This is a genomic window from Aeromonas sp. MTB (genome assembly GCF_056632455.1).
The window spans coordinates 4,023,386-4,077,500 of the sequence record NZ_CP147026.1 but is presented as its reverse complement, the minus strand read 5'-3'; the positions used below and the strand labels follow the sequence as shown (position 1 = coordinate 4,077,500).

The 54,115-nt window shown below is 59.5% G+C and carries 46 protein-coding genes, 6 tRNA genes, 2 rRNA genes and 1 riboswitch (2 of these 55 cut by a window edge); of the genes, 27 read left to right on the top strand and 27 right to left on the bottom strand.

The window, feature by feature from the left end:
• A 23S ribosomal RNA gene (locus WBR25_RS18650) occupies positions 1 to 2,530 on the top strand; it begins 359 nt to the left of the window's first position.
• Positions 2,531 to 2,612: 82 nt separating this feature from the next.
• A 5S ribosomal RNA gene (gene rrf / locus WBR25_RS18645) occupies positions 2,613 to 2,727 on the top strand.
• Positions 2,728 to 3,351: 624 nt separating this feature from the next.
• On the opposite strand, the gene WBR25_RS18640 is transcribed toward rrf, so the two are convergent.
• A tRNA-Ser gene (locus WBR25_RS18640) sits at positions 3,352 to 3,439 on the bottom strand.
• A gap of 197 nt (positions 3,440 to 3,636) precedes the next feature.
• On the opposite strand from WBR25_RS18640, the gene WBR25_RS18635 reads away from it, so the two are divergent.
• Both WBR25_RS18635 and WBR25_RS18630 read left to right on the top strand, forming a co-directional pair.
• A complete protein-coding gene (locus WBR25_RS18635) occupies positions 3,637 to 4,386 on the top strand; it encodes a DsbA family protein (RefSeq protein ID WP_042084194.1) in 750 nt (249 codons plus the stop codon).
• A gap of 296 nt (positions 4,387 to 4,682) precedes the next feature.
• Positions 4,683 to 5,585: a TSUP family transporter gene (locus WBR25_RS18630; protein WP_479748902.1), complete on the top strand. Its 903-nt coding sequence runs from the start codon at positions 4,683 to 4,685 to the stop codon at positions 5,583 to 5,585.
• Here the strand turns inward: WBR25_RS18630 and WBR25_RS18625 are convergent.
• Both WBR25_RS18625 and hemL read right to left on the bottom strand, forming a co-directional pair.
• The gene (locus WBR25_RS18625; protein WP_479748901.1) at positions 5,500 to 6,315 is read right to left on the bottom strand and encodes a hypothetical protein; all 816 of its coding nucleotides are present in this window, start codon (positions 6,313 to 6,315) and stop codon (positions 5,500 to 5,502) included. The two genes, WBR25_RS18630 and WBR25_RS18625, sit on opposite strands and share 86 nt — an antisense overlap.
• Positions 6,316 to 6,533: 218 nt before the next feature.
• Positions 6,534 to 7,820 carry a glutamate-1-semialdehyde 2,1-aminomutase gene (gene hemL / locus WBR25_RS18620; protein ID WP_064341840.1) on the bottom strand — a complete coding sequence of 429 codons (1,287 nt, stop codon included), beginning with the start codon at positions 7,818 to 7,820 and terminating at the stop codon, positions 6,534 to 6,536.
• Between the two features lie 244 nt (positions 7,821 to 8,064).
• Here hemL and clcA point away from each other — a divergent pair, with 244 nt between their 5' ends.
• The 3 genes from clcA to erpA all read left to right on the top strand — a co-directional run bounded on the left by clcA (position 8,065) and on the right by erpA (position 10,678).
• Complete coding sequence (clcA, locus tag WBR25_RS18615) at positions 8,065 to 9,453, top strand: H(+)/Cl(-) exchange transporter ClcA (RefSeq protein WP_139408606.1); 1,389 nt, start codon at positions 8,065 to 8,067, stop codon at positions 9,451 to 9,453.
• 91 nt (positions 9,454 to 9,544) lie between these two features.
• Positions 9,545 to 10,240, top strand: a complete 696-nt coding sequence (locus tag WBR25_RS18610) for a DUF6776 family protein (RefSeq protein WP_005343032.1) — start codon at positions 9,545 to 9,547, stop codon at positions 10,238 to 10,240.
• An 87-nt stretch (positions 10,241 to 10,327) separates the two neighbouring features.
• Entirely contained in the window at positions 10,328 to 10,678 is a 351-nt protein-coding gene (gene erpA, locus WBR25_RS18605; protein WP_005340225.1) for an iron-sulfur cluster insertion protein ErpA, read from the top strand.
• 138 nt (positions 10,679 to 10,816) lie between these two features.
• On the opposite strand, the gene nhaC is transcribed toward erpA, so the two are convergent.
• The gene (nhaC, locus tag WBR25_RS18600; RefSeq protein WP_005357819.1) at positions 10,817 to 12,226 is read right to left on the bottom strand and encodes a Na+/H+ antiporter NhaC; all 1,410 of its coding nucleotides are present in this window, start codon (positions 12,224 to 12,226) and stop codon (positions 10,817 to 10,819) included.
• Positions 12,227 to 12,527: 301 nt separating this feature from the next.
• Between nhaC and WBR25_RS18595 the strand changes: the two genes are divergently transcribed.
• Entirely contained in the window at positions 12,528 to 12,737 is a 210-nt protein-coding gene (locus tag WBR25_RS18595; protein ID WP_005343034.1) for a hypothetical protein, read from the top strand.
• Here the strand turns inward: WBR25_RS18595 and WBR25_RS18590 are convergent.
• The 9 genes from WBR25_RS18590 to rsmC all read right to left on the bottom strand — a co-directional run bounded on the left by WBR25_RS18590 (position 12,732) and on the right by rsmC (position 17,733).
• On the bottom strand, positions 12,732 to 13,004 hold the full coding sequence (locus tag WBR25_RS18590; protein WP_005343036.1) for a late competence development ComFB family protein: 273 nt from the start codon (positions 13,002 to 13,004) through the stop codon (positions 12,732 to 12,734). The genes WBR25_RS18595 and WBR25_RS18590 overlap by 6 nt on opposite strands.
• Before the next feature lie 109 nt (positions 13,005 to 13,113).
• Positions 13,114 to 13,199 (bottom strand) — tRNA-Leu (locus WBR25_RS18585).
• Positions 13,200 to 13,270: 71 nt separating this feature from the next.
• Positions 13,271 to 13,356: transfer RNA gene (locus tag WBR25_RS18580), tRNA-Leu, on the bottom strand.
• A 46-nt stretch (positions 13,357 to 13,402) separates the two neighbouring features.
• Positions 13,403 to 13,488, bottom strand: a tRNA-Leu gene (locus WBR25_RS18575).
• Positions 13,489 to 13,532: 44 nt separating this feature from the next.
• Positions 13,533 to 13,618, bottom strand: a tRNA-Leu gene (locus WBR25_RS18570).
• 53 nt (positions 13,619 to 13,671) lie between these two features.
• Positions 13,672 to 13,757, bottom strand: a tRNA-Leu gene (locus WBR25_RS18565).
• 128 nt (positions 13,758 to 13,885) lie between these two features.
• On the bottom strand, positions 13,886 to 15,346 hold the full coding sequence (gene glgA, locus WBR25_RS18560; RefSeq protein ID WP_216979571.1) for a glycogen synthase GlgA: 1,461 nt from the start codon (positions 15,344 to 15,346) through the stop codon (positions 13,886 to 13,888).
• Positions 15,336 to 16,553, bottom strand: a complete 1,218-nt coding sequence (gene glgC / locus WBR25_RS18555; RefSeq protein ID WP_005340236.1) for a glucose-1-phosphate adenylyltransferase — start codon at positions 16,551 to 16,553, stop codon at positions 15,336 to 15,338. Before glgC ends, glgA begins: the two co-directional genes overlap by 11 nt.
• A gap of 151 nt (positions 16,554 to 16,704) precedes the next feature.
• Positions 16,705 to 17,733, bottom strand: a complete 1,029-nt coding sequence (gene rsmC, locus WBR25_RS18550; protein WP_406595653.1) for a 16S rRNA (guanine(1207)-N(2))-methyltransferase RsmC — start codon at positions 17,731 to 17,733, stop codon at positions 16,705 to 16,707.
• Positions 17,734 to 18,013: 280 nt separating this feature from the next.
• On the opposite strand from rsmC, the gene dapA reads away from it, so the two are divergent.
• Entirely contained in the window at positions 18,014 to 18,886 is an 873-nt protein-coding gene (gene dapA / locus WBR25_RS18545; protein WP_323970013.1) for a 4-hydroxy-tetrahydrodipicolinate synthase, read from the top strand.
• A gap of 80 nt (positions 18,887 to 18,966) precedes the next feature.
• Here the strand turns inward: dapA and WBR25_RS18540 are convergent, their stop codons facing one another.
• Positions 18,967 to 19,935: a CYTH domain-containing protein gene (locus tag WBR25_RS18540; RefSeq protein WP_479748897.1), complete on the bottom strand. Its 969-nt coding sequence runs from the start codon at positions 19,933 to 19,935 to the stop codon at positions 18,967 to 18,969.
• Between the two features lie 169 nt (positions 19,936 to 20,104).
• On the opposite strand from WBR25_RS18540, the gene WBR25_RS18535 reads away from it, so the two are divergent.
• The 3 genes from WBR25_RS18535 to WBR25_RS18525 all read left to right on the top strand — a co-directional run bounded on the left by WBR25_RS18535 (position 20,105) and on the right by WBR25_RS18525 (position 23,406).
• The gene (locus WBR25_RS18535; RefSeq protein ID WP_005340244.1) at positions 20,105 to 20,785 is read left to right on the top strand and encodes a TIGR00153 family protein; all 681 of its coding nucleotides are present in this window, start codon (positions 20,105 to 20,107) and stop codon (positions 20,783 to 20,785) included.
• A gap of 25 nt (positions 20,786 to 20,810) precedes the next feature.
• Complete coding sequence (locus WBR25_RS18530; RefSeq protein WP_005343043.1) at positions 20,811 to 22,076, top strand: inorganic phosphate transporter; 1,266 nt, start codon at positions 20,811 to 20,813, stop codon at positions 22,074 to 22,076.
• Between the two features lie 110 nt (positions 22,077 to 22,186).
• A protein-coding gene (locus WBR25_RS18525; protein WP_479748895.1) for an IS3 family transposase occupies positions 22,187 to 23,406 on the top strand; the annotation gives its coding sequence in 2 pieces (ribosomal slippage) (positions 22,187 to 22,535 and positions 22,535 to 23,406; 1,221 coding nt in all).
• Positions 23,407 to 23,495: 89 nt separating this feature from the next.
• On the opposite strand, the gene WBR25_RS18520 is transcribed toward WBR25_RS18525, so the two are convergent.
• Positions 23,496 to 25,952, bottom strand: coding sequence for a bifunctional aspartate kinase/homoserine dehydrogenase II (locus WBR25_RS18520; protein ID WP_479748893.1), 2,457 nt, complete (start codon positions 25,950 to 25,952; stop codon positions 23,496 to 23,498).
• Entirely contained in the window at positions 25,952 to 27,124 is a 1,173-nt protein-coding gene (metB, locus tag WBR25_RS18515) for a cystathionine gamma-synthase (RefSeq protein ID WP_479748891.1), read from the bottom strand. The genes WBR25_RS18520 and metB overlap by 1 nt, the downstream gene beginning before the upstream one ends.
• Positions 27,125 to 27,329: 205 nt before the next feature.
• On the opposite strand from metB, the gene metJ reads away from it, so the two are divergent.
• The 3 genes from metJ to WBR25_RS18500 all read left to right on the top strand — a co-directional run bounded on the left by metJ (position 27,330) and on the right by WBR25_RS18500 (position 28,840).
• Positions 27,330 to 27,653 carry a met regulon transcriptional regulator MetJ gene (gene metJ, locus WBR25_RS18510; RefSeq protein WP_005340251.1) on the top strand — a complete coding sequence of 108 codons (324 nt, stop codon included), beginning with the start codon at positions 27,330 to 27,332 and terminating at the stop codon, positions 27,651 to 27,653.
• Positions 27,654 to 27,694: 41 nt separating this feature from the next.
• Positions 27,695 to 28,417, top strand: coding sequence for an AraC family transcriptional regulator (locus WBR25_RS18505; RefSeq protein WP_111901035.1), 723 nt, complete (start codon positions 27,695 to 27,697; stop codon positions 28,415 to 28,417).
• 84 nt (positions 28,418 to 28,501) lie between these two features.
• Positions 28,502 to 28,840 (top strand): tRNA-binding protein, encoded by a 339-nt coding sequence (locus WBR25_RS18500; protein WP_479748888.1) that lies wholly within the window; start codon positions 28,502 to 28,504, stop codon positions 28,838 to 28,840.
• Between the two features lie 70 nt (positions 28,841 to 28,910).
• Here WBR25_RS18500 and WBR25_RS18495 read toward each other — a convergent pair whose 3' ends face one another.
• From WBR25_RS18495 to nudE, 3 genes are all read right to left on the bottom strand, one after another.
• Positions 28,911 to 30,182, bottom strand: a complete 1,272-nt coding sequence (locus tag WBR25_RS18495; RefSeq protein WP_479748886.1) for an aromatic amino acid transport family protein — start codon at positions 30,180 to 30,182, stop codon at positions 28,911 to 28,913.
• 437 nt (positions 30,183 to 30,619) lie between these two features.
• Positions 30,620 to 31,432 carry a 3'(2'),5'-bisphosphate nucleotidase CysQ gene (cysQ, locus tag WBR25_RS18490; protein ID WP_479748884.1) on the bottom strand — a complete coding sequence of 271 codons (813 nt, stop codon included), beginning with the start codon at positions 31,430 to 31,432 and terminating at the stop codon, positions 30,620 to 30,622.
• Between the two features lie 37 nt (positions 31,433 to 31,469).
• Positions 31,470 to 32,078, bottom strand: a complete 609-nt coding sequence (gene nudE / locus WBR25_RS18485) for an ADP compounds hydrolase NudE (protein ID WP_198303860.1) — start codon at positions 32,076 to 32,078, stop codon at positions 31,470 to 31,472.
• 144 nt (positions 32,079 to 32,222) lie between these two features.
• On the opposite strand from nudE, the gene yrfG reads away from it, so the two are divergent.
• Complete coding sequence (gene yrfG / locus WBR25_RS18480; RefSeq protein WP_479748882.1) at positions 32,223 to 32,903, top strand: GMP/IMP nucleotidase; 681 nt, start codon at positions 32,223 to 32,225, stop codon at positions 32,901 to 32,903.
• A gap of 85 nt (positions 32,904 to 32,988) precedes the next feature.
• Here yrfG and WBR25_RS18475 read toward each other — a convergent pair whose 3' ends face one another.
• From WBR25_RS18475 to WBR25_RS18460, 4 genes are all read right to left on the bottom strand, one after another.
• The gene (locus WBR25_RS18475) at positions 32,989 to 33,201 is read right to left on the bottom strand and encodes a hypothetical protein (protein WP_068977307.1); all 213 of its coding nucleotides are present in this window, start codon (positions 33,199 to 33,201) and stop codon (positions 32,989 to 32,991) included.
• A 114-nt stretch (positions 33,202 to 33,315) separates the two neighbouring features.
• Positions 33,316 to 33,654: a DUF1294 domain-containing protein gene (locus WBR25_RS18470; RefSeq protein ID WP_479748881.1), complete on the bottom strand. Its 339-nt coding sequence runs from the start codon at positions 33,652 to 33,654 to the stop codon at positions 33,316 to 33,318.
• Complete coding sequence (locus WBR25_RS18465) at positions 33,651 to 34,241, bottom strand: sugar O-acetyltransferase (RefSeq protein WP_139410064.1); 591 nt, start codon at positions 34,239 to 34,241, stop codon at positions 33,651 to 33,653. Before WBR25_RS18465 ends, WBR25_RS18470 begins: the two co-directional genes overlap by 4 nt.
• Before the next feature lie 86 nt (positions 34,242 to 34,327).
• Positions 34,328 to 35,590, bottom strand: coding sequence for an MgtC/SapB family protein (locus WBR25_RS18460; RefSeq protein ID WP_479748879.1), 1,263 nt, complete (start codon positions 35,588 to 35,590; stop codon positions 34,328 to 34,330).
• Positions 35,591 to 35,807: 217 nt separating this feature from the next.
• Here WBR25_RS18460 and WBR25_RS18455 point away from each other — a divergent pair, with 217 nt between their 5' ends.
• From WBR25_RS18455 to cbl, 6 genes are all read left to right on the top strand, one after another.
• Positions 35,808 to 36,809, top strand: coding sequence for a sulfate ABC transporter substrate-binding protein (locus tag WBR25_RS18455; protein ID WP_479748877.1), 1,002 nt, complete (start codon positions 35,808 to 35,810; stop codon positions 36,807 to 36,809).
• 56 nt (positions 36,810 to 36,865) lie between these two features.
• On the top strand, positions 36,866 to 37,447 hold the full coding sequence (locus tag WBR25_RS18450; RefSeq protein WP_421256819.1) for an RBBP9/YdeN family alpha/beta hydrolase: 582 nt from the start codon (positions 36,866 to 36,868) through the stop codon (positions 37,445 to 37,447).
• 252 nt (positions 37,448 to 37,699) lie between these two features.
• Positions 37,700 to 38,539 carry a sulfate ABC transporter permease subunit CysT gene (cysT, locus tag WBR25_RS18445; protein ID WP_216976812.1) on the top strand — a complete coding sequence of 280 codons (840 nt, stop codon included), beginning with the start codon at positions 37,700 to 37,702 and terminating at the stop codon, positions 38,537 to 38,539.
• Complete coding sequence (cysW, locus tag WBR25_RS18440) at positions 38,536 to 39,426, top strand: sulfate ABC transporter permease subunit CysW (protein ID WP_201930824.1); 891 nt, start codon at positions 38,536 to 38,538, stop codon at positions 39,424 to 39,426. The genes cysT and cysW overlap by 4 nt, the downstream gene beginning before the upstream one ends.
• 22 nt (positions 39,427 to 39,448) lie before the next feature.
• A complete protein-coding gene (locus WBR25_RS18435) occupies positions 39,449 to 40,516 on the top strand; it encodes a sulfate/molybdate ABC transporter ATP-binding protein (RefSeq protein ID WP_128834901.1) in 1,068 nt (355 codons plus the stop codon).
• Positions 40,517 to 40,639: 123 nt separating this feature from the next.
• Complete coding sequence (cbl, locus tag WBR25_RS18430; RefSeq protein ID WP_479748875.1) at positions 40,640 to 41,587, top strand: HTH-type transcriptional regulator Cbl; 948 nt, start codon at positions 40,640 to 40,642, stop codon at positions 41,585 to 41,587.
• Between the two features lie 59 nt (positions 41,588 to 41,646).
• Here the strand turns inward: cbl and gbpA are convergent, their stop codons facing one another.
• Positions 41,647 to 43,068, bottom strand: a complete 1,422-nt coding sequence (gbpA, locus tag WBR25_RS18425; RefSeq protein ID WP_479748873.1) for an N-acetylglucosamine-binding protein GbpA — start codon at positions 43,066 to 43,068, stop codon at positions 41,647 to 41,649.
• Between the two features lie 65 nt (positions 43,069 to 43,133).
• Positions 43,134 to 43,219: riboswitch (cyclic di-GMP riboswitch) on the bottom strand.
• A 264-nt stretch (positions 43,220 to 43,483) separates the two neighbouring features.
• The gene (locus WBR25_RS18420) at positions 43,484 to 45,166 is read right to left on the bottom strand and encodes a methyl-accepting chemotaxis protein (RefSeq protein ID WP_236316888.1); all 1,683 of its coding nucleotides are present in this window, start codon (positions 45,164 to 45,166) and stop codon (positions 43,484 to 43,486) included.
• A gap of 276 nt (positions 45,167 to 45,442) precedes the next feature.
• Here WBR25_RS18420 and WBR25_RS18415 point away from each other — a divergent pair, with 276 nt between their 5' ends.
• From WBR25_RS18415 to WBR25_RS18400, 4 genes are all read left to right on the top strand, one after another.
• Positions 45,443 to 47,287, top strand: coding sequence for a M3 family metallopeptidase (locus WBR25_RS18415; protein ID WP_479748871.1), 1,845 nt, complete (start codon positions 45,443 to 45,445; stop codon positions 47,285 to 47,287).
• A gap of 620 nt (positions 47,288 to 47,907) precedes the next feature.
• Positions 47,908 to 49,251, top strand: a complete 1,344-nt coding sequence (locus tag WBR25_RS18410) for a TackOD1 domain-containing metal-binding protein (RefSeq protein ID WP_047439779.1) — start codon at positions 47,908 to 47,910, stop codon at positions 49,249 to 49,251.
• Positions 49,244 to 50,584, top strand: a complete 1,341-nt coding sequence (locus WBR25_RS18405) for a glycosyltransferase family 2 protein (protein WP_479748869.1) — start codon at positions 49,244 to 49,246, stop codon at positions 50,582 to 50,584. The genes WBR25_RS18410 and WBR25_RS18405 overlap by 8 nt, the downstream gene beginning before the upstream one ends.
• Positions 50,584 to 51,633, top strand: a complete 1,050-nt coding sequence (locus tag WBR25_RS18400; RefSeq protein ID WP_047439774.1) for an HlyD family secretion protein — start codon at positions 50,584 to 50,586, stop codon at positions 51,631 to 51,633. Before WBR25_RS18405 ends, WBR25_RS18400 begins: the two co-directional genes overlap by 1 nt.
• A 98-nt stretch (positions 51,634 to 51,731) precedes the next feature.
• On the opposite strand, the gene WBR25_RS18395 is transcribed toward WBR25_RS18400, so the two are convergent.
• On the bottom strand, positions 51,732 to 51,965 hold the full coding sequence (locus WBR25_RS18395; protein ID WP_479748867.1) for a hypothetical protein: 234 nt from the start codon (positions 51,963 to 51,965) through the stop codon (positions 51,732 to 51,734).
• Between the two features lie 308 nt (positions 51,966 to 52,273).
• On the opposite strand from WBR25_RS18395, the gene WBR25_RS18390 reads away from it, so the two are divergent.
• Entirely contained in the window at positions 52,274 to 53,566 is a 1,293-nt protein-coding gene (locus WBR25_RS18390; protein WP_479748865.1) for a ferredoxin reductase family protein, read from the top strand.
• A gap of 15 nt (positions 53,567 to 53,581) precedes the next feature.
• Here WBR25_RS18390 and WBR25_RS18385 read toward each other — a convergent pair whose 3' ends face one another.
• Positions 53,582 to 54,115: the end of a S41 family peptidase gene (locus WBR25_RS18385; protein ID WP_479748863.1), read on the bottom strand. The gene runs 2,634 nt beyond the window's last position; the window shows 534 of its 3,168 coding nt (coding positions 2,635-3,168); the start codon falls outside the window, past its right edge; the stop codon is at positions 53,582 to 53,584.

Genomic DNA, 54,115 nt, shown 5'->3' with positions numbered 1-54,115 from the left:
ATCGAGTAGGGCGGGACACGTGACATCCTGTCTGAATATGGGGGGACCATCCTCCAAGGCTAAATACTCCTGACTGACCGATAGTGAACCAGTACCGTGAGGGAAAGGCGAAAAGAACCCCTGTGAGGGGAGTGAAATAGAACCTGAAACCGTGTACGTACAAGCAGTGGGAGCCCTTCGGGGTGACTGCGTACCTTTTGTATAATGGGTCAGCGACTTACATTTTGTAGCGAGGTTAACCGTATAGGGGAGCCGTAGGGAAACCGAGTCTTAACTGGGCGTCTAGTTGCAAGGTGTAGACCCGAAACCGGGTGATCTAGCCATGGGCAGGTTGAAGGTTGAGTAACATCAACTGGAGGACCGAACCCACTAACGTTGCAAAGTTAGGGGATGACCTGTGGCTGGGGGTGAAAGGCCAATCAAACTCGGAGATAGCTGGTTCTCCCCGAAAGCTATTTAGGTAGCGCCTCGGACGAATACTACTGGGGGTAGAGCACTGTTTGGGCTAGGGGGTCATCCCGACTTACCAACCCCATGCAAACTCCGAATACCAGTAAGTAATATCCGGGAGACACACGGCGGGTGCTAACGTCCGTCGTGAAGAGGGAAACAACCCAGACCGCCGGCTAAGGTCCCAAAGTTCTGGTTAAGTGGGAAACGATGTGGGAAGGCTCAGACAGCTAGGATGTTGGCTTAGAAGCAGCCATCATTTAAAGAAAGCGTAATAGCTCACTAGTCGAGTCGTCTGCGCGGAAGATGTAACGGGGCTCAAACCAGGCACCGAAGCCGCGGATTCACACTTATGTGTGAGTGGTAGGGGAGCGTTCTGTAAGTCTGCGAAGGTGTATCGAGAGGTATGCTGGAGATATCAGAAGTGCGAATGCTGACGTAAGTAACGATAAAGGGGGTGAAAAGCCTCCTCGCCGGAAGACCAAGGGTTCCTGTCCAACGTTAATCGGGGCAGGGTGAGTCGACCCCTAAGGCGAGGCCGAAAGGCGTAGTCGATGGGAAGCAGGTTAATATTCCTGCACGACTTGTAATTGCGATGGGGGGACGGAGAAGGCTAGGTGGGCCAGGCGACGGTTGTCCTGGTGAAAGTGCGTAGGTGGTGTTTCTAGGCAAATCCGGAGACACAACACTGAGACACGAGACGAACGCACTACGGTGCGGAAGCCATTGATGCCCTGCTTCCAGGAAAAGCCTCTAAGCTTCAGATTACAAGTCATCGTACCCCAAACCGACACAGGTGGTCGGGTAGAGAATACCAAGGCGCTTGAGAGAACTCGGGTGAAGGAACTAGGCAAAATAGAACCGTAACTTCGGGAGAAGGTTCGCTCTTGACAGTGAAGTCCCTTGCGGATGGAGCTGTCGGGAGTCGCAGTGACCAGATGGCTGGGACTGTTTATCAAAAACACAGCACTCTGCAAACACGAAAGTGGACGTATAGGGTGTGACACCTGCCCGGTGCCGGAAGGTTAATTGATGGGGTTAGCGCAAGCGAAGCTCTTGATCGAAGCCCCGGTAAACGGCGGCCGTAACTATAACGGTCCTAAGGTAGCGAAATTCCTTGTCGGGTAAGTTCCGACCTGCACGAATGGTGTAACCATGGCCATGCTGTCTCCACCCGAGACTCAGTGAAATCGAATTCGCCGTGAAGATGCGGTGTACCCGCGGCTAGACGGAAAGACCCCGTGAACCTTTACTACAGCTTGGCACTGAACATTGAACCTACATGTGTAGGATAGGTGGGAGGCTTTGAAGGCGTGACGCCAGTTGCGCTGGAGCCGTCCTTGAAATACCACCCTTGTATGTTTGATGTTCTAACGCAGGCCCATGAATCTGGGCCGCGGACAGTGCCTGGTGGGTAGTTTGACTGGGGCGGTCTCCTCCCAAAGAGTAACGGAGGAGCACGAAGGTTGGCTAATCCTGGTCGGACATCAGGAGGTTAGTGCAATGGCATAAGCCAGCTTAACTGCGAGACGGACAGGTCGAGCAGGTACGAAAGTAGGTCATAGTGATCCGGTGGTTCTGAATGGAAGGGCCATCGCTCAACGGATAAAAGGTACTCCGGGGATAACAGGCTGATACCGCCCAAGAGTTCATATCGACGGCGGTGTTTGGCACCTCGATGTCGGCTCATCACATCCTGGGGCTGAAGTCGGTCCCAAGGGTATGGCTGTTCGCCATTTAAAGTGGTACGCGAGCTGGGTTCAGAACGTCGTGAGACAGTTCGGTCCCTATCTGCCGTGGGCGTTGGATGATTGAAGGGAGTTGCTCCTAGTACGAGAGGACCGGAGTGAACGAACCTCTGGTGTTCGGGTTGTCACGCCAGTGGCACTGCCCGGTAGCTAAGTTCGGAATCGATAACCGCTGAAAGCATCTAAGCGGGAAGCGAGCCCTGAGATGAGTCATCCCTGACCCCTTGAGGGTCCTAAAGGGCCGTTGGAGACCACAACGTTGATAGGTGGGGTGTGTAAGCGCGGCGACGTGTTGAGCTAACCCATACTAATTACCCGTGAGGCTTAACCATACAACACCCAAGAAGTGTTCTAAGGCTTGTAGCAAATACGAAGCGAACTACTTACATCAGCTTTCTCAGATTGAAGAATTTGCCTGGCGGCCATAGCGCCGTGGAACCACCTGATCCCATGCCGAACTCAGAAGTGAAACGCGGTAGCGCCGATGGTAGTGTGGCATTCGCCATGCGAGAGTAGGACACTGCCAGGCACCCAATACAAGAAACCCCGCTCATCGAGCGGGGTTTTTTATTGCCTTAAATTTATTGAATCGTCTGATATTTGGCCTGACTTATTCCTTTCTTCTGTTTTTATTGTTACTCGCTGTTGTCTTTCGGTTCAACGAATAGCCTGATGTTACGCTTTTACTCTTTCTTCATGTAAAGCAGTTACTCTGTATGGCAGGACTGGCATCGCCATAACCCGTGAATCCCATGATCGCCTATACGTCGTGATCTCTTGCTTGGGATCTCTGCTTCCTGAGTTAGCTGCTCCCTCTTTTTAAGCCGCAACCCCATCGTCCCTGCTTTTCTATGACGGTGTTAACCGGCCCTGACTTTATTCCGAAGAGGGGTTATTGGCGGTAGCAACATGCAGGAGCCGTGGTCGCTGCGTTGGGTCGTTGTTGTTTGGGGCAATAAGGAAATGGGAAGGGATGCTCGCAGGAACGCAGAGGTTCGATGTTGATAGGTGATCTTGTGGCCGCTGTTGAGCCCACAGGTGAGAAGATCAAGAAAGGAGTTGAAGAAGACTAATGTGTTGAGCTCTATGAGGAGTGGCAAATCGCAGGCAAATAAAAAGCCCACGCAACATGGTTGCATGGGCTCGGTATGAATGGCGGAGGAGGTGGGATTTGAACCCACGGATGGTCGCCCATCGCCGGTTTTCAAGACCGGTGCATTCAGCCGCTCTGCCACCCCTCCGCAGCAGTGCGGCGAATATTACCATGCTGATCCGGCTTGTAAATCCCCGTCCGGTTCGATTGCTGGTTAATTGCACGAAACGACATGAAAAAGTGGCAATCAGGGCGCATCAAGCGCTTTTTTGGCCAGATAACTTGACTTGAAAACAGACTCAACCACTATAGTGGCCTCTATCATATCCTCTGCAAGATAACGTTATGACTATTAAAAATGCCCTGTTTTGCGCGCTGGCTGGTGTGACCCTGCTGGCGACGCCGGTACATGCAAGCGAGCTTACCAAAAGCGATGTCGAGCAAATCGTTCGCGACTATCTGGTCAAGAATCCCGAGATCCTGGTCGAGATGTCCAATGCCCTGCGTGCCAAGCAGGAGAGCCAGCAGGCCGAGAGTGACAAGGCGCTGATCAAGGCTCACTCCAAGCAGCTTTATGCCAATCAGGATCCCGAGATGGGGAATCCGAAGGCGTCGCTGACTATTGTAGAGTTTTTCGATTACAACTGCGGTTACTGCAAACGGGCCCATCCGCTGGTCAAGCAGCTGATGGCGGAAGATAAAGATATCCGTTACATCTACAAGCAGTTCCCCATTCTGAGCGAGTCCTCCTACTTCGCAGCTCGTGCTGCGCTGGCTGTCCAGCTGGGTCAGCCTGACAAGTACCAGGCGTTCCACGAGAAGCTCTATACCCATCAGGGCCCGCTCGCTGATGAAGCACAGGTCAAGCAGTTGGCTGTGGCGGCCGGTGTGGACTGGAGCAAGGTGGAAGCCAAGATCAAGGATGGCAGCATTGACCAGAACCTCGGTACCAACCGTGCGCTGGCTGAAGCGCTCGGTATCTCCGGTACCCCGGCCTTCATCATCGGTGATCAGATCCTGCGCGGTGCCCCCCGTGATCTGGCCAGCCTGAAGGGGTTTATCAAGGACGTGCGTGCCGGCAAGAGCATTCAATAAGCAGTTGTCATGGTCGAGGGCCCAGCGCCCCGGCCAGATACAGAAAGAGGGTCGGTATCACTACCGGCCCTCTTTTTTATTATGTCCTTTGGCACAAGTGGTCGTCGCGAAAGGACCATAACAACGTGCTCAGGACCCGGCCTGTTGGCCTCAGTAACAAGTATTAGCAGAGTCGTTCGGAGTCTATTGATAAATATTTCACCTTGCAGAGGCGTGTCGTGAGCATTGCTTAATTCCGGTCAAGATTTTTTCTGCTGCTTGCCTTAGAATCGCCGCCCGTTGCAGGAGAAACCCCTATGTTAGTTGATATTTTACGGCTGGTTTTTATAGCCGGAGGCCTCGTATTCATCTTTATGCTGGTGCAAGCCTGCTGGCGGAAGAAGCAGAGTGGATCCTTTGAGGCGACCCCCTTCTGGCCGGTGGCGTTGATCGGTGGGGTTGCCAACTTTCTCGATACCCTGGGGGTGGGCAGCTTTGCGGTAAAGACCGCCTGTTACAAGCAGTTCAAGCTGATCGATGATCGGGTGCTGCCGGGTACCCTAAATGGGCAGTGCGTGCTGCCGACCGTGACTCAGTCGCTGATCTTCGTCGGCGCAGTCGCAGTGGAGCCGCTGACGCTGATCAGCATGATGATGGCCGCCGCAGCTGGCGCAGCCTGGGGCGCTCGTCATGTGGCCTCGTTTGATCGGCAGACCATCCGGCTGGTGATGGCTATCTCCTTACTGGTCGTTGCAGGGCTTATCTTTGCCGGTCTGCTGGGCCTTTTCCCTGTAGGCGGCGATGCGATGGGGCTCAGCGGCTACAAGTTGGCGATTGCCCTGCTTGGCAATTTCATCTTCGGGGTACTGATGAATGTCGGTATAGGCCTGTTTGCCCCCTGCATGACGCTGGTTTATCTGCTGGGGATGAATCCGCTGGCGGCGTTTCCGATCATGATGGGCTCCACCGCCGTGCTTAGCGTTTTCTCCGCAGGCACCTTTATCCGCAAAGGGGCGTTTGATGCCAAGGCGGTGCTGGCGGTAGCCATCTTCGGGCCCATCGGTGTGGTGCTGGCAGCCATGCTGGTCAAATCCATGGATATGGAGATGCTGAAGTGGCTGGTTGCCTTTATCGTCATCTATACCTCCTGGACCATGTACGCCTCTTGGCGGACGGTGCGTCGCTCCCCTGTGCAGCTGACGGTGGAGAGCGCAGGCTAGCCTGTACCAGTGCAGCTTCGGCCTTGGCCCCCAGAAAAACATAGAGGCCAAGCGCCAGCAACAAACCCACCGCACACCCCATCACCCCGACCGCAGGCCAGAGCAGCTCGCTCTGGCCGAGCGAACCCTTGAACAGCAGCAACAACCCCTCGATGGAGACCGCGATCAGAATGGCGGCGATAAAGCGGGTGATGGTGCGGCGAATGGCGCTGTGGCGGAAGATATCCTTATGCAGCAGTACCTCCTCTTCCAGAATGGTCTTGCCCAGATCGAACACCGCCAGTGCCAGCGTCAGGAAGATGATGGCGCTAAAGGCGCCGAGCTGGTTCTGCTGCTCGCCGCACAATAGCTGGTAGAGCTGCTCCAGCCCGTGCCAGATGAGCGTCGCGACGATGAGAAACAGCGCCATGCTGAGCAACACATAGACCGCCTTGAACCAGGGCATGGCGCGGCGGCGCTCCCTGTCTCCCATCAACCAACCAATCAGCTGATTCAGACAGACGGTGATCTCCCGTCCTTGCCCCTGCACGATAAGGTGCAGCCGGTTATGGGCCGCCGGTGCCGCAGGCTGGATGCACATCGGCCCCAGATAGTGGTCAATGCTGACGACAAAGGGATACCCCTTGAGCGAGGCAAGGGGGGCACTGAGCAGCCCCTGCAGTAGCGGGGTCAGCTCCTCCTGATACTCCTGATAGCGCCGCAGCACATCGATGGGGCTCATCTCTGCCATATGGACCTCGGTGACGTGGGCTCTTGTGGTGAATGTGCAAATAGTGGGCCTGCTTTATGACAGGGATGGCGGGGCAAGTTGCACCAGAGAATGACAAATCGGTGGATGACGAGGGAGTAATGCACCAGAAATGGGCGTATTGCCGCCCTGTGTGGTGATGGAGGCACTGCAATAGAAAAGGGCCCGTGACGGGCCCTTTTGCGACAACCAGCGGCGATTTAGCCAGCCAGCTTGGCGAAGCTGCGTTCGGCGGCGGCCAGAGTGTGTTCAATCTCCTTGTCGCCGTGAGCCAGCGACAGGAAGCCTGCCTCGTAGGCGCTCGGCGCCAGATAGACGCCCTCTTCGAGCATCAGGTGATAGAAGCGCTTGAAGCGTTCCATATCGCAGCGAGTGACCTGCTCGTAGCGGGTGATTTCGCTCTCTTCGGTGAAGAAGAAGCCGAACATGCCGCCCACATAGTTGATGGCGAGCGGGATACCGTGTTTGGCGGCGGCAGCTTTCAGTCCCTCGGCAACACGAGCTGTCTTGGCGCTCAGCTGCTCATAGAGACCCGGCTCCAGCAGCAGATCCAGCATGGTCAGACCGGCCGCCATGGCCACCGGGTTGCCGGAGAGAGTCCCCGCCTGATAGACAGGGCCGGTCGGGGCAATGTGCTGCATCACCTTCTTCTTGCCGCCGAAGGCGCCGACAGGCATGCCGGCACCGATGATCTTGCCGAGGGTGGTGAGATCCGGGTCGATGTTGTAGTGACCCTGAGCACCGCGCAGGGAGACGCGGAAGCCGGTCATCACCTCGTCCAAGATCAGCAGGGCACCGAACTCGTCACATATGGCGCGCAGCCCTTCCAGGAAGCCGGGGACCGGCGGGATGCAGTTCATGTTGCCTGCGACCGGCTCGACGATGATACAGGCGATCTCGCTGCCGTACTGGGTGAAGGCTTCACGCACCGAATCCAGATCGTTGAAGACGCAGGTCAGGGTGTGTTTGGCGAAATCGGCCGGAACGCCCGGGCTGTTGGGCTGACCCAGGGTCAGGGCGCCGGAACCTGCCTTGACCAGCAGGGAGTCGGCGTGGCCGTGGTAGCAGCCCTCGAATTTGACGATCTTGTCGCGGCCGGTGTAGCCACGGGCCAGACGGATGGCGCTCATGGTGGCTTCGGTGCCGGAGTTGACCATCCGCACCTGCTCCATGGAGGGGACGATCTGGCGGACTTTCTCGGCCATCAGCACTTCGATCTCGGTCGGAGCACCGTAGCTCAGCCCCTTCTCAACGGCCTTGATGACGGCGGCTTTGATGGCCGGGTGGTTGTGACCCAGCAGCATGGGGCCCCAGGAGCCGATGTAATCCACGTAGGCCTGACCATCCACATCATAGAGATAGGCGCCATCGGCGTGATCGATGAAGCGGGGCGTGCCGCCGACCCCATTGAAGGCGCGGACCGGTGAGTTGACGCCACCCGGAATGGTCTGGCGGGCCTGTTCAAACAGCTGATCTGATTTTGACATGGATCATCCTTAATGGGATTTTGGTCGTCACACAAGGGATTGCAGCCGATTGAGACTCGGCAGGCCGGAGCATCAGGAGTATGCTTTGCGCTCTCGCCACCCGGACTCTCGGTCTGCTCCCGTGACAAAAATTTAACGGGCCGACTATAGCAGAAAGCCCCAGCCCTGGGCAGCCGAGCAACGCGCCGGGTGATCCTGATCTCAGCTAGCTGACGATATGGTTTTTCCAAGTTGGTGTAACAAGATGGCGCAACAAGCTCTCTCCTCTGAAGCCGATACCTCTGCGCGGGGGCCGCTTTCCCGCATTATCCGGCAAGACAAGATGCCCTTGCTGGTGCTGCTGCTGGCGGCGCTGGTCGGCACCCTGGCCGGACTGGTGTGCGGTCTGTTCGAATCTGGTGTCCACTGGCTGGCAGAACAACGCATCGCCTTGCTGGCAGACCGTCCCTGGTGGCAGCTCGGTCTGCTTGGCTTTGGCTTCAGCGCCTTGCTGGGATTTGTCGGTTACTTCCTCACTCATACCTTTGCCCCGGAAGCGGGTGGTTCCGGCATTCCCGAGATCGAGGGGGCGATGGACGATCTGCGCCCGGTGCGGTGGTGGCGAGTGTTGCCGGTCAAGTTCTTCGGCGGCATCTGTACCCTGAGCTCCGGTATGGTGCTGGGGCGGGAGGGGCCTTCGGTACAGATCGGCGGCAACCTCGGCAAGATGGTGGCGGATATCTTCCGGTTGCCCAAGGAGCATGGCCATGCCCTGCTGGCAGCCGGTGCGGCGGGCGGTCTGGCGGCAGCCTTCAATGCGCCGCTGGCGGGCATCCTGTTCGTGATGGAGGAGATGCGACCGCAGTTTCGCTACTCCTTTCTGGCCATCAAGGCGGTGGGGATCTCCGCCATTATGGCGACCCTGATGCTGCAGAACATGAAAGGGCAGGGGGCGGTGATCACCTTGCCCCACTACGATGCGCCAGCCCTCAAGGCGCTCTGGCTGTTCCTCTTTATGGGGGCCACCTTCGGGGTGCTGGGTTTTGTCTTCAACAAGCTGGTGCTGGCCTGTCAGGATGGTTATCTGGCGCTGCACCAGAACAAGCGCCACCGTTTTGTGGCCATCGGCATGCTGGTCGCCGGAACGTTTGGCGTGCTGTCGCTGTTTGCTCCCGCGGTGACGGGGGGCGGCACCGAGCTTATTCCTCATCTGATGGGGGATGAGTATGCGATGGCGACCCTGTTCCTCATCTTCTCGGTGCGGTTGGTCGCGACCCTCATCTGCTTCTGCTCCGGTGCCCCGGGCGGGGTGTTTGCGCCGACCCTGGCATTGGGCACCTTGTTTGGCGTGGTGTTTGGCCATCTGTTTCATGCGGCGTTTCCCGAGCTTGGCATCGAGCCCGGCGCCTTTGCCATCGCCGGAATGGGGGCGCTGTTTGCTGCCACCGTGCGTGCCCCCATCACCGGTATCGTGCTGGTCACCGAGATGACCGACAACTATCAGCTGATCCTGCCGATGATGATCACCACGGTCGGTGCGACTCTGGTTGCCCAGTGGCTGGGGGGGCGGCCCATCTATTCCCAGATCCTGGAGCGAACTTTACGGCTCGCCGCGCGTCAAAAGCGGGGTGATGGCAGCGCCACGGCCAGTTAATTTTTCCCTTTATCGCCTGTGACCCCGGTCAGGGCGGTATAGTGAAGGGAGAGGCGCTGCCGTAAATGGCGTGATAACGGGATGAGGGGCTATGTCCAATCTATTGAAGTTATTGGTCGTGTTAGCCGTTGGCGGGCTCATCGGTTACTTTGTCGGGAACCGTCAGGAGCTGGCCCAGAGTAGTCTGTTGGTGGTACAGCAGGAGACGCTGGATCGTCAGGGCAAGGCTATCGGCCAGCTCAAGACCGAATTGGGGGTGAAAGATACCCAGCTGGCGACCCAGAAAGCGGCATTCGAGCAGTTGCAGACCACCCTGAAAAGTCAGGAGGCGCAGGTGCAGGAGCTCAAGCGCCAGCTGGCCTTTTTCGAGCGGATCATGCGCCCCACCGGCGAACAGGTGGGGGTGGTGATCGACAACCTGACCCTGCAGGAGACCAGCATTCCCGGTCGTTACCACTACCGTCTAGCCCTGACCCAGCCTGCCAAGAAGCGGGAGCTGTTCCGTGGTCAGGTGCAGATCCGGGTCGAGGGGAGCCTGGCTGACAAGCCGAAGACGCTAACCGGCCGCGATCTTGGGATGAAGGTGAGCGAGTGGCGTTATGCCCTACGTTATTTCCAGCTGCTGGAAGGGAATTGGCAGTTGCCGGAAGGCTTTGTGCCGGATCGGATCCGTGTCACCATCAACAAGGATGGCAGGCAACCGGCGCAAGAGCTGCTGGTTGAGTGGGGCGAGGTGATCAAGCCGCTGGTCGCCGCACCGCCTGCTCCGGTTCCCGCGGCCGGTTAAACGTGGTGAATACTTGAACTGAATGGTCGGGTATTGGATAATTTCGCGGTTTCCATGTTTGTGGATCTAATGGTTGTGAGGTCAGTAATGAGTGCAGTAGCAGAAGCCCCGCTGCCCATCCAGATGACGGATGCGGCGGCCAACAAGGTGAAGAACCTGATCACCGAGGAAGAGAATCCCGAGCTGAAGCTGCGGGTATACATCACGGGTGGGGGCTGCTCCGGTTTCCAGTATGGCTTTACCTTTGATGAGAAGATCAACGACGGGGACACCGTAGTCGAGAAGAATGGCGTCACCATGGTGATCGATCCCATGAGCCTGCAATATCTGGTAGGCGGCAGTGTGGATTACACCGAGGGTCTGGAAGGTTCACGCTTCACCGTGACCAACCCCAATGCCACCACGACCTGTGGCTGTGGCTCCAGCTTCTCCATCTGATCGGCGTATCGGTCTGATGAAACGGCTCTCGGCAACGAGGGCTGTTTTTGTTTGTGGTGCTCAGTGCGCTCCATCAAACAGCATTTCTCTGAAACAACAAAGGCGCCTTGATGGCGCCTTTGTTGTTTGCAGAATGGCTTAGCGGGAGCTTGCCGCCGCGACCAGCGGAATCCGGTTCACCGCCTTGCCCATGTAGGCGAGGGTAATGGTCACAATGATGCAGGTGAAGCTCAGCCACATGTAGGGCAGGTAGTCGAGGGTTGCCACCCCCAGCACCCCGGCCATGAAGATGCCGTTGTCGCTCCAGGGCACCATGCCGCAGGTGAGGGTGCCGCCAAACTCGGCGTTGCGAGAGAGGTTCTTGCGCGCCAGTCCCAGTCGGTCGTAGTTCTTGGCCATGATCTTGGGGGTCAGGATCAGCGATACATACATGGCCGAGCCAAACACATTGGCCAGAAACGCGGTGCCGATGGTGTGGCTGGTCAGGCTGCCGACGCTATTGATGCGCTTCTCGAAGGCGCTGGCGATCACTTCCAGAATGCCGACCTTCTCCAGCAGACCGCCAAACCCGAGACCGAAGATGATGACCGCGACCGAGCCCAGCATGGACTCCATGCCGCCGCGACCGAGAATGTTGTCGATAAAATCGATGCCGGAGGTGATGGCAAACGGACTATAAGCCGAGTGCATCGCCTTGACCGGATCCATGCCCTGGAAGGCGATGGCCCAGATCAGGCCCAGCAGGGCGCCGAAGCTGATCACCGGGAAGGCGGGCTTGCGATTGGCCAACAGGCCCAGCACCAGCACCACCGGCACTATGGCCAGCGGGGTGATGTTGAACTGGTTGTCGAGGGCCTCCATCACCAGATTGACCTGCTCCAGGCTGACGTTGCCTGAATACTGCATGCCCACCACGGTGAACAGCACGGCGGTGATGACATAGGAGAGCAGGCTGATGGGCAGCATCCCCTTGATATGCTCCACCACGTCGACGTTGGACATGGTCGAGGCCAGTACCACGGAGTCGGAGAGCGGAGATAGCTTGTCACCGAAGTAGACGCCGGAGAGCACGGCACCGGCGACCAGCGGCGCAGGCACGCCGAGACTGTGGCCGATCCCCATCATGGCGATACCGGCGGTGGCGGCAGAGCCCCAGGAGGTGCCGGTGGCCAGCGAGGTCAGGGAGCAGATGATCAGGGTTGCCAGCAGGAAGATGGACGGATGGATCACCTTGAGGCCGAAGTAGATGATGCTGGGAACAATGCCGCCGGCAATCCAGGTGCCGACCAGAGCACCGACGGAGACCAGGATCAGGATGGCCCCCATCCCCTTGGCAACGCCGTCAACGGCAGCCTGCTCCAGGGATTTGTAATCGTGGCCGAGTTTGATGCCAAGTCCCATGATGACGAACCAGGCGATGAACAGCGCCAGCTGGATCGGCAGATCGAGCACGCTGGTGAACGAGAATGCCAGGGCCAGGAAAATGGCCAGACAGGCAAACACCTGTGCCATGCCCGGTAGTCGGATGTGGTTTTGTTGGTTTTGCATAGATACTTCCTAAACTCTTGCTCGCCAAGGTCACTCCCTCTCGTCCTGTGGATACATCGATCCCGAGGAGGCAACCCAAAAAGAGGCCGCAATCTACCACAAACCCGGCGGGTTAAAGCCCCATCAAATTGGCAAAAAAGCACATTTGATTGAAAAAATCACAAATTAGTTGATCTCATAACCCGTTTTTGAGCGGCCTGTTGACACAGGGGGTCACATACGAAGCTTGCCTGTGACGCCACTTGCATCCCCAGCAGATGAAGATGATAATTATTATCAATTGTTGGTTGGGGAGAAAAAAATGCGCTGGATATTGCGGGGTATGATGTTGCTGGTGGCGGTGGCCGTACTCGCATGGGGTCAGGATAAAGAGTACGGCACCTGGAGTGTAGGTTTTCTGCTGGCTGCCTGGGTGATGCTGGAGCCTGGATTGCGGCCCGCCCTGATCTTGCTGCCAGTGGCCGGGTTGACCGGTATCGTTACCCTGCTCTGGCAGCAGCCATGGTTATGAGCTTTTGACGGGAGCCTGCTTAATCTTCTGCTGTGCCACCTTGAGCGATTCGACCACCAGCTTCTCCATTTCGGTGCGCTTGGCGTCGGTCAGGAAGTAGATCATGTCGACATTGTGGCGAATATAGTGGGCCGGAAGCTGGTTGAGGGTAAGGCAGCAGAGGTCTGCCATCTGATCGCTGTTGAGCTTTTGCTGCAGCCCCTGTTTCTCAATCTCCTTGAGCACCAGATGTTCGTAAAAGTTGTGAATGTCGGTATCCAGTATCATATGCGTTCCTTGGCATGACGATGAGCGGGGAGTCGTCAAAAGCATAGCCATAACAAGGAGTAAAAACAAAAGGCCCATCACTTTCGTGATGGGCCTTTTGCGTAATGAATGGTGCGAAGAGAGGGACTCGAACCCTCACATCCGTGGGACACTAACACCTGAAGCTAGCGCGTCTACCAATTCCGCCACCTTCGCACACTGATTTTCTCCAGCTGGTTTTTAAATGCGGTTGGAGCGCATTGCTCTGTGTTTACATGTCAGAATCATGGTGCGAAGAGAGGGACTCGAACCCTCACACCCGGGGGGCACTAACACCTGAAGCTAGCGCGTCTACCAATTCCGCCACCTTCGCACATTCGGGTTTCCAGTCTGGATTTACATGCTGTCTGGATAAAGCATGGTGCGAAGAGAGGGACTCGAACCCTCACATCCGTGGGACACTAACACCTGAAGCTAGCGCGTCTACCAATTCCGCCACCTTCGCACATTGTGTTACCAGTTTTGATTTACATGCTGTCTGGAGAAGCATGGTGCGAAGAGAGGGACTCGAACCCTCACACCCGGGGGGCACTAACACCTGAAGCTAGCGCGTCTACCAATTCCGCCACCTTCGCACATTCGGGTTTTCTAGTTGGATTTACATGCTGCTGAATCAGCATGGCAGTATTGGTGCGAAGAGAGGGACTCGAACCCTCACATCCGTGGGACACTAACACCTGAAGCTAGCGCGTCTACCAATTCCGCCACCTTCGCATCACTGCGGAGGGGGATTCTATAGAGTTTTGGGGGAGCGTCAACAGCCAAAGGGGACTTTTTTCGCTGTTGACGCCCAAAGTGGCGCCAAGGGTACAAAACTTCAGCAATTAGCCGACGTCTGGCATTCAGTAACGGCCCAATGCGTTCTGATACATCCGTTCATACTGGGTGACCGAGTCAGGCCAGTTGAAGCGGGTGTTCATGGCATTGCGTTGTACCTTGGCAAAACGCTCCTTGTCCTGCAGGAAATAGAGCAGGCTGCGGCGCATGGTATCGAGCAGGATGGCGGCAGTCGGATCGTTAAAGCAGAAGCCGGTGGCATGCTCGGGATCTGCATCCCAATCCACCACGGTATCTTTCAGACCACCCACAGCGCGCACCAGTGGCAGGGTACCATAGGCGAGGCTGTACATCTGGTTGAGGCCGCAAGGCTCGAACAGCGAGGGCATCAGGAAGAAGTCGGCACCGGCTTCGACCAGATGAGCCAGCCGATCGTCATAGGTGTTGATGAAGGCGAGCTTGCCCGGATAATCCCGGGCCATGGTTTGCAGTTGCGTGGCGAGCGCAGGATCGCCAGAGCCGACGATCACCACTTGTACCTGATGGTGGAGGAATTTCTCCAGCGCAGGGAGCAGCAGGGGGACGCCCTTCTGCTCGGTCAGGCGGCAAACCATGCCGTAGATGGGCAAGTCCGCCACGGCCAGTCCCGCTTCCTGCTGCAGGCTCTCTTTGCAGATCTGTTTGCCAGCCATGTTGTCGATGCTGTAGGTCGCAGGCAGGAATTCGTCGAACTCAGGATCCCAGTCCTTGTAGTCGCAGCCGTTGAGGATGCCGCAGAGATCCGCCGCCCGTTGCTGGAAGATATGCGCCATGCCGTGGGCGCCGAGGTGAGTCAGCAGCTCCTGGGCATAGTTGGGGCTGACCGCATTGATCTTGTCGGCGTAAAGCACCCCGCACTTGAGCAGATTGACATGACCGTAGTCGTAGTTGATGCGGCGTTCGTAGTCGGCGATCTCGGGCATGGCCCAGAACTGCTCGCGGCCAAACACCCCCTGAAACGCCGCGTTGTGAATGCTGATCACGCTGCGGGTTTGCTGGAAGAAGGGGTTGTGGGCGTGACGGGTTTTCAGCAGCAGTGGCAGCAGGCCGGTGTGCCAGTCATTGCAGTGGGCGATATCCGGAGCAAAGCCGAGCTGCTCGCAGGCATGGAGGGCCGCGGCCGAGAAGAAGGCAAAGCGCTCGCCATTATCCGGATAGGCCTGATTGTTCTCGGCGTAGAGCTGGGGACGATCGAAATATTGCGGGCAGTCAAGCAGATAGACGCAGACGCCATCCAGCTCCATCTGGTAGATGCGATAACCGATATCCGGCAGCCCGGGGTGGGTTGGCAACCAGCGTGACGCAACCAGTCTGGCCTCATCCCGTCGCTTTATCGTCTTGTAGAAGGGCAACATGATCCTGACATCATGTCCCTTCTGGGCCAGGTACATCGGCAGGGCTCTGGCGACATCGGCCAGGCCCCCGGTCTTGACCAGCCCCTCAACTTCCGAGGCAACAAACAGGATTTTCAGTGGGTTAATAGCCAACTCTTGCTCCCTTAGGTACCACCACGATACCGCCTTCGGATACGGTAAATCGCTCTCTATCGTGGTCCAGATTTTCACCGATAACGGTGCCTGGCGCAATTTCAACGTTTTTATCAATGATCGCGCGCCGGATGGAGCACCCTTCACCAATCTTCACGTCCCCCAGCAGCACGGATTCACTGATATGGCTGCACGCGCCGATATTGCAGCGGAAACCAAGGATGGATCGCTGGATCTGGCTGCCCTGAATGAAGCAACCGGCGGAGATCAGCGAGTTGGCGATCTTCACCTTGCACTCGTCGCTGTCGATGAAGGTAGCAGGCGGCAGCGCCGGATAGTGGGTGTGCAGGGGCCACTTGCGGTTATAGAGGGAGAAGGGGGGATTGTCGGCCACCAGGTCCATGTGCGCTTGCCAATAAGAGTCGAGGGTGCCCACATCCCGCCAGTAGACGTGCGGTTTCTCGCCGGGGATGACGTTGGTGCTGTAGTCATAGACATAGACGGGGGCGCGCGGGTAGAGGCTCGGGATCACATCCTTGCCAAAGTCGTGGCTGGAGTTCTCCTCCGCGGCATCCCGCTTCAACTCGCGGCAGAGCGCATCGGTCTCGAAGATGTAGTTGCCCATGGAGACCAGCGCCTGGGTGGGATCACCGGGAATGTGTTTCGGCTGTTTCGGTTTTTCCTGAAAGCCGATCATCCGCCCTTCGGTATCGACCTCGATCACCCCGAAGGCGCTCGCCTCTTCGATGGGCATGCGAAGTGCCGCGACCGTCATGGCGGCGTTCTTCTGCTTGTGGAAGGTGACCATCTGGCTCACATCCATCTTGTAGATGTGGTCGGAGCCGAAGATGCAGACATGATCCGGTTCGGCCCGCTCGATAAACCCGAGGTTCTGGTAAATGGCGTCGGCGGTGCCGTCATACCAGCGTTTGCCCATCCGCATCTGGGCCGGGATGGGATCGATAAAGCGGTCGGTGATGCCGACGATATTCCACCCCTTCTTCATGTGCAGGTAGAGGGACTGTGATTTGAATTGGGTCAGTACATAGATGCGCAGAAAGTCGGCGTTGACGAAGTTGTTGAGGACAAAGTCGATCAGCCGGTAGCTGCCACCAAAGGGGACGGAAGGCTTGCTGCGGGTGGTGGTCAGAGGCTGCAGGCGAGTACCTTCGCCACCAGCCAGGATCATGGTCAAAATGCCTGCCATCGTATTTCTCTCCCTGAATTAACAACATGAAAAGGTTTTCAATGTTCGGTATAAAAACACCCCTAAAGGGGTGGTTTTTATCGTGTGCTTAATACCTTATCAGATGCCGGATGGCGCTCTCTAGCTGTTTTCTTGTGCTGCTTACACTTATTTACATTTTGCTCAGATAGACCTTGAATTTGGCATCACTGCTGATCACTTCAGTCCGTTTGAAGTGTGTCTCCAGTATAGGCTGGTAGCGCAAGAAGGCGTTGGCAACAATGGTCAGCGAACCATTTGGCAGCAAAAATTCCGGCGCCTTGGCCAGGAACTGCTCGGTTGCCGCATAGAAGGTTTTGAGACCCGCATGGAATGGCGGGTTGGAGACGATGTGCTGGAAACGGGTGGAGACATCCGAATAGACATCGGAAGCGGTGACCTTGCCCTGCAGACCGTTGATCGCCAGGGTGCGGCGGCTCGATTCGAGCGCCAGCGCGCTGATATCCACCATGTTGACCTGCAGTTCCGGATTGCGCTTGGCCAGCACAGACCCAATTACCCCGGCGCCGCAGCCGAAATCGAGCAATTCGCCCGTCATCGGCGGCACGGCGGCCAGCAGCATCTGGGTGCCGAGATCCAGCTCGGCGGCGCTGAAGACGCCGGGCAGCGCCAGCACGGTCAGCTCGGTATCACCGGCCTTGCACTGATAGCGGCCAAACCAGCTATCCAGATCGAACGGGGCGACCGGTTTGCAGAGCTCACCATGATAGAGGGAGCAGCGGCGGGCCGAATCGCGCTTGATCGGCTTTTCGCCATAGGGGGCCAGCAGCTTGTCGGCGCCATTGATGCCGCCGCGGTTTTCACCGGCGAGGAACAGATCGGCACCCGCTTCCATCAAGGGGGTCATCATGGCCAGCAGATATTGTGCCTCGGCCTTGGCCTTGGGCATCAGCAGTAACAGGGCATCGAAGCGCGGGGCACCACCTAGCTGGTGGTCGAACAGGATAGCCTCGCCGAGGGCGGCCTGCTGGCTGCGGTAGTAGCAGTAATCGGTGGTAAAGACGGTCAGGGTCCGGGCCAGGCTCGCCAGTTGGCGGGGGTAGTCATCCTCCAGCGCGCCGCAGACAAGTAGCCGCTTGCCGACAAAGAGGGCTTGGTTTCGTTCCAGCATCTGGCTGACGGCACTGATAGGGCTGCTCATCGGGTCTCTCCACGCAATTTTGGACGGCCATTATACATAGCCCCTTTCGCCTTGACATTTATGCCGTGTTCCCGAAATATGCCCAGACACCATTTTTTGACCAGAGATGACGAAATGCGGTTCAACGGGTTGAAACGAAAGCACAAAAAAAGCCTGAAATTCGGGCCTGCCGACGTTCGCGCGTAACCTCTCATCCCTGAGAAGCTTCAAACCCCGGTTGCGCACATCGTACCGGGGTTTTTTATTGCCATATGCGCGTCATTTAGGAGAAGGAGATCCCATGTTTCAAGGTTCAATCGTTGCGTTGATCACCCCGTTTCGACAGGGAAAGCTGGATGAAGAGGCGCTGCTGCGTCTGGTGGAGTGGCATATCGAACAGGGCACTCACGGCATTGTGCCGGTGGGCACCACGGGGGAAAGCCCGACCCTGACCCATGACGAGCACTGCCGGGTGGTGGAGCTGGTGGTCAAACAGGTCGCTGGCCGTATTCCGGTGATCGCCGGGGCGGGTTCCAACAATCCGGTCGAAGCCATCGAGTACACCCTCCATGCAGAGCGGGTGGGCGCCGATGCCACCCTGCATGTGGCCGGTTACTACAACCGCCCCAATCAGGAGGGGCTCTACCACCACTTCAAGGCGGTACACGACGCCACCGCCAAGCCGATCATCGTCTACAACATTCCGCCGCGTGCCATCGTCGACGTGCAGCCGGCGACCCTGGCCCGTCTGGCCGAGCTGCCGCGTATTGCCGGGGTGAAAGATGCCACCGGCGATCTTGCCCGCCCCTGGACCGAGCGCCAGCTGATCAAAAAGCCCTTCGCCTGGCTCTCCGGTGAAGATGCTACTGCCGTGGCCTACAACATCGGCGGTGGTCAGGGCTGTATCTCTGTGACCGCCAACGTGGCCCCCAAGCTGGTAGCCGAGGTGCAGAACCTCACGCTGGCTGGCAAGTGGCAAGAAGCGCGTGAACTGCAAGACCAGCTGATTCCGCTCCATCAGGCGATGTTTGCCGAGCCGAGCCCGGCTGGTGCCAAATATGCCGCTTCCCTGCTCGGTTTCTGCAGCGAGGAGTGTCGCCTGCCGGTGATGCCACTGTCGGAAGCGACCCGCGAGCGCATTCGCAACGCCATGCAGCAGCTCAACCTGCTGTAGTGCAAAACGGGTGAGCCAAGGCTCACCCATTTTGTTTTCGGCTTTTGTTTCTGGCCTTTGTATTTACGACATCGCCCTACTCAGGTTGCGTGATGCAGCCAGGCGGCGGTGGCCAGCTGCAACTCGACATACGCCGGATAGAGGAAGAGATCGGCCAGCTCGGCAGGCCACTCGTCATGCTCGTCCGACTGGGCTTGCAGATGGGCTTGCAGGTTGGTCAGGGCGGGTAGCCAGAGCACTGGTTGTGGCAGCGCGGCCGCACTGCGGGCGACCAGATCGATCCCCTGGTACAGGGCCGCGAGTGCCTGCTGTTGAATGCCTTCATCCTGCGGATGCTCCAGCCAGAGCTGCTCGTGATGCTGCCAGTGGCGCAGCCCTTCGCTTACCCCCGTTATGCCATCCATACCTTCATGTTCGACCAGCGCCTGCAGGGCCAGCGGTTTGCCAAGACCAGCCAGTCGATAGCCGCGCTGGGCCTTGGATTGGGCGCCGAGGCGCAGCCCGCCGATCCTGGCGAGGTGCCGGGCCAGCGCAAACAGCGCCGCGGTGTCGCCTGATTTGAGCTCCAGCTCCAGCTCGTTGATGGTGGCACTGCCCTGACTGCCGACTATCTCGCCCTGATCCCAGGCCAGTTCAATCTCGGTCCCCTCGAAGGCGATCAGCCAGTGGCGGCGCAGGAAGTCGGTGCGAAACTGGGCGACCAGCTGCTGCTGAATGTGGTCACGCTCGGTCAGAGTCGGCCAAATCTCATCGGGAAAGGCCGAGAGGGTCGGCAGATCGCCGCTGACAGGGGCGTTGTACTCGGGTCTGGCATGCAGGCCGCCCACCACCTGGCCGCGGCATTTGATGGTCTGCTCGGCGAAGGCGTCGCAGCGGCGAATGCGCAGCCCCATGTCCAGACGACGCAGGGCAAGGGTCGGCGTATCGAAATAGACGTTGCCGAGCTGCTGTTGTGACGATTCTTTAATCTCAAGAGAATTCAGCAGGTTGGATAACTCTGGTTGAATGTCGCGGGCGACAAAAAACTTTATCTCGATCTCAGTTTGCATAGTCATTCCGGGCTGGCAGGCAACTTTGGGGGGCAGGATTCGGGTCGCGGGGATATAATGCCCGCGAGACGACTAGATTAATTCGCGGTTTAATTGAGGGCGCAGTTCGGTTACCATGCGCGCCTCATAAAATCGTATCGAGTGTTTTTTCACCGACACAGGTTTGGCCATGCCAGTAAATACTATTTTGGGGCTTTTTGCCAAGTCCCCCATCAAGCCGCTGCAGAAGCATATCGTCAAGGTTCACCAGTGCTCCCAGCAGTTGGTTCCCTTCTTTGACGCCGTTGCCGAAGACCGTTGGGAAGATGCCGAGAAGATCCGGCAGCAGATCGCCCAACTGGAAAAAGAGGCAGATACCCTCAAGCGTGAAATCCGTCTGAAACTGCCTCGCGGCCTGTTCCTGCCGGTTGCACGTACCGACCTGCTGGAGCTGTTGACCCAGCAAGACAAGATTGCCAACCGTGCCAAGGATATCTCCGGCCGCATGCTTGGTCGTCGCATGGAGTTCCCCGCCGAAATGCGGACGGATTTCATGGCTTACCTCAAACGTTGTATTGATGCGACCGCTCAGGCCGAGAAAGCGATCGGGGAGCTCGACGAGCTGCTCGAGACCGGCTTCAAAGGACGGGAAGTGGAAATGGTTGCCGAGATGATCCACCAGCTGGATCTGATCGAGGACGATACAGACACCATGCAGATCGGACTGCGTCAACAGCTGCAAGCGGTTGAGCACAATTACAATCCGATCGATGTGATGTTCCTTTACAAGATCCTCGAATGGGTAGGTGACCTGGCAGATCAGGCCGAGCGCGTAGGCGCCCGTCTGGAACTGATGCTGGCTCGTTCGTAATCGACTGACTGGGTAAACACTATTAATGGACATTATCGCGAATTACGGCACCACTCTGGTGCTCGTGGCGGCCTTGTTCGGCTTTTTGATGGCTTGGGGCATTGGCGCGAATGACGTGGCCAACGCCATGGGAACATCGGTCGGCACCAAATCCCTGACCATCCGTCAGGCGATCATCATTGCCATGATCTTCGAATTTGCCGGTGCCTATCTGGCCGGTGGCGAAGTGACGGCCACCATCCGTAACGGCATCATCGACAGCAATGCGTTTGTCGATAGCCCGGATCTGCTGGTGCTCGGCATGATCGCCTCCCTGCTGGCGGCAGGCGCCTGGTTGATCCTCGCCTCCTACTTCGGCTGGCCTGTCTCGACCACTCACTCCATCATCGGCGCCATCGTCGGTTTCGCTGTGGTGAGCATTGGCCCGGAAGCGGTGCAGTGGAGCAAGTTTGGCGGCATCGTCGGCTCCTGGGTCATCACCCCGGCCATCTCCGGTGTCATCGCCTACTTCATGTTCATCAGCGTGCAGAAGCTTATCTTCAACACCGATGATCCCCTGAACAACGCCAAGCGCTATGTGCCGTTCTACATGTTCCTGACTGCGCTGGTGATCTGTCTGGTGACCATCAAGAAGGGGCTGACCCACGTCGGTCTGCACCTGAGCGATGGCGAGGGCATTCTGCTCTCCATCGCCATCTCCATCGCAGTGGCGTTTGCCGGCTGGATCTACATTCGCGGCCAGAAGTACAACCCGCAGGATGACAGCAAGATGCACTTCGCCAACGTGGAGAAGGTGTTCGGCATCCTGATGGTGATCACCGCCTGTGCCATGGCCTTTGCCCACGGTTCCAACGACGTGGCCAACGCCATTGGCCCGCTCTCTGCGGTGGCCTCTATCGTGGCTTCCGGTGGCGAGATTTCCAGTCAGGCAGCCATTGCCTGGTGGATCCTGCCGCTCGGCGGTATCGGTATCGTGATCGGTCTGGCGACCATGGGCGAGAAGGTGATGGCGACGGTCGGTACCGGCATCACTCACCTGACCCCGAGCCGTGGTTTTGCTGCCCAGCTGGCCACTGCCGCGACCGTGGTGATTGCCTCCGGTACCGGTCTTCCCATCTCTACCACCCAGACCCTGGTCGGTGCTGTGATGGGTGTCGGTCTGGCGCGCGGTATTGCGGCGCTGAATCTGGGGGTACTGCGCAACATCGTGGTTTCCTGGATCATCACCCTGCCTGCCGGTGCCATTCTGGCTATCGCGATCTTCTACGTGCTGCAGGCCTGCTTCTCCTAATCGAAGCGGCATTCAGCAAAAAGCCCGAGTCATCGACTCGGGCTTTTTTTATTGTGCTGTCCCGTCCTGAATATGGTTTACACCTTTCCCCCCAATAAATGGAGAACCCGATGGGACAAGGTGTGAAACGGACACAGCGCGATTACTCGCTGACTTTTAAACTGGCGCTGGTCGAGCAGATTGAAAAAGGCGAGCTCACCTACAAACAGGCTCAGGTGCGTTATGGCATTCAGGGCCGCTCCACCGTTCTGGTATGGTTGCGTAAACATGGTCGGCAAGATTGGAGCCAGGGGGCTTCTGTTCGTGCCGGCAGGAGCATCACCATGCCTGACCCCGACAACCAGACACCCGAACAGCGTATCAAGGAACTCGAGCAGCAGCTGGCGCTGATGAGCCAGAAGGCCCAGTTCTTTGAGGCCGTCGTCGATGTACTCAAGAATGACTACGGCGTCTCCATCGTAAAAAAGCGACCCGGCAAGTCCTCTCGCAGCGGCAAGTCGAGAGGCTGACCATTGTCAGGGCTTGCCTGTTTCTGGGGATAAGCCGGCAGGCTTACTACAAGCGCAATCGGGTCGCCGACGAACGCCATGCACAAAGGCTACAGGTGGTGCGCTTCGTGCGTCAGGTTCGACTGCGACAACCTCGGGTGGGCACGCGCAAGCTGCATTATCTGCTGCAGGGTCAGGATGATGGCGGGCTCAAGGTCGGGGGGGACAGGCTGTTTCAGATATTGGCCGAGCACCGCCTGCTGGTGCAGCCCAGGCGGGCGTATCACAAGACCACCCACAGTTTTCACCGTTTCTACCGTCATCCCAACTTGCTCAAGGCGGGGCCAGAGCAGGTCACACCGGTGGCCCCGGAGCAGGTCTGGGTCGCAGATATCACCTATCTGCCAGCCAGGAGCGGGCCGCTGTACCTGAGCCTGGTGACGGATGCGTATTCACGCAAGATAGTAGGCCACCACGTACACGAAGGAATGCACGCGGAGTCGGTAGCGATGGCGTTCAAGAAAGCACTGAAGCAACGGCGTGGCAGCGGTGAACTCATCCACCACTCGGACCGCGGCGTGCAGTATTGCTCGGGACTGTATCAGTCATTACATGAACGGTACGGGGTGAAATGCTCGATGACGGATGGGTATGACTGTTACCAGAATGCGTTGGCGGAGCGGGTGAACGGGGTTTTGAAAGGAGAGTTATTGTTGCAAAGCCCGCAGGATTTGACGCAAGCGCGGGAAATGGTGCGTGAAGCGGTGGATATTTACAACGAGGAGCGGCCGCATCATGCGTTGAAATACAGAACCCCCGATGCGGTACATAGGGGGTTCTGAGTAGAGAAATGCTAGTTGAAAATGTGTAAACCTATTTCAGGACTAGACATGCGAGGGAGCGGAGGTGCTGCCCCCTTTGCATATCAGCCTTAGAGGCTGGCGCAGATCTGCCACAGATCGTACTGGATAGCGGTGGCGGTCACTTCCCGACCCGCCCCCGGCCCCTGGATCACCAACGGGTTGGTGCGGTAGCTGTCGCTCTCGATGGCGAAGATGTTGTCGCACGGCAAGAGGTTCGCAAACGGGTGGTGGGGCTCCAGCGCCTCCAGTCCGACCCGCGCCTTGCCGTCATGCTCAAAGCGGGCGACGTAGCGCAGCACCTTGCCGAGGCGCTTGGCCCCTTCGAAGGCGGTCTGGATCGGGCCATCCAGCTCTTTCAGTCTGTCCATGAACTGATCGGCGGTCACCTTGCGCAGCGTGACGGGCACCAGATTCTCCAGCTCGATATCGGCGGAGTCGAGCTCGAAGCCCGCTTCCCGCGCCAGAATAAGCAGCTTGCGCCGCACATCCTGACCGGAGAGATCCTCGCGGGGATCCGGTTCGGTCAGGCCGTGCTGCCACGCCTCGTCCACCAGCTCGGAGAAGGGGCGGGTGCCGTCATACTGCTGGAACAGCCAGGAGAGGGTGCCGGAGAAGATGCCGGAGACCCCCTGAATGCGGTCGCCGCTCTGGCGCAGCATCTGGATGCTGGACTGGATCGGCAGCCCGGCTCCCACGGTGGCGTTGTAGCGCCACTGCACCTGATGGTCGCGACAGGTTTGCTTGATGCGCTGGTAGAACTCGCTGTCGGCGGCACCGGCAAACTTGTTGGCGGCGATGATATGAATGCCGAGCTGGGCAAAATCCGGATAGTAGCGGCTCACCGTTTCGCTGGCGGTCATGTCCAGCGCAACCAGCGCATCGAAGCCGTGCTGTTCAAGCTGGGAGAGCAACTCCGGCCAGATCAGCGGCTTGGGATTGAAGTTGTCCTGTACCTTGAGGGGGTTGAGTCCCTCTTCATCCAGCAGGCCCCCTTCCGAGCTGAACACCCCGTAGAGGGTGAGCGCCAGATTGAGCTCATGTTCGAGCCGTGCCTTTTCACGGGCGTAGAGGCTGAGCCAGTGGCCGCCGATATTGCCCTTGCCGAACACCACCAGTCCGACCCGGGTCGGGCGGCTGAAGAGGGCGCTGTGCAGGGCGATGAGCAGCGGCTCCAGCACTACCTGACGCAGCACGGCCACCAGACTCAGGCCATCTCGGGCCACCTGGACGAACTCCAGCGGTTGATCTGCCAGCAGCTGATAGAAGCGATGACACTGTTCTGCGTTGTCGGTGACACCGGCGCCGACCAGCGCTACCAGACTGTACCCCTCTTTCTGAATGAGGCCGGTGAAGCTCCCTTGCAGCTGGAAGTCGCGCAGCAGCTCGAAGGCTCCCTGTGCTACCTCGAGGGTGTAGGCGAGGCGCAGGATCCGGCGATCCGGCTGGCGCTGCAGGGTGAGCGGGTTGAGGCGGTGACGGGCCAGATGGGCCTCGATGGTGGCCACCGTCTGCTCATAGTTGGTCTGCGGCAGCACCTTCAGCTCGATGAGGGCGATCTGATCCACCGAGGAGACGATGCGGGCGCCACCGGAGCGGGGGGCGCGGCGCAGGATATGGGTGCAGCCCTCGTCCGGGTTGTAGCTGCAGCGCAAAGTGAGGCGCTGGCGGCTGTCGGCCACCGGTTGCAGGGTGCGCGAGTGCAATACCGAAGAACCAAGGCGGGCCAGCTCGTTCGCTTCCGCGAGGCTCAGGCGTTCCAGCAGACGCGCTTCTTTCACCCGGCGCGGGTCGGCGCTATAGACCCCGGCCACATCGCTCCAGATGGTGGTGGATTCGCCGTCCGCCAGCAGCGCCAACAAGCTGGCGCTGTAGTCGGATCCGTTGCGACCGAGCAGCAGGGATCGCCCCTCCATGTCGGCGGCGATAAAGCCGGTTACCACGATGCGACCGGCATGTTCGGCCAGCCGCGCCTTGAGCAGCTCGCTGGAGAGGGCGGTATCCACCTTGACCAGAGCGCCATCCTCGGCGCGCAGGAAACTGCGGGCATCGAGCCAGATAGCCTTGTCGCTGCGGCTGGTGAGCAGGGCCGCCAGCAGGCGCGCCGACCACACTTCGCCAAAAGCGAGCAGGCCGTTGCGGGCGAAGCGATCAAACTGCCCTTCAAGCGTTTTGGCGATCAGTTGCATGTCGTCGGCCAGCTGCTTGCTCAGATCGAGCTGCAGTTCACCCTCCAGCAAGCCGTCGATTAGGCTCTGCTGATAGGCCTGCAGGGCAGAGATGGCTTCACCGGCGGCTTCGTCCCCCGCTTCGGCCAGCTCCACCAGCTGGATCAGCCGGTTGGTGGTCTTGCCGGCGGCGGAGACCACGATCAGTTCATCCCCGCCCACCTGTTGTTCAACGATACTGGCGACCCGGCGATAACAGACCGGATCCGCCAGACTGCTGCCACCAAATTTGTGGACGTGACGTCGCTTCAATCCTGCTTCTGCTGCCACCGCGATCTCTCCTTGTTGCTGCTGTTCCATTACTTCGCTACCTGTTCTGCCTGCTGCGCCTGTTCAAAAGCCTGAGCCAGATCGGCCACCAGGTCTTCACCGTGTTCAATACCGACCGACAACCGCAGCAGTTGGGCGCTGATGCCTGCTGCCTGCTGCGCCGCCGGGGTCATGGCCCTGTGGGTCATGCTGGCCGGATGGGCCACCAGACTCTCTACCCCGCCGAGGGACTCGGCCACCGAGAAGAGGGTGAGGGCCGCGAGGAAGGCGCGAATGCCTGTCTCGCTGCAATCGAGTTCAAAACTTAGCATGGCGCCGAAGCCGGACTGTTGACGGCGCGCAATATCGTGGCCCGGATGGCTCGGCAGGCTGGGGTGATAGATGCGTTTCACCAGTGGCTGCTGTTGCAGGAAGGCGAGGATGCGATCGGTGTTCTCCTGATGGGTGCGCAATCTGGGGGCCAGAGTGCGCAGGCCGCGCAGGGTGAGGTAGGAGTCGAACGCCCCGGAGGTGAGCCCCAGACAGTTGGCCCACCACACCAGCGACTCGGCCAGTGTGGCCTCTTTGGCAATCGCCACTCCGCCCACCACGTCCGAGTGACCGTTGATGTACTTGGTGGTGGAGTGCACCACCACGTCGGCACCAAGTGCAAGCGGCTGTTGCAGCAGGGGGGAGAGGAAGGTGTTGTCCACCACCACCTGTGCACCCACCTCGTGGGCGGCGCTGGCAATGGCGCGGATATCCACCACCCGCAGCAGCGGGTTGGAGGGGGTCTCGACCCATACCAGCGCAGGCTTCTGCGCCAGCGCGGCGGCCAGAGCGGCCTCATCCCCCTGATCGACAAACTGCACCCGGTAGTGGCCCTTGGCCGCCAGATACTCGAACAGGCGCCAGGTGCCGCCGTAACAGTCGTGGGGGGCGAGCAGCAGATCCCCCGCCTTGAGCAGGGCAGTGGTGACCAGATGGACGGCCCCCATGCCGGTGCCGGTGACCACGGCGCCAGCGCCCCCTTCCAGCGCCGCCAGCGCGTCCGCCAGATTGGTGCGGGTCGGATTGCCGGAGCGGGCATAATCGTATTGACGGGGCTCGCCAAAGTCGGCAAAGGTGTAGTTGCTGGAGAGGTAGATGGGGGGCACCACGGCACCGTGCTGTGTGTCTGTCTCAATCCCGGTGCGAACCGCCAGGGTGGCCTTGTGGGTCATATCACTCTCCTTGATGTCTCTTTACACGCCGGCATCTTGCTGCCACGCGCCATCCCGCCATTGCGGGCTCATGGACAACCACACTACGCCAGCTTAAAAAAGCCGTCAACACTTCTAGACGTCTAAATGGCTTTGCTGTTGGATTGCCATTAATTTCCTTAAGGGTTAAAATCCGCGCTCACGGCTAAATGAGAACAGGTGAGTCATGGGAACAGAGTGGAACGGCGACTACGTCAGCCCCTACGCGGAACACGGTAAGAAGAGCGAACAGGTCAAGAAGATTACCGTCTCGATCCCGCTCAAGGTGTTGAAAGTGTTGACCGATGAGCGCACCCGCCGTCAGGTGAACAACCTGCGTCATGCGACCAACAGCGAGCTGCTCTGTGAAGCCTTCCTGCACGCTTTCACCGGCCAGCCGCTCCCTTGCGACGAAGACTTGCGCAAGGATCAACCGGACAGTGTCCCGGCCGAAGCGCGCGCCATCATGGAGGCGCTGGGCAAAGAGATCGAAGATTTCGACAAGGAATAACCCCCAATGACGCGGCCCTGGCCGCGTCATTGCTATCAGCCATGTCCCGCTTCAGCCTGCGCCACTATCACCACCATGTCTGCAGTCATAGCCACGACTTTGCCCAACTGGTGATCCCCCTCGACGGCCCCCTCGAGATCGAGGTGCAGGGCCGGGGGCACAGGCTTGTCCCCGGTTCTGCTTGCGTCATCGCTCCCGGCGAGCGGCACGACTACGCCGCCGATCCCGCGCTTTCGTTTCTGGTGCAGGAGAGCGACTGGCTGCCCGGGGATCTGGCAGTCCGCCCCTTTATCGAGCTGGATGAGCCTCAGCGCCACTACCTCGCGTTTCTGCACCGCATGGTGGCCGAGGGGCGGCAGGTGGCGGGCATGGAGCAGGTGTGGCTCTCCCTGCTGGCGGAAGGGCAGGGGATGCAGAGCGCAGCCATTCCACGCCTTGCCGCCCGCATCCTCAAGGTGCAACGCCATATCGAGGCCAACCTCGCTGCCCCGCTGACCAATCAGCAACTCGCCGTCATCGCCTGTCTTGGCCAGAGCCAGTTCAAGCTCGCCTTTCGCCAGCAGCTGGGGATGAGCGTCTCCCACTACATTCGCAGTCGACGCATGGCGCTGGCGCGTACCCTGCTTGCCGGTACGCAACTGCCTGTTGGCGAGATTGCCAGCCGCTGCGGCTACCAGAATCAGGGGGCGTTCAGCGAGCGCTTCCTGGCCGAGAGCGGGCTCACTCCGTCCCTCTGGCGCCAGCAAAACGGCCACCTGCCATAACGAAACGGCTGATCGCCGAAGACGGGATGCTCTCTTTGGGCCATGCTGCGGGTCATGCAAGGTGCACGATAAACAGGAGCCGAAATGGAGACGATTAGCTGGCAGGATTTCGAGGTGGTGGAGCTGAGGGTGGGCACCCTGGTGCGGGTCGAGCCGTTTCCCGAAGCACGTAAACCGGCCTACAAGGTGTGGGCGGATTTTGGCCCTGAACTGGGGATTCGCAAGAGCAGCGCCCAGATCACCGCACTCTACCAGCCAGAGCAGCTGGTGGGCCGCCAGATCATCGCCGTAGTCAACTTCCCGACCAAACAGATAGGGCCGTTTCAGTCGGAGTTTCTACTGACCGGTTTCTATCGGCCGGATGGCGCCGTAGTGATGGCTATCCCCGAGCGGGAGGTGGAGAACGGCGCCAGGCTGGGCTGAGTTCACACCCGAACAGAGAGAAGAGAGGCGACCCAAGGTCGCCTCTCTTTTTGTTATCTGCTGCGAGTCGTTACTTCAACAGGCTGAAGATCAGCGCCGATACCGCCAGCGAACCGGTCAGCAGGATAAAGCCGTTGGTCCAGCCGTGACGGAAGCGGGCCAGCGCCTCCACCTTGTAGATTGCAATCACCGGCATGATGAACAGGATCATGGCGATGACCGGGCCGGAGAGGGTCTCCATCAGCCCCAGAATGCCCGGGTTGATGACGGCGGCCCCCCAGATAGAGAAGAACATCAGGGCGATACCGACTTTGTCCGCCTTGGCCAGCGGCAGGCCGGTAGGCTTGGCGATCAGGCTTTTCAGGCTTTCACGGGCACCGAGGAAGTGGCCAAGGAAGGAGGAGCTGATGGCGATAAAGGCGATGAGCGGTCCCAGAGTTACGATCACCGGGTTATCGGTGATGTTGGCGAGATAGGAGAGCACAGAGACGTTCTGGGCCTTGGCTTCAGCCAGCTGGGCTGGCGAGAGGCTCAGCACGCAGGAGAAGACGAAGAAGAGCACGAAGCCCACCAGCATTACTGTGGTGTTGCGCAGGATCAGGCCGCTCTTGGCTTCTGCCTGCTCGCCATATTCACGGCGCTGCACGTTGGCAAAACCGGAGATGGCTGCGGCGTGGCTGAAGGCGAACACGGTGACCGGCAGCGCCAGCCAGACGGTGTTGAGGAAGCTGACCCCTTCAAACGCCGTCACTTCCGGCCATTGCCACTGAGGGATCAGGTAGCAGGAGAGCGCCGCCAGAATGGCCGCCAGTGGATAGACCATAAAGGCGAAGGCGCGCAGCATCGCTTTCTCACCCGCCAGCATCACGGCGATCATGGCGAATACCAGCACGCCGGAGAGCATCACCCGATCCGGGGTCGCCATGCCGAGCTGGTTGACCATAAAGCTCTCCATTGTGTTGGTCAGTCCGACCCCGTAGATGAGCAGGATCGGGAAGATGGAGAGGAAGTAGAGCGCCGAGATAAGGCGGCCAGCCATCTTGCCGAAATGCTCCTCCGCCACTTCGGTGAAGTCGGCGTGGAGGCGTGACGAGGAAAGCACGAAGCGCGCCAGCCCGCGGTGGGCGAGGAAGGTCATGGGGCCTGCCAGTACCGCGACGATGACGAGAGGCCAGATGCCGCCCAGACCCAGATTGATGGGCAGGAACAGGATACCGGCGCCAACGGCGGTGCCAAACAGGCTGATAACCCAGTGGGTGTCGTGACGGCGCCAGCGGGTGATGCTGGCAGTGGTGGAGCAGGAACCGGATAGCTCCTTGGTAGCCTCTACAGATAAACTCATTACTAATTCACTTTTTGTTAGTGTTTTAATCTGAGTTCATTGTGGTTTATCGGGATTTAATTCTCAAAAAGCGAGACTGAAACATATCACTGCCATTGCGGGGTTTAGCCAGCGAGATTGGGAATGGAATCTGGTTCACCGAATGAAACAAAACTGATATTGGTGATTTTTGTGAAATATAAAACCAAAATTTTATCTGCGATCGTTTTTTTATTTTGGCTAATCAGGTGTTTTCAGAATTACGTGAAAAATCGCACCATTTCTCGCCGACCGATTGTGATGTTTCACTATCATTTCGCTTCTTTGCCAGCGTATCACGCTGTTCAAAAGCGCCTTTGGTAGCGGATCACACCGGCCATCACTCGGGGATACTTTCCTGAAAAAGCAGGCGGCCATCGGGCCGCCTGCATGTCTGGAGTGATGATATTGCTACTCGTCTAGTGGGCCAGAATGTTGCCCCAGGCGAGATCCGGATCTCCCATCACGATAAAGTCCGGGTTCTCCAGCGACTCGGTTTCGTTGTAACTGAGCGGCTGCAACGCCAGGCTGAGGATGCGGCCACCGGCTGCTTCGACGATGCACTGGGCGGCGGCGGTGTCCCACTCGCCGGTGGGGCCGAGCCTTACGTAGCAATCAGCCGCCCCTTCCGCCACCAGACAGGATTTGAGGGAGCTGGAACCAAGCGGGATCAGCTCGTAGTTGATGGCCGGGTTGAGGCGGCGGGTGAGGTTCTCCAGCTTCTGGCGGCGGCTGATAGCCACCACCAGCGAGTCAGGCTGGTCATGCTCGTGATGCATGGCGCTGATGGGCAGTACCTCGCCATTCACCTCCTTGAAGGCGCCGTAGCCGCGCACCGCCCAGTAGAGCACGTTGGACTCGGGGGCGTAGATGACCCCGAGCACCGGCACATTGTCCCGCACCAGGGCGATCAGGGTGGCGAAGTCGCCGCTGCCCGCGATAAATTCGCCGGTGCCGTCGAGGGGGTCCACCAGCCAGTACTGCCGCCAGTTGGATCGCTGGCTGAAGGGGATGTCGGCCGCCTCTTCGGTCAGCACGGGAACGTGGGGAGTGAGCGCCGAGAGCGCCTGTTTGAGGTAGGCATCGGCAGCAAGATCGGCACTGGTGACCGGGGTCGCATCCTCCTTCAGCTGACGCTCGAACTGACCGCCGTGATAGATGTCGTGAAGGATCCTTCCGGCTTCGCGGGCAATCTCCTTGACCCCCGGCACCCAGGCCAACAACTCCAGCATCTCGTTATCCTCTGTCTGTTAACTGCCCGTCTGCGGGCTATTCTGCCTGCTCCGCCAGCCACTTTTGGGCCAAGAGCAGGGCACTGATGCTGCGCGACTCGGTGAAGTCGGGTCGCGCCAGCAATTCGTCGATCCGGTTCAGCGGCCAGGGGATCACCTCCAGCGGTTCGGGTTCGTCGCCGATCCGCTGCTCGGGGAAGAGGTCCCGCGCCAGCAGGATATCCATCCGGCTGGAGAAGTAACCGGGCGCCAGCGACACCTGCTTGAGCAAGGTCAGGCTGTTGGCGCCAAAGCCCGCCTCCTCCATCAGCTCCCGGTTGCCCGCCTCGAAGGCATCTTCGCCCGGGTCGATCAGCCCCTTGGGAAAGCCCAGCTCGTAGGAGTGGGTGCCGGCGGCATATTCGCGCACCAGCAGCAGGGTGTGGGCATCGAACAGCGGCACCACCATGACGGCGCCACGATTGCCGCCGCGCATCCGCTCGTAGACCCGCTCCTCGCCGTTGGAGAATTTGAGGTGGAGGGACTCCACTCTGAACAGCCGGCTCTCGGCCACTATCTCTGCCTTGAGGATCTCCGGCTTGCTCTTGGGGTGATCCAGTTGGTCGGCTGAGATGTGCTCGGGTTTGCTCTTGTGGGGGTCGCTCATCGGACGCTGGCTGCTCGTTAAAAAATCGTGCTTCAAGAGTAAACGACTCCCACACCGAACACCACGGGGCAGGGAGGGGAAAGGGAGAGGAAAAATCCGTTATACTGCCGCCCCGTTTTCCGAGATCCGCGATCAAGAGGCCCGATGCCACACTCCCGCTCCACCACCTTGCCCTGGCACCAGATTGATACCGTCTTGCTCGATATGGATGGCACCCTGATCGATCTGCATTTTGACAACCACCTCTGGCAGCAGCTGGTGCCGGAGCGTTACGCCGAGCGGCTCGGTCTGCCGCTGGATGAAGCCAAAGCGCAGATCGATGTCCACTATCACGCCGTCAACGGCACCCTCAACTGGTACTGCGTGGATTACTGGAGCGAGACCCTGGGACTCGATATTCGCGCCCTCAAGCAGGAGCTGCTGGCGAAGATCCAGTGGCGTCCCCACGCCATCCACTTTCTGGCCGCGCTGCGCGCCGCGGGCAAGCAGCTGGTGCTTTTCACCAATGCCCACCCCGCCAGTCTGTCGGTGAAGGATGCGCAGCTGGGGCTGAGCGACCATCTGGATCTGATGGTGAGTACCCACGAGCTGGGCTGGTCGAAGGAGAGCCAGTACTGCTGGCAGGCACTGGCCGAGCGGCTGGCGTTCGATCCGGCCCGCACCCTGTTTGTGGATGACAGCGAGCGGATCCTGCGGGCTGCCGCCGACTATGGTATCGGCTATCAGCTGGCGATCCAGAATCCGGATAGCTGCAAGCCGGAGCAGAGCATCACCGCTTTTCCGGCGATCCGCGACTATGCCGAGTTGCTGCCGCTGGCAATCTGAATCAGTTCAAACAAGAGAGGGCTGCATCGTGCAGCCCTCTTTCTTTGATTTGAATTTTGGTTATCTGACGCCTGATGGCGAAAAATCACAGCTCCCGAAACGGGCGCCGTTTCTCTTCCTCGATGACGATCGCCTCCAGATTGGCTACCCGTTCTTGCAGCTCCCGAATGACCAGATCCTGCTTGCCGAGGCGGTCGGTGATGCGGGCATCCCCCATCTGGTAGCGAGCCCGCTTGCCGAGGTATCCGAACAATAGGCTGATAAATACGATCAGGACTATACCTGTCCACATGGTCATGTCACGACTCCTTGTCGTCTATAGACGGCGAAAACGCTGATGAGATCTGCTCTGTTTTCTCACAGCTGCCGGGCGGCAGCAATGGGGCCCATTGCCCCTTTGTGACGCAGACAGCTATTGCTGCCAGAGTGGCCGCCCGACCCAGAGCGCCCACAGGGTGAGGTGCAGCAGCACGATAAACCAGAAGACTAGCCGGTAGCGGCGCTTCTGGGTCTTGTGACGCAGCCACTGGCGGGCCACCAGTGCCCCCGGCCAGCCGCCGCACAGCTCCAGCAGATGGAGCCTCGATTCGGGAATGCGCCACTCGCCGCGCGCTGCCTGTCGCTTGTCCCAGGCGTAGGCCGCCACCGTCAGCAGACTCATGGTGAGCAGCACGGCCAGCGGCCACCACTGCTGGCCGTCGAGGCCGAGCCAGAGGGCGGCGCCCAGTGGCAGCAGTGCCAGCGCCATCACTGGGCCAGCTCCCAGCAGCGCTCCTCGTCCTGCTTGAGGGTGCGGATCACCTTGGCCGGATTGCCCACCGCCACCGAGTCGGCAGGGATGTCGCGGGTCACCACGGCGCCTGCGCCAATGATGGATCGCGGCCCTATGGTAACGCCGGGGCAGATGATGGCGCCGCCGCCAATCCAGCAGTCATCGCCGATCCGCACCGGCTTGTTGTAGGCGGTCCAGTTGCGTCGTTCCAGATAGTTCATGGTGTGGGTGGCGGTGTAGATCTGCACGTTGGGGGCCAGCAGCACATGGCTGCCGATGTGCACTTCGCCCACGTCGAGAATGGTGACGTTGAAGTTGAAGAAGGTCTTCTCGCCGATATGAATGTTGCGGCCAAACTCGCAGGTAAACGGCGTGCTGATCCAGCAGGAGTCGGGGCAGTGGCCAAACAGTTCGCGGCAGATCTGCTGGCGCAGAGGGGCATCGCCTGCCGATGAACCATTAAGCCGGGCCAGCAGCGCCTGACCGCGGATCCGGTCGTTGGCTATCTCATCGCTCTGGCTATCCAGTGCCCCGCCTGCCAGTACCTTGTCCCAGTCGCTCGCCATTGCTACCTCCTCATGCTGCAAGAGCCGGCAGTATACGTGACTGTCAGGGGCGCCGTCAGTCTGTCACTTGTTGCAGGTGATCCTCGTCAACCTGTGGGCCAGACGAGGGGCAGGATCAACAGGGCCGAGACGAAGTAGGGGAGCAATACCCGCAGCCCGAGACTGCGCCCGCCGATGCCGAGGGCAAGCAACCCCTTCACCAGCGAGTTGATCAAACCGGCAAGCAGGATGCCGCGGGCCGCCACCTCCAGCGCCAGCTCCTTGTGGGAAAGCTGGGAGAGCGACAGCGTGATGGCGTCCACATCGGTGATCCCCGACACCAGCGACAGCAGATAGACCCCGGAGTTGCCCACCTTGTCTTGCAGCAGAGTTGCCATAAAGCCGATCAGCGCCAGCAGCAGGCCGAACTTGATGGCGGTGGCAAGATCGAGCGGGTTGCTGGTTTCCGGCTGTACCGGGCCGTCAGTCAGCTCCTCGCGCTGGCGCCAGAACCAGAAGGCAAAGCCGTACACCGTGGTCGCCAGCAACACAAGCGGGGCGGCGAGGCGCATCGCCAGTTCGCTGTGAATGAGCAGCACCAGTACCAGCAGCCGCAGCCACATGGTGGCCCCCGCCAGCAGGATGCCGGTGGCCAGCAGCCGCTCCAGCCCTCCTTGTTCCTTGTTGAGGCGGGCAAACTGCAGGGTGAGGGCGGTGGAGGAGGCCAATCCCGCCAGTATGCTGGTGAGCACCAGTCCGGCGCGAGTACCGAGCAGCCGCACCGCGAAGTGGCCACAAAACGAGATGCCGGCGATCACCACCACCATCAGCCAGATTTTGAAGGGATTGAAAGCATCGAGGGGCCCCATCTCCTCGTTGGGCAGCACCGGCAACAGCACCAGCGAGATAAGCAGAAAGCGCAGGGTGGCGTGAAACTCGGTCTCGCTGAGAAAGAGCATCCCCTGCTGGATCTGTCCCTTCAAGCCCATCAGCAGGGCTGCCAGCACGGCACAGGCCACCGCCTCGCTCGGGCTCAGCAGCACCGACATCAGCCCCAGCAAATAGGTGAGCAGCATGGCTACCGAGCTGGTGAGACCGAACTCCCCTTGCCAGCGTTGGGCCAGCCAGACCGAGAGGCCGCAGCCGATCACCACCGCCAACAGGCCGAGCAGCGGCAGCCAGGGGCCCAGAGTCGGCAGCAGCAAACCGCAGACCCCGCCAAGCAGGCCAATAAGGCCGTAGGTACGCATCCCGGCGATGCGCTGGTTATCCCCCAGCTGGCGCACCTGCCAGCCCCGCTCCAGTCCGATAATCAGGCCGATGGCCAGCGAGACCAGGGCTCCGTTGACCGGTTCTGCATTGATCCACATAACGACTTCCTTTTCGTCATCTGCCTGCCTTGTTCCCATGATGGCACAGCGCTTGAGGTCACTGAGGGGCATGGCTCACAGAGTCTGCGTCCGGCTCCCGGTGCGGGTGGCTGAGTTGATATGAGCAAAAGAGATAAGCAAAGAGTTATTTCTTTCTTCTGGGCATAACAACTCCACGGCATGCTGTTCTCAACCCAACAAGATATGGAGTATCACCATGAAACTGCGAATGACCGCCCTGACCCTGCTCTCTCTGCTGGCATTTAGTCAGGCCAATGCCGCCGAGATCCGCCTGCTCAACGTCTCTTACGATCCGACCCGCGAGCTGTTTCAGGAGTACAACGCCGCCTTTGCCAAGGAGTGGAAGGCGAAGACCGGTGACGACGTGGTGGTGAGCCAGTCTCACGGTGGCTCCGGCAAGCAGGCTCGCGCCGTGGTGGATGGGCTGGAAGCCGACGTGGTATCGCTGGCGCTCGCCTACGATGTCAACGCCATCGCCAAGGCGGGGCTGACCGCTGCCGACTGGCAGAGTCGCCTCGGCAACAACGCCTCGCCCTATACCTCCACCATTGTCTTCCTGGTGCGCAAGGGCAATCCCAAGCAGATCAAGGATTGGGATGATCTGGTGCGCAAGGATGTGGCCATCGTGACTCCCAACCCCAAGACCTCCGGCGGGGCACGCTGGAACTATCTGGCCGCCTGGGGCTATGCCCTGAAGAAGAGCGGCAGTGAAGAGGGGGCCAAGCAGTTTGTTGGCGATCTATTCAAGAACGTGAAGGTGCTGGACTCAGGCGCCCGCGGTGCCACCACCAGCTTTACCGAGCGCGGTCTCGGTGACGTGCTGCTGGCGTGGGAGAACGAAGCCCTGCTGGTGCTTGGTCAGGCGGGTGCCAGCGACAAGTTCGAGCTGGTGGTGCCTTCGGTCTCCATTCTGGCGGAGCCGCCGGTCGCGGTGGTGGACAAGGTGGCCAAGAAGCACGGTACCGACGCGGTGGCCAAGGCCTATCTCGATTATCTCTACTCTGACGAGGGGCAGCATATCGTCGCCAAACATCACTATCGCCCCAGCAACCCGGCGATCCTGAAGGAGACGGCAGCCCAGTTCCCGCAGCTTGCCCTCTTTACCGTCAAGGATCTGGAAGGGGATTGGGAGAAAGCCCAGAAGAAACACTTCGCCCAGGGCGGTCTGTTTGACCAGATCTATCAGCCGGGTCGTTGATAGCTTCGTTATCCATCACTGAACTGGCCCCTGTGCCAGCCGATAGGAGCACCAAGATGAACAAGATCCTCCTGGTTCCCGGTCTGCACAACAGTGGGCCGGATCACTGGCAGAGCCGCTGGCACGATCATTTTCCCCAATGGCAGCGGATGACCGGGCTACCGTGGGACAAGCCAGACCTCAGGGTCTGGAGTGCCAAGCTGGCGAGCAAGCTGAAACGTCGCCGCAGCCGGGTCCATCTGGTGGCCCACTCTTTCGGTGCCCTGACCGCCATCGCGGCGGCCCGCTTACAGCCGGAGAAGGTGGCCTCGATCTTTCTGGTGGCGCCCGCCGATCCCGCCCGTTTTGGCATTGCGGATGAGGCCTTGGCCGGGCCGCTGCAGGTGTCGGCCCAGCTGGTGGCCAGTCGCAACGATCCCTGGATGAGCTTCGAGCGGGCCGAATACTGGAGTCGCCAGTGGCAGGTGCCCCTGTTCGACGCCGGCAACGCGGGCCATATCAATGCCCAGTCCGGCCATGGCGACTGGCATCAGGGGTTGGAACTGCTTGGCTCTCTCTATCGCCGGGCCGAGCTGGTGGTTGCTCCGCAAGCGGCTTCGGCTATCAGAACTGTTGTTGTCTCTGCCATCGGCCCTTAACCAATGGCGGGATATGTTATCGGGTGAGCTGTTGCGAACCCTGCTCTTTGAATGTTGCGCTCCGTATTGCTCCATTTCTTAGGTCTTTTATTTATATAAAAGACCTTTTTTTATTTGGAGTGCGCCAAGAGCCTTGTGACTCTGCGGTTAGACAAAAAAGTGATTAGCAAAGTCGCAATTGATGTTTGTTGCCGATGAGGGGAGTGCGCAGAATCACCATATCGAAAATTCTTCATAACAGATGGATGTGTTATGCGATTTGGTTCTTATTCTGTCCTGCCCGGTTTTGGCCCCACCCTGGGGTTCAGCCTGCTCTATCTGGGCCTGCTGGTGCTGTTGCCGCTCTCGGCCCTGGTGCTGTTTGCGGTCAACAACCTGACCGCCGCCGAGTTCTGGCAGGTGATCGGTTCACCCCGGGTGCTCGCCTCCTTTCGCCTGAGCTTCGGTGCGGCCTTTGTCGCGGCGCTGCTCAACAGCCTGTTTGGCCTGATCCTGGCTTGGATCCTGGTGCGCTACACCTTCCCCGGTCGTCGTCTGGTGGATGCGCTGATCGACCTGCCATTTGCCATGCCGACCGCGGTATCCGGCATCGCCTTGTGCGCCATTTTCGCCCCCAACGGCTGGATCGGCCATCTGCTGGCGCCGCTCGGCATCCAGCTCGCCTACAACCCCATCGGCGTCGTTATCGCCCTCACCTTTATCGGGCTGCCTTTTGTGGTGCGCACCCTGCAGCCGGTGCTGCGAGAGGCTGAGAGCGAGCAGGAGGAGGCCGCCGCCAGCCTCGGCGCCGATCGCTGGCAGACCTTTATCCACGTGCTCTGGCCGACCCTGATCCCGGCCCTGCTCACCGGCTTTGCGTTGGCGTTTGCCCGTGCAGTAGGGGAGTACGGCTCCGTCATCTTTATCGCCGGCAACCTGCCGATGGTCTCGGAAATCGCACCGCTGATGATCATGAGCCATCTGGAGGAGTACGACTATGCCGGCGCCTCTGCCATTGCCGTGGTGATGCTGCTGATCTCATTCATTTTGTTACTGCTAATCAACAAGTTGCAGGCCTGGAGCTGGTCTCGTATCGGAGGGAGCCGGATATGAACGCATCGACACTCGCCCTTGAAGTCGCCCCTGTGGAGGTTGCTCCCGTGCGCAAGGCTCCTCCGGTGATCCGCGAGCCCCAGTGGGTCAAATGGCTGCTCATCACGGTGGGTCTCGGTTGGTTTGCCGCCCTGTTGCTGCTGCCGTTGGCCACCGTCTTTATTCAGGCGCTGAGCCCTGGGCTGGTCTTCTTCTGGCACGCCATCAGCGAGCCGGATGCCCTGAGCGCCCTCGGTCTGACCGCACTAGTGACCCTCTGCGCCGTTCCCCTCAATCTGCTGTTCGGGATTGCTGCGGCCTGGGCCATCGCCCGTTTCCGCTTCCCCGGTCGGCAACTGCTCATCACCATCATCGATCTGCCCTTCTCGGTGTCGCCGGTGATCGCCGGTCTGATGCTGGTGTTGATGTTCGGCAGCCGCGGCTGGTTCGGTGACTGGCTGAGCGAACATGACATCAAGATCATCTTCGCCACCCCGGGGATCATCCTGGCCACCACCTTCATTACCGTGCCCTTCGTGGTGCGCGAGCTGCTGCCCCAGATGGAGGCGCGTGGCCCGGAAGAGGAAGAGGCGGCCATCATGCTGGGGGCGAGCGGTCTGCAGATGTTCTGGCGCGTCACCCTTCCCGGCATTCGCTGGAGCCTGATGTACGGCCTGCTGCTCTGTACCGCCCGCGCGGTGGGGGAGTTTGGCGCCGTGTCAGTGGTTTCCGGTCATATTCGCGGCCAGACCAATACCCTGCCGCTGCATATCGAGATCCTCTACAACGAGTACCAGACCGGCGCCGCCTTTGCAGTGGCAAGCCTCTTGGCTCTGTTCGGGATCTTCACCCTGCTCGGGGAAACCCTGTTGGCCCGGCTGCGTGCCCAGCCCACCAAATCTCACTGATCACCGTTTTAAAGAGGCAGCCATGAGCATTCAGGTTCAACAACTCAACAAGCATTTCAATCAGTACGCGGCGCTGGCAGACATCAACCTCGACTTTCACGACGGTGAGCTGGTGGCGCTGCTCGGCCCCTCCGGCTGTGGCAAGACCACCCTGCTGCGTATCATCGCCGGGCTGGAGCAGGCCGACTCTGGCCACGTCATCATCCGTGGTGAGGACGCCTCGGATCTCCATGTGCGCGAGCGCAACGTCGGCTTCGTATTCCAGCACTACGCCCTGTTTCGCCACATGACGGTGTTCGAGAACGTAGCGTTTGGCCTTAGGGTCAAACCGCGCAGCGAGCGTCCGGCCGAGGCGGCCATTCGTGCCCGGGTCAAAGAGCTGCTGGATCTGGTGCAGCTCAGCCACGTGGCCGAGCGTTACCCGACCCAGCTCTCCGGCGGCCAGCGTCAGCGGGTCGCGCTGGCCCGCGCGCTGGCGGTGCAGCCCAAGGTGTTGCTCTTGGACGAGCCCTTCGGCGCCCTCGATGCGCAGGTGCGCAAGGAGCTGCGCCGCTGGCTGCGCGAGCTGCACGACGAGCTGCACGTCACCAGCCTGTTCGTGACTCACGATCAGGAGGAGGCGCTGGAGGTAGCGGATCGGGTGGTGCTGATGAATGCCGGACGGGTCGAGCAGATCGGCACCCCGGCCGAGGTCTACGACCAGCCCGCCAGCTCCTTCGTCCACAGCTTCCTCGGCAGTGTGAACCAGTTCCGCGGTCGGGTGGCGGAGCAGGGATTCGGCATCGGCGAGCAGCTGCTCGGCGGGCCGTCGGCTTCTCATCTGGCCCACGGCAGTGCCGCCATCGCATATGTTCGTCCCCATGAACTGGAGATTCTGCCAGCCGATGCGCCGGGTGGGATCCGTGCCACCATCACCCGTCTGCTGCCCATGGGGCCACGCATTCGGGTGGAGCTGCGTGGCGATGGCGAAACCAAAGGGGCCCACTACGAGGCGGAGCTGAGCAAGGAGGCGGCCAAGCAGTTTGCTCCGGGACAGGGGGTACGGCTGGTGGCCAGACAGGCGCAGTTCTATCCCGATTACCAGATTTGATGTTTTGTTGCGGGTGGCATGGCTGCCCGGGTTCAGGCGCTCTGCCGGGGCATGATCCGGCCAAATAACAAAAATGAGGGGGTGACCAGATTGTGTCGCCCACTCTTCGCAGGAGGCGACAAGGTGAATTTTCAGCAGTTACGAATTATCCGGGAGGCAGCGCGGCGGGATTACAACCTGACCGAGGTGGCCAACGCCCTTTTTACCTCGCAATCCGGGGTGAGTCGCCATATCCGCGAGCTGGAAGAGGAGCTGGGGATCGAGTTGTTCATCCGCTACGGCAAGCGGCTGCTCGGCATGACCGAGCCGGGCAAGGAGTTGCTGGTGATTGCCGAGCGCATTCTCAATGACGCCAACAACATCCGCAAACTGGCCAGCACCTTTGCCAACCGCGACTCGGGCCGCTTGCTGGTGGCGACCACCCATACCCAGGCGCGCTATGCCTTGCCGCGGGTGGTAAAGGCGTTTCGCGAGCAGTTCCCGCTGGTGCAGCTGGAGCTGCGTCAGGGCAGCCCGGAGGAGATAGTGCGGCTGGTGCAGACCGGCGAGGTGGATATCGGTATCAGCAGCGAGCAGCTCGACAAGAGCGAAGGGGTGGTGGCATTTCCCTACTACCGCTGGCACCACAATATCGTGGTGCCAGAGCAACATCCGCTTACTGGCGAGCTGGATCTGACGCTGGCGGCGCTGGCCAACTGGCCCATCGTCACCTATCAAGCCGGGTTGACCGGGCGGGTGCGGGTGGATGAAGCCTTTGCTGCGGCGGGCATCGAGCCGCAGATCCTGCTGACGGCGCAGGACTCCGATGTCATCAAGACCTATGTCGAGCTGGAGATGGGGGTCGGCATACTGGCCGACATGGCGTTCGACGCCCAGCGCGATCAGGGGCTGGTGCAGCTCGATGGCAGCCATCTGTTTGCCCCCCACACCGCCTGGATCGGCCTCAAACAGGGGCAGTTCCAGCACAACTTTGCCTGGCAGTTTATCCAGCTCTGCAACCCCGAGCTGGCGCTGGCGGATATTCAGGCCCGCGCCATGGGCAGCGAGCCTGCCATCGACTTCCAGATTTGAATCGGAAGAGAAGAGCAAAAGGGGAGCCATTGGCTCCCCTTTTGCTATCCGGTGGCGAGTTACTTCACTTCATCCCACGCCATCTGCCAGTGGGAGCCGATGCCCGGCTCGTACTGGGTGGTAGTGGTGGTCCACTGCTGGCAGTAGCCGCTGTAGGGGAAGGGCTTGCACTGATAGACCTTGCCATTTTTCGGCTGCTGCACCTTGGTGCCGGCGGCATAGGATTTGAGCGAGTTCGGGAAGACGAAGTCGTATTCGCCGCTGCTCTGCTCCTTGAACATCAGATCCATGGTCTGCTGAATGGTCTCGCCGCCCGCTTTCGGGGTGGCCTTGATCACCAGCTGGTGGTGACCTGCCTTGAGCCCTTCCAGCGCCATGGTAAAGGTGTGGCTGCTGTCCTTGATGTCGGCACTGCTTTCACCCTTGGCGACGCCGCCGTGGTCATAGAGGGTGTTGGTGACGGCCAGATCGCCCTGTGCGGTGACGGTGAAATCGAGGGTGGCCTTGCCGTTGTCCAGCACATAGTCGCTGGCCAGACCGCTGACGCTGATGTTGTCCACTACCGGCGGCTGCAGCTGTTGCAGATCAATCTCGACTCGATCCAGTTTGCTGTCTCGATGCAGATAGACGGGGTTCATACCGTAGACCGGATTGAACTGGCCATCGGCTCCTTGCTGACCGGCGCGGATCAGGCTCTGCTCGGCGTTGATCTTGCTGGCGAGAGCATGGGCCCAGTTGTTCTTCTGGCCCTGCTCGGCAGTGGTGATGGTCAGCACGGTTTGCAGATCAGGGCGCTCGCCGTTGGCATCGAATACCCGGGTCATCGCCTTGTCACCCATCGCGAGGTCGATGGAGGGGTAGATGGTGCCTGCCTGGCTCCACTCCAGCGGCGGCTGGCTGCCATCTTTGAACTTGGCATCGATGATGTTGTAGAAGCTGTTGCTGGTATCGCCCACTTCCCACACGCCGAGGATCACCTGATAACCGGTGCGCTCCGGCAGGACACAGTTGTGGGTCACCTGCTTGGGCGGCTGCACCATATTGCCGTCGATGACGCAGAAGGGGGTCAGGTCAAACGAGGCGCGGGTGAGCGGCTGGTTGGGGTTCCAGTCCTGCTTGGTGAGGTAGTAGCGCCAGTTGCGGGTGACATGGTTGGCAGTGAAGGTCCAGCTGATGGCGAAGGGGCCGGGCTGTACTTCACGCTTGGTCCAGCGGTCGCTGGTCTGGATGTTCAGCTCGCTCCAGCGCGGGCTACCCGCCGAGGCGATTTGTCCATCCTGCGGGCCGGTTTGCGGGAAGCCTGAGGGGCCCTCCACGCTCTGGGGCTCCCACTGCACGCCGCCACACTGGCTGTTGCCACCGGTTTTGCACAGGTAGTTGCGACTCTCAGGCTGGCTGATGTAGCCATGAGCCAGGGCGCTGCCGCTGGCCAGCAGGGCCAGCATCGCCGCGATGTGATTGAGTTGGATTTTTGCTGCCATACATTCCTCTGTTCGATAGATGTGGGCAGTCAGTTGGCCAGGGAGTTCCCCGATGCACACTTGCGTGTGGCAACCCCGCTATCCTGGACAAAACGTCTGTAGACCGGAGGCTTTGCGTCCCGACCTTTCGGTCAGTTTGCCAAATGACTAGATGGTTATTGATGGGCCAAATGTTCGGCCATCAGCATTGTGCACTGCATTGATTAATTATTTGAAGTTAAATGTTTAAATGCACCGTTCAACGGCACATTGCTCATTCTAACTGACTGTTTTTAAATTGTTCTCTAATTTGTGAATGGCGTCGAATGCTGTTGAATATGCCGATAAGATGCATGCTGATTGCGTGTTGGCGGCGTAAAAAAACCTGCCAGCTTGGCTGGCAGGTCGGGTGACAAGGCGACACAGGTTGACGCCATCAATGACGGGCGCGCTGCTCGCCGGAGGGGAGAGATACGGGAGCCATCATTGGTGCAGTGGAGGACTCCTTGCCCAGTTTGAACACCGCAAGTCGCTCATCCAGGCTGCGGGAGAGACCGGCCAGCAGCTCGCTCTCCTGCGCCAGTTGCGAGGCGGACTGGGACATCTCCAGCGCCGAGTCGTTGATGCCGCTGACGTTGCGGTTCATATCCTCGGCCACCATGCTCTGCTGCTCGGCGGCGGTAGCGATCTGGGTCGCCATGTCGCTTACATGCTGGATGTGGTTGACGATCAGGGTGAGATCCTGCCCCGCCTGCTGGGATTGGTTGACGCTGCTCTCCGCCAGTTTGCGGCTGGTGTCCATGGCATTGGCGGCGGTGACGGCTCGTTGCTGCAGCTGGGCAATGGTGCTCTGGATCTCTTCGGTGGATTGGCGAGTGCGGCTGGCCAGCTGGCGCACCTCGTCGGCCACCACGGCAAAGCCCCGTCCCTGCTCGCCGGCACGGGCTGCTTCGATGGCAGCGTTGAGGGCCAGCAGGTTGGTCTGCTCCGAAATGGCGCTGATGACGGCGGTCACTTCGCTGATCTGCATCACCCCCTCTTTGAGCTGGTTGACCTGCTGGGTGGCCTGCTCCACCTCGGTGGCCAGCGCCTTGATACCGTGCACGCTTGCATGAACGTCACGGTTGCCGAGACCCGCTTCACCGGTCGCTTCCTGGGTATCCCGCGCGGTATTTTCGGCGTGCCCAGCCACATCGGAGATGGTGGCGCTCATCTCGTTCATGGCGGTAGCGAGCTGGGCCAGCTGATCCCGCTGGCTGGTGACCGCCTGATTGGTCTGCTCGGCGGAGGCGGCGATGCGCAGGGCGGCATCGGCCACGTTGCGAGCCCCCTGACTGGCCTCCAGCAGGGCGTGACGGATGGCATCGAGACTCTGGTTGGTGCAGCGGGCGACCACTCCCAGCTCATCCTTGCCCTGTACCGGGATGCTTACCACCAGATCCCCCTTGGCGACTCGTTGCATAGCGTGGTTGATCTGGCTGAGGGGGGAGACGATGGAGTGGGTGATGCGCCAGCCCAGCAACCCCATCAGCAGGATCACGATGGCGGTGGCGGTCCCCATCTTCATGTACTGGGCCCAGATGGTCTGCTGAATATCCTGCAGCAGCATGCCGGAACCGAGGATCCAGCCCCAGGGCTGATAGCCGGATACCATGGAGAGCTTGTCGGCGGTCTCACCCGATGGGCCGACCCACACATATTGCAGAGTGCCCTGTTTGCCCCCTTTGGCGATATCCACCATCTGATACCAGAACTGCCCGGAGGTGGCGGCACCTCCTTCACCCATCTTCTGGCCGACCAGTTCGGGACGGATGGGGTGAACCACCATGGTGCGGTTCTCGTCGATGACGAACAGGTAGTTGTTGCCATCAAAGCGGGTGTTGGTCAGCAGCTTGCGCGCCTCCTGCTGAGCCTGCTCTGCTGGCAGGGTGCTGGCCAGAAACTGGATCTGGCTCATGGCCTGCTCCAGTACCGCATTGAGCCGCGCCTCTCGCTCGCTCATCAGATTGCGCTGGAGCGCGTTGGCCGAGATAAGCAGCAGCGAGACAAAACCGACAAACGCCAGTGCGAGCAGCAAGATCAATTTGCGGCTCACGGTAATATCACCGAGCTTGAACATGACTAAACCCTCATTTCCCTGTTGATTTTATGTGGCTCTGTACCGCGTCAGCCAGTTTGTAAGAGTTAACAACTCATTTACTTTCAGTCTCTTGCCGAGCTTTCTCAAATGAGCGTTTTAACATCAGTATAGTCAGCAGACAGCAACCCCCACTTTTTGGTAGCGTGTTGATGCGCATCCCAGCGCAATTTTTGCCAAAGAGTGTGAATGGTTTGGCATTTCTTCAAAAAAAGGAGTGGGCCCCGCTGCGGGTGACCCCATAACAAGAGGGAATTTATGAGTTCCATTGCCAGGAATTACTTCAACCAGCTCAACGCCGACTACCTGCAGGTGCACAGGCGCAAGGAGGATCTCTTCTGGTCCACCTATATGGGCACCAGCGATGATCAGGCCGGTTTCACCGCGGCCGAGCAGGCCTACAAGGCCTTTTGTGCCAATCCGGCCCGTCTGCCCGAATTGCGGGAGATGTTGGTGCAGGCCGACGAGGATGACCTCAAGGGCGGTCTGCAAGGCTGGATCGCCTTCTTCGAGTGCAATGTGATTGAAGATCCCGCCGCTGCCGCCCTGATGGATGAGCTGGTAGCCGCCGAGGCGGAGCTGTTCGCCCGCCGCAAGGGGCTGAAACTGACCCTGCTGGATGAGCAGGGCCAGCAGGTCGCAGGCAGCCTGCCCGCCGCCAGTACCTCGCTCGCCGCCAGCCCGAACGAGGCGGTGCGCCAGAGCGCGCTCGCCATGTTCCACACTCTGGAGCAGTGGGTGGTCGGCAACGGTTTTCTCGAGGTGGTGGCGATCCGCAACCGCTTTGCCCGCGCCATGGGCTATCGCGACTACTTCGACTACAAGGTGCGCAAGAACGAGCAGATGAGCCCGGAGCAGCTTTTCGCCATCCTCGACGACTTTATTGCCCGCACCGACGCCCGGTTGCAGCAGAGTCTGGTCGAGCTGAAGGCCGCCAAGGGCGAGGCGGCACTGCTGCCTCACAACCTGCGTTACAGCGTGAGCGGCGATGTGACCCGCCAGCTCGATCCTTACGTGCCCTTCTCGCGGGCGCTGCGGGATTGGGTCGAGAGCTTCCGCCGGCTCGGCATCCAGTATCGCGGGGCGACCCTGACGCTGGATTTGCTGACCCGGGAGGGGAAGTATGAGAACGGCTTCTGCCACGGCCCGGTACCTAGCTTCTTCCAGCAGGGGGAGTGGGTGCCGGCTGTGGTCAATTTCACCAGCCTGGCCGATCCGGCGCAGGTGGGCAGCGGCTGGAGTGGCCTCAACACCCTGTTCCACGAGGGTGGCCATGCCGCGCATTTTGCCAATGTCACCGGCAATGCCCCCTGCTTCTCACAGGAGTTTCCGCCCACCTCCATGGCTTATGCCGAGACCCAGTCGATGTTCTGCGACAGCCTGCTGGACGATGCCGACTGGCTCAAACGCTACGCCAGAAACGCAGCAGGAGAGGCGATTCCCGATGCGCTCATCCAGGCGATGATCGCCGCGCGCCAGCCGTTTCGCGCCTTCAACGAGCGCCAGATCGCGCTGGTGGCCTACTTCGAGCGGGATCTCTACGCCATGGATGAGGCCGAACGCACCCCGGATGCCGTGCTGGCGCTGGCCCGCCAGTGGGAGCGCAAGATCCTCGGGGTCGAGAGCCCGCGCCCGTTGCTGGCTATTCCACACCTCCTTAATCAGGAGTCGGCCTGCGCCTATCACGGCTACCTGCTGGCGCTGATGGCAGTGGAGCAGACCCGTGCCTACTTCCTCAAGCGTGATGGCCACCTCACCGACAACCCGCGCATCGGGCCGGATCTGGCTGCCCACTACTGGGGGCCGGGCAATGGCATGACTCATGATGAGACCCTGCGCAGCCTGACTGGTGAAGGCTTCAGTGCCGTGCCACTGGCCGAGGCGTGCAACCTGAGCGCCGCCGAGGCGTGGCAACAGGCGCAAGCCTGCATGGCCGCCGCGCAGCAGCGCCCCGCGGCGGGTGAGGGAAGCCCGCTCGACGCCCATATCCGGGTGGTACACGGCGCCGAGCTTATCGCCGACAACAGCGAGTCGGAAACCCGCATGCTGGCCGATTTCGAAGCGTGGATCCTGAGCCACAGCGCACGAGCCTCAGTTGCGTAAGCTGGAATGCTCCCGGTTCTTGAGCCGGGGGCACTCTTGGCGTGGCTCTGATGTATGCTCGCGGTGATGGCTGGTACAGCTGTAGATATGTTGACGACACAGACTGTCGCATGATGGTTTTGGTATGCAGATTTCAGATTAAATATGTATTCATATGAATAGGGTTGTGAAGAGTAGGCCATAAGCTCATGGAACCTTATCGCCCCACATATTTGTTTATTTTGTTAATAGTGTTTTTTGTACTCACCTTTGTGCATAAAGATTGATCTATTCATCTGTTTGAGAACCATTCCCATTTTTCTGGGTTGACTAAATTGTCCACAGCTGCAGAATCGCCCTCTTTGCCACCCCCGATGTGAGTCGGGTTCGGAAAGTTTCAGATCTCTTCCCCTCGAGATGGCTGGGCCGCACATGAAAATGGCGTCAGCTCTCAACTCTTTGCTGCGCGTTCGCCAGCTTCATGTTATCAGTCGATAACGTTGACACTGCTGCAGTGCTGTCCGTGTAGGGCAATTCGTATTTCGTTACATTGCCTGAGCCTGCCGGCGCATGACAACAGGTTGGTTCGTTTTATTGGCTTAGTATCTATTTGTCAGTGAATGGAAAGAGGTTATTCCCCCATGATGAGCACGAGTGAACACCCTGGTCAGATTGCGCTGCTGGGAGGCTCGGTGGATCGTGCAGCCTTGCCACTTCTCGACCTGTCCCGCTGGGATCCATTGCAGCAGCCGGTATTACTGCTCAACCTGCCGGCAGATGAGCAGGACAGTGTGTTGCAGGCTGTGCGGTGTGACCCGATACGTTATTTGCAGCCGGTATTTTGTGTTGTTAAGAGCTCTCTCTCCCCCATGTTGTCCGACGGTCTTCTGACTCAGCTGGATGAACGGGCCTCTGACATGCTTGAACGGTTGGCGTTATTGACCCCTCGCGATCATCCGGATGAAATGGAGAAGCTGGCCTGGTACAGCTGGCCGAGGGCTCATTTCCGTTTGTTACCTCGCTGGCAGGCAGGTTGTCGCCAGGGCTACAGCTACCCGCTGCTGGATTGTCTGCTGGGGGCCGATGCAACTGCATCCTTGCCGCAACTGGTCTCCGAGCGGCTGTTGCAGATTGAACAACTGGTCGATCGACTACGCCTGTGCAGCAGTTGCAGCTCTGCTCATCTCAATTTTGTCGACGTATGTCCAGAATGTTCCCATATCGCCATCCAGGCCAAGCCTGCGGTGCACTGTTTCACCTGCGGTCATGTGGACGATCAGGATGTCTTCATGCAACAGGGTTTGCTGCGTTGTCCCAAGTGTGTGACAACCCTGCGTCATATAGGGGTCGACTACGACAGACCATTGGAAAAGTACCGCTGTCTCTCTTGCCATGCCCGTTTCATGGAGGCGGCAGTACAGGCGCGATGTCATGAGTGTGGGCGGGCTCACAAACCCGATGATCTGTTGGTGTCTCCCATCTATGAGTACCGCATCGGCAAATTGGCTCGCCATATTGCTCGCGAGGGTACTCAGCAGTTGCATCTGCCCCTGACTTGGGGGGCTCCGATGGCGATGGATCACTTCCCCTGGCTGCTGCAATGGAGCAACCGGCTGCTGCAGCGCCACGGCGGCAACCATACCCTTTTGGCTATCCAGATCGAGCAGCTCGCCGAGCTGCGCGCCGAATTGGGCCTGTTGAAGACTCAGCAGAGATTGGGGGCCTTGCTGGCTCGTCTGCAGGCACTGTTTCGGGATACCGATGTGGTTTGCCAGTATGCCGATGATCGACTGCTGTTGTTGCTGCCGCACACCAATGTGGAGGATTGGCAGATCTTGCAGGGGCGGATCTTGGCGCTCAACAATGTCGAGGGGCTGGATGCCTTGACGCTGAATGTGCAGGTAGAGCCGCTCCCTACCACGCTGGGTGAAGATACCGCCCTCTGGTTGAGCCGCTGGCTGGACGGGAGCCTTCAGGATGCCTGAGTGGATGAGTACGGTTCGGTACATCCTGACCGAGATCCTGGGCAGCCTGCAGTTTTCGCCCAGGATGATCCTGCTGCTGCTGCCCATGTTGCTGCTGATGGAGGTGCCCCTGATGGCGCTGACCCTGACTGGGATCCTCAAGTGGTTTGCCCGTCAGCTGCCAAAAAAGTCTGATTTACCCCTGTCACATCGTTGTCCCAAGGTCTCCTGCATCATCACCTGTTACGGTGAGGGGGAGGCGATCCGCTCGACCATTCTGACCCTCAAGGAACAGCTCTATCGCGGCCATCTGGAGATCATTGCGGTGATCGATGGTGCCAAGGCCAATGCCCATACCTATCAGGCGGCCCTAAACTGTATCGCCGAGTTTGAGGGATGTGAGAGACGTACCCTGGTGCTACTGCCCAAGTGGCAGCGTGGCGGGCGGGTATCGACCCTCAATGCTGGCTTGTCGGCGGCAACCGGCGAGATAGTCATGAATGCAGACGGGGACACTTCCTTCGACAACAACATGATCGATGAGATTGTCGCCTGCTTCGATGACCCGAACGTGCCCGCCGTTGGTGGGGCGTTGCGGGTGCGCAACCTGCGCGATGGTTTGCTGACCCGTATGCAGGGGATCGAGTACATGATCTCCATGCAGGGGGGCAAGACGGGTCTGAGCGAATGGAACCTGATCAACAATATTTCGGGGGCATTCGGGGCTTTTCGCCGCGATTTCCTGCGCCAGATTGGAGGGTGGGATACCCACACAGCAGAAGATCTGGATTTAACGGTGCGGATCAAGCACTACCTCAAACGCCATCCCAATCTGAAGATCGGCTTTGCCCCCAGAGCCATTGGTCACACGGACGCCCCTGCAGATTTGGTGACCCTGGCAAACCAGCGTCTGCGCTGGGATGGGGATTTGCTGTTTCTCTACCTGCGCAAACACAAGTTATCGCTGACTCCGCGCATCTTGGGATGGAAGACCTTTTTGTTCACTCTGATCTACGGGGTGGCACAAAACGTGGTGTTGCCGCTGTTGGTCATGGGGTACAGCTGGTGGCTGGTGTTAAGTTATCCTGGTCCGTTCGTTACGGCCTTGATGCTGTGCCTCTACCAGGTCTATCTGCTTCTTACTCTGGTCAACTTTATGGTGTTTATGCTTGCCATTTCCGAGCGGCCTAAAGCGGATATGCGTATGTTGCCATGGTTGTTGTTGTATCCGCTCTATACCCTGCTGATGCGTCTATGGTGTGCCGTGGCACTGCTCAACGAAATTTTCCGTCGCGGTCATGAGGAGAGCAGTATGGCTCCCTGGTGGGTATTAAAACGAGGAAACAAATTCTGATGAAAGTCACATTCAATCCCCCCAAGAAACAGGACGCTACCTCTGATCAAGGGATTCGGGTGCTCTATGCCCCCGCCAAGCGCATCGCATTTCGAGCCCGCTGGTATCTGATCCTGCTGCTGGCATTCAGCCCCGTCATCATACTGCTCTGGTATCTGGGACGAGAGTGGTGGCTGACCCAGGCGCCTGCCATCATCACTACGGAACCTCAACTTGTGGTGGCCAATGGAGATGGCTTCATTCGCAACATTTATATGTCTCCCGGTCAAGCCGTCTCGCAAGGGGATGCCCTGATGCGATTCGAGTCGCCGACGCTACGGGCCAATATAGAGGGGCGTAAAGCACGTCTAAAAGCGATCGAGCTGGACAAGAGCGCTGCCGAACAGGCGATATTGAGTAACCTGGATGAGCAGATTCGTATCGCAGAGCGGGGGGCTAATGAGCAGGAGGGGATCTATCAGGAGTACGCGGGGTATAGGAAGGAGAAACTGGTTTCCAGTGCCGAGTATGCCAGTGCCTTGCTGAGCTGGACCCAGTCTCGTATCGATTTGCAGAAGGCAAGATCTGAAAAAATGCAGCAAGAGTTGCAGATCAAAGAAGATCACCTGACAGGGCCACTGGCCAGTGCGCGCCACCAGTTGGAGCAGGAGCTAACCGAGATGCAAGCTATCACTAGGCAGCAGCAGCCCCTTTCCCCAGCTACCGGCAAGGTCTCAGATGTGCTGGTGCAGGAGGGGGATTGGGTCTTCTCGGGGGCCCCCCTCGCGTTGATCGCTAAGCGGGAAGACCCGTTGGTCATTGCCTACGTATTGCCAAAATACCTCTCCTCGATGAAGCCGGGTCATAAGGCTATCGTCAAGTTGCCCAGTGGTGAGCGTTTGGCGGCCAGGGTTGCCAGACCTGTGGAGCTTGCAGACAAGCTGCCAGCCCAGCTTGCAGCACCGTTTGAAGGGGAGAAAGCAACCCTCAAGGTCGCACTCTCGCTGGATGAAAAATTACCCCCGAACCTGCAAGTGGAAGGGTTGCCGGTGACCGTATTGTTTGATTGATGTCTATGGCGTTGTGATCCTGAATCGCAACGCCTTCATTTGGATTTCGGCCATAAAAGGTGGCTGATGTATTGACGCCCGCAATTGCCCCCCCTTTTTCATTCATCAATGACTTTATTTCCGCAATATTCACAGATGGCGTGGCGTTCAAAGCGATCCATGTTGGCCAGAAAGGGGCCGGCGGCCCAGCCGGTAATGAAGTCTTTGATAAATGCAGTGCGCTTTTGCTCTGGTTTCACCTCTTTTCCATAGGATTTGTCGACCAGCACCACGATATGGTTGGTCTCGCGCTGACAACTCGGGCAGTAGCGTTGTTCGGTGGATGAAAGCAAGGGGGATCTCCTTGTCCAGAAGAGTGGGCAGCAGGTTTTCCGCCGCAGATATGTAACGTCCCCATTTGATTCTTCTTGCTGGCGGACCGTCAATCACAGCGGAGGTGGATTGTGCGCTATCTCCTGTGAAGAGGGGCGAGCCAACAAGGGTGATCACAAGGGGTCAGTCGGTCCCTCTTTTGTTTCCGTTTGTCACACATTGCCACACAAGCTTCCCCCTCTGGCAAAGTCTTGTGACCGGACGGGTGTGCAATGGTGCCATGAGCAGGGAGATGAGGCCCTGCCGCGATGGAACCAGGGTGCATGTTATGACGAACAAATGGATGTGGTGGCTGTTGCCGCTGCTGGCGGTCGGGGTCTGGTGGCTCGGTTATGCGGGGGATGCCAACGGGGTGTGGCCCTGGCGCCATGAGATGTTGCTGCTGACGGGTCTGCTGGGGATGACCTATATGGCGATTTCGCTGTTGCTGGCGTTGCGCCTGCCGCAGTTGGAGGTGTGGTGTGGCGGTTTGGACCGGATGTTGCGATGGCACCGCCAAACGGCCATCGGCGGTGCATTGGCGCTCACTGCGCATTGGCTGGTGGTGGAGGTGCCCAAGTGGGCAGTCTCGGCGGGTTGGCTGAGTCGTCCTGCGCGGCTTGGGGCCAGTACAGCTGGCGCTGGTGCAGGTAATGGCATCTCGCTCCATGCCCTTGGCAATACCCTGGGTGAGTGGAGTTTCTATCTGCTGATCGCGCTGGTGGTAGTGAGCTTGCTGGCGCTGGTGAGTTATGGCCGTTTTCGGCTGATCCACCGGCTGGCGCCGATCATCTATCTGGTGGGGTGGGGACACGGGCTTTGCCTGTTGCCTCAGATTGGGGCCATGACCCCGGTGGGGGTATCGATCTGGTTGATCGGTGGGTTGGGAGCTATCGGGGCCCTCTACTCCCTGCTGGGACAAGTGGGAGCGCGGGATCGCCATCCGGGCCGGGTCATTGCGGTGCGGGTGCTGGCGGATCAGACCTGCGAGCTGACCATGCAGCTGGAGAGGCCTCTCGCCCATTACCGCCCGGGTCAGTTTGCCTTCTTCGAATTTGATGCCAAGGAGGGGCCGCACCCCTTTACCCTAGTGCGGGTGTCGGCGGATCGGCGCCAGCTGGTGATCGCGGTACGGGCGCTCGGGGATCATACCCGTCAGCTGGTGGCAGAGGCTCGCGCCGGGGATGGGGTGGTGGTGACCGGGCCCTATGGCGCCTTTGTCGCCCCGCAAGGGGGAGGTAGAGCCCTCTGGCTGGGGGCCGGGATAGGTATCACGCCGTTCGTCGCCTGGCTGGAGGGGCTGGCTGCCCGTGGGGAGCGCAGCGAGGGGATCACCCTGATCCAGTGTGCGCCGGATCTGGCAGGTGCCGTCTACCACCGGCGGTTGGCCGAGCTCTGTCATCGCACCGGCGTGCGCTATCAGCTGCATCTGGACAAGGCGGCCGGGCGGCTGGATCTGGCCCGCATCGCGCAGGATGCGCCCGAGCAAGTGTGGTTTTGCGGGCCGGAGGGGATGGCAGATGCCCTGACCCGGCTGTTGCCGGACGGGCATCTGCATCGCGAGCTGTTTCGCTTTCGTTGAGCTCGATGGGCGCCGTTATTTGGCGTTGGCTGGCAACTGCTTGAGGGCGGCTTGTACTGCCGCCTCCAGTTGCGGGTCGCGCCCGGCCACCATGTCAGCCGGAGTGAGGGGCACCTGCTGGTCCGGGATCAGCTCCTGATTCTCGTAGAAGGTACCGTCCGGTTTGCGCAGCCCCAGGGTCGGAATGCCGTAGGAGAGTCCCGGGATCAGCCGGGAGTCGTGGCTGTAGACCATGGTGCCGGTGCCGGGTACCGGATCGCCGACGATGGGGCCGACCTTCAGGGTACGGTAGTACTCGGGGAAGGCGGAGCCTTCCGAGTAGCTGCCAGCGTTCACCAGCACCACCGAAGGCTTGGTCCACTGGCGAGTGGCGGCGTCGGTTTCACCCTTGCCCTGACGGGGCCAACTGCTGGCCATCCCCTTGGTGCTGCCGCTGCCGGTCAGAAACTCCACCAGGGTATTGGCGAGATAGCCGCCGCTGTTGAAGCGGACATCGACGATCAGCGCATCGCGATTGCGCTGTCTGCCGAGGGCATCCGCCACCACCGC

What these genes read in the sequence shown, in the direction of transcription:
- WBR25_RS18405 (WP_479748869.1), top strand. Translation starts at nt 49,244, where the DNA reads ATGCCTGAGTGGATGAGTACGGTTCGGTACATCCTGACCGAGATCCTG.
- WBR25_RS18400 (WP_047439774.1), top strand. Translation starts at nt 50,584, where the DNA reads ATGAAAGTCACATTCAATCCCCCCAAGAAACAGGACGCTACCTCTGAT.
- WBR25_RS18535 (WP_005340244.1), top strand. Translation starts at nt 20,105, where the DNA reads ATGCCAGTAAATACTATTTTGGGGCTTTTTGCCAAGTCCCCCATCAAG.
- WBR25_RS18390 (WP_479748865.1), top strand. Translation starts at nt 52,274, where the DNA reads ATGACGAACAAATGGATGTGGTGGCTGTTGCCGCTGCTGGCGGTCGGG.
- WBR25_RS18460 (WP_479748879.1), bottom strand. Translation starts at nt 35,590, where the DNA reads ATGTGGATCAATGCAGAACCGGTCAACGGAGCCCTGGTCTCGCTGGCC.
- nudE (WP_198303860.1), bottom strand. Translation starts at nt 32,078, where the DNA reads ATGAGCGACCCCCACAAGAGCAAACCCGAGCACATCTCAGCCGACCAA.
- WBR25_RS18630 (WP_479748902.1), top strand. Translation starts at nt 4,683, where the DNA reads ATGTTAGTTGATATTTTACGGCTGGTTTTTATAGCCGGAGGCCTCGTA.
- WBR25_RS18625 (WP_479748901.1), bottom strand. Translation starts at nt 6,315, where the DNA reads ATGGCAGAGATGAGCCCCATCGATGTGCTGCGGCGCTATCAGGAGTAT.
- WBR25_RS18495 (WP_479748886.1), bottom strand. Translation starts at nt 30,182, where the DNA reads ATGAGTTTATCTGTAGAGGCTACCAAGGAGCTATCCGGTTCCTGCTCC.
- yrfG (WP_479748882.1), top strand. Translation starts at nt 32,223, where the DNA reads ATGCCACACTCCCGCTCCACCACCTTGCCCTGGCACCAGATTGATACC.
- glgC (WP_005340236.1), bottom strand. Translation starts at nt 16,553, where the DNA reads ATGGCAGGCATTTTGACCATGATCCTGGCTGGTGGCGAAGGTACTCGC.
- metJ (WP_005340251.1), top strand. Translation starts at nt 27,330, where the DNA reads ATGGGAACAGAGTGGAACGGCGACTACGTCAGCCCCTACGCGGAACAC.
- hemL (WP_064341840.1), bottom strand. Translation starts at nt 7,820, where the DNA reads ATGTCAAAATCAGATCAGCTGTTTGAACAGGCCCGCCAGACCATTCCG.
- WBR25_RS18455 (WP_479748877.1), top strand. Translation starts at nt 35,808, where the DNA reads ATGAAACTGCGAATGACCGCCCTGACCCTGCTCTCTCTGCTGGCATTT.
- WBR25_RS18610 (WP_005343032.1), top strand. Translation starts at nt 9,545, where the DNA reads ATGTCCAATCTATTGAAGTTATTGGTCGTGTTAGCCGTTGGCGGGCTC.
- WBR25_RS18435 (WP_128834901.1), top strand. Translation starts at nt 39,449, where the DNA reads ATGAGCATTCAGGTTCAACAACTCAACAAGCATTTCAATCAGTACGCG.
- cysQ (WP_479748884.1), bottom strand. Translation starts at nt 31,432, where the DNA reads ATGCTGGAGTTGTTGGCCTGGGTGCCGGGGGTCAAGGAGATTGCCCGC.
- WBR25_RS18635 (WP_042084194.1), top strand. Translation starts at nt 3,637, where the DNA reads ATGACTATTAAAAATGCCCTGTTTTGCGCGCTGGCTGGTGTGACCCTG.
- WBR25_RS18590 (WP_005343036.1), bottom strand. Translation starts at nt 13,004, where the DNA reads ATGATACTGGATACCGACATTCACAACTTTTACGAACATCTGGTGCTC.
- cysW (WP_201930824.1), top strand. Translation starts at nt 38,536, where the DNA reads ATGAACGCATCGACACTCGCCCTTGAAGTCGCCCCTGTGGAGGTTGCT.
- WBR25_RS18450 (WP_421256819.1), top strand. Translation starts at nt 36,866, where the DNA reads ATGAACAAGATCCTCCTGGTTCCCGGTCTGCACAACAGTGGGCCGGAT.
- clcA (WP_139408606.1), top strand. Translation starts at nt 8,065, where the DNA reads ATGGCGCAACAAGCTCTCTCCTCTGAAGCCGATACCTCTGCGCGGGGG.
- WBR25_RS18415 (WP_479748871.1), top strand. Translation starts at nt 45,443, where the DNA reads ATGAGTTCCATTGCCAGGAATTACTTCAACCAGCTCAACGCCGACTAC.
- rsmC (WP_406595653.1), bottom strand. Translation starts at nt 17,733, where the DNA reads ATGAGCAGCCCTATCAGTGCCGTCAGCCAGATGCTGGAACGAAACCAA.
- dapA (WP_323970013.1), top strand. Translation starts at nt 18,014, where the DNA reads ATGTTTCAAGGTTCAATCGTTGCGTTGATCACCCCGTTTCGACAGGGA.
- WBR25_RS18410 (WP_047439779.1), top strand. Translation starts at nt 47,908, where the DNA reads ATGATGAGCACGAGTGAACACCCTGGTCAGATTGCGCTGCTGGGAGGC.
- WBR25_RS18595 (WP_005343034.1), top strand. Translation starts at nt 12,528, where the DNA reads ATGCGCTGGATATTGCGGGGTATGATGTTGCTGGTGGCGGTGGCCGTA.
- erpA (WP_005340225.1), top strand. Translation starts at nt 10,328, where the DNA reads ATGAGTGCAGTAGCAGAAGCCCCGCTGCCCATCCAGATGACGGATGCG.
- cysT (WP_216976812.1), top strand. Translation starts at nt 37,700, where the DNA reads ATGCGATTTGGTTCTTATTCTGTCCTGCCCGGTTTTGGCCCCACCCTG.
- WBR25_RS18530 (WP_005343043.1), top strand. Translation starts at nt 20,811, where the DNA reads ATGGACATTATCGCGAATTACGGCACCACTCTGGTGCTCGTGGCGGCC.
- WBR25_RS18475 (WP_068977307.1), bottom strand. Translation starts at nt 33,201, where the DNA reads ATGACCATGTGGACAGGTATAGTCCTGATCGTATTTATCAGCCTATTG.
- WBR25_RS18465 (WP_139410064.1), bottom strand. Translation starts at nt 34,241, where the DNA reads ATGGCGAGCGACTGGGACAAGGTACTGGCAGGCGGGGCACTGGATAGC.
- WBR25_RS18420 (WP_236316888.1), bottom strand. Translation starts at nt 45,166, where the DNA reads ATGTTCAAGCTCGGTGATATTACCGTGAGCCGCAAATTGATCTTGCTG.
- nhaC (WP_005357819.1), bottom strand. Translation starts at nt 12,226, where the DNA reads ATGCAAAACCAACAAAACCACATCCGACTACCGGGCATGGCACAGGTG.
- metB (WP_479748891.1), bottom strand. Translation starts at nt 27,124, where the DNA reads ATGACCCACAAGGCCACCCTGGCGGTTCGCACCGGGATTGAGACAGAC.
- WBR25_RS18520 (WP_479748893.1), bottom strand. Translation starts at nt 25,952, where the DNA reads ATGGAACAGCAGCAACAAGGAGAGATCGCGGTGGCAGCAGAAGCAGGA.
- WBR25_RS18500 (WP_479748888.1), top strand. Translation starts at nt 28,502, where the DNA reads ATGGAGACGATTAGCTGGCAGGATTTCGAGGTGGTGGAGCTGAGGGTG.
- gbpA (WP_479748873.1), bottom strand. Translation starts at nt 43,068, where the DNA reads ATGGCAGCAAAAATCCAACTCAATCACATCGCGGCGATGCTGGCCCTG.
- WBR25_RS18505 (WP_111901035.1), top strand. Translation starts at nt 27,695, where the DNA reads ATGTCCCGCTTCAGCCTGCGCCACTATCACCACCATGTCTGCAGTCAT.
- WBR25_RS18540 (WP_479748897.1), bottom strand. Translation starts at nt 19,935, where the DNA reads ATGCAAACTGAGATCGAGATAAAGTTTTTTGTCGCCCGCGACATTCAA.